60 protein-coding genes (1 of these 60 running past the window's edge) are annotated in these 56,288 nt (G+C 55.8%); 29 read left to right on the top strand and 31 right to left on the bottom strand.

What is annotated here, in order from left to right:
• On the bottom strand, positions 1-128 hold the 5' end (the start) of the coding sequence (locus QN359_RS07695) for a methyltransferase domain-containing protein (protein WP_322250524.1). It extends 781 nt beyond the left edge of the window; only the first 128 of its 909 coding nucleotides appear in the window; its start codon is at positions 126-128; the stop codon falls past the left edge of the window.
• Positions 129-205: 77 nt separating this feature from the next.
• Here QN359_RS07695 and QN359_RS07690 point away from each other — a divergent pair, with 77 nt between their 5' ends.
• Positions 206-985, top strand: a complete 780-nt coding sequence (locus tag QN359_RS07690; RefSeq protein WP_322250523.1) for a ComF family protein — start codon at positions 206-208, stop codon at positions 983-985.
• Between the two features lie 661 nt (positions 986-1,646).
• Here the strand turns inward: QN359_RS07690 and QN359_RS07685 are convergent.
• The 3 genes from QN359_RS07685 to QN359_RS07675 form a co-directional block, all read right to left on the bottom strand.
• Complete coding sequence (locus tag QN359_RS07685) at positions 1,647-1,928, bottom strand: type II toxin-antitoxin system YafQ family toxin (protein WP_322250522.1); 282 nt, start codon at positions 1,926-1,928, stop codon at positions 1,647-1,649.
• Positions 1,915-2,181: a type II toxin-antitoxin system RelB/DinJ family antitoxin gene (locus QN359_RS07680; RefSeq protein ID WP_322250521.1), complete on the bottom strand. Its 267-nt coding sequence runs from the start codon at positions 2,179-2,181 to the stop codon at positions 1,915-1,917. The genes QN359_RS07685 and QN359_RS07680 overlap by 14 nt, the downstream gene beginning before the upstream one ends.
• Positions 2,182-2,251: 70 nt before the next feature.
• Positions 2,252-2,542 (bottom strand): hypothetical protein, encoded by a 291-nt coding sequence (locus QN359_RS07675; protein WP_322250520.1) that lies wholly within the window; start codon positions 2,540-2,542, stop codon positions 2,252-2,254.
• A 266-nt stretch (positions 2,543-2,808) separates the two neighbouring features.
• Here QN359_RS07675 and trmL point away from each other — a divergent pair, with 266 nt between their 5' ends.
• Positions 2,809-3,279 carry a tRNA (uridine(34)/cytosine(34)/5-carboxymethylaminomethyluridine(34)-2'-O)-methyltransferase TrmL gene (gene trmL, locus QN359_RS07670; protein ID WP_322250519.1) on the top strand — a complete coding sequence of 157 codons (471 nt, stop codon included), beginning with the start codon at positions 2,809-2,811 and terminating at the stop codon, positions 3,277-3,279.
• Positions 3,280-3,313: 34 nt separating this feature from the next.
• On the opposite strand, the gene QN359_RS07665 is transcribed toward trmL, so the two are convergent.
• From QN359_RS07665 to QN359_RS07635, 7 genes are all read right to left on the bottom strand, one after another.
• A complete protein-coding gene (locus QN359_RS07665; protein WP_322250518.1) occupies positions 3,314-3,805 on the bottom strand; it encodes an adenylyltransferase/cytidyltransferase family protein in 492 nt (163 codons plus the stop codon).
• A gap of 58 nt (positions 3,806-3,863) precedes the next feature.
• On the bottom strand, positions 3,864-4,709 hold the full coding sequence (locus QN359_RS07660; RefSeq protein WP_322250517.1) for a ferritin-like domain-containing protein: 846 nt from the start codon (positions 4,707-4,709) through the stop codon (positions 3,864-3,866).
• 88 nt (positions 4,710-4,797) lie between these two features.
• Positions 4,798-5,733 (bottom strand): CysB family HTH-type transcriptional regulator, encoded by a 936-nt coding sequence (locus QN359_RS07655; RefSeq protein ID WP_322250516.1) that lies wholly within the window; start codon positions 5,731-5,733, stop codon positions 4,798-4,800.
• A 39-nt stretch (positions 5,734-5,772) separates the two neighbouring features.
• Positions 5,773-6,840: a sulfate ABC transporter ATP-binding protein gene (locus QN359_RS07650; RefSeq protein ID WP_322250515.1), complete on the bottom strand. Its 1,068-nt coding sequence runs from the start codon at positions 6,838-6,840 to the stop codon at positions 5,773-5,775.
• A gap of 12 nt (positions 6,841-6,852) precedes the next feature.
• Positions 6,853-7,734, bottom strand: coding sequence for a sulfate ABC transporter permease subunit CysW (cysW, locus tag QN359_RS07645; RefSeq protein ID WP_322250514.1), 882 nt, complete (start codon positions 7,732-7,734; stop codon positions 6,853-6,855).
• A complete protein-coding gene (gene cysT, locus QN359_RS07640; RefSeq protein WP_322250513.1) occupies positions 7,731-8,597 on the bottom strand; it encodes a sulfate ABC transporter permease subunit CysT in 867 nt (288 codons plus the stop codon). The genes cysW and cysT overlap by 4 nt, the downstream gene beginning before the upstream one ends.
• Before the next feature lie 84 nt (positions 8,598-8,681).
• Positions 8,682-8,924 (bottom strand): hypothetical protein, encoded by a 243-nt coding sequence (locus tag QN359_RS07635; RefSeq protein ID WP_322250512.1) that lies wholly within the window; start codon positions 8,922-8,924, stop codon positions 8,682-8,684.
• Here QN359_RS07635 and QN359_RS07630 point away from each other — a divergent pair.
• Positions 8,919-9,137, top strand: a complete 219-nt coding sequence (locus tag QN359_RS07630; RefSeq protein ID WP_322250511.1) for a hypothetical protein — start codon at positions 8,919-8,921, stop codon at positions 9,135-9,137. The two genes, QN359_RS07635 and QN359_RS07630, sit on opposite strands and share 6 nt — an antisense overlap.
• Here QN359_RS07630 and QN359_RS07625 read toward each other — a convergent pair.
• From QN359_RS07625 to QN359_RS07600, 6 genes are all read right to left on the bottom strand, one after another.
• Positions 9,128-9,961, bottom strand: a complete 834-nt coding sequence (locus QN359_RS07625) for an ATP-binding cassette domain-containing protein (RefSeq protein ID WP_416200220.1) — start codon at positions 9,959-9,961, stop codon at positions 9,128-9,130. The genes QN359_RS07630 and QN359_RS07625 overlap by 10 nt on opposite strands.
• The gene (gene ssuC, locus QN359_RS07620) at positions 9,954-10,748 is read right to left on the bottom strand and encodes an aliphatic sulfonate ABC transporter permease SsuC (protein WP_322251061.1); all 795 of its coding nucleotides are present in this window, start codon (positions 10,746-10,748) and stop codon (positions 9,954-9,956) included. Before ssuC ends, QN359_RS07625 begins: the two co-directional genes overlap by 8 nt.
• A gap of 106 nt (positions 10,749-10,854) precedes the next feature.
• Entirely contained in the window at positions 10,855-11,994 is a 1,140-nt protein-coding gene (ssuD, locus tag QN359_RS07615; RefSeq protein ID WP_322251060.1) for an FMNH2-dependent alkanesulfonate monooxygenase, read from the bottom strand.
• A gap of 31 nt (positions 11,995-12,025) precedes the next feature.
• Positions 12,026-13,009 (bottom strand): sulfonate ABC transporter substrate-binding protein, encoded by a 984-nt coding sequence (locus QN359_RS07610; RefSeq protein WP_416200219.1) that lies wholly within the window; start codon positions 13,007-13,009, stop codon positions 12,026-12,028.
• A gap of 26 nt (positions 13,010-13,035) precedes the next feature.
• Positions 13,036-13,614: an NADPH-dependent FMN reductase gene (ssuE, locus tag QN359_RS07605; protein ID WP_322250509.1), complete on the bottom strand. Its 579-nt coding sequence runs from the start codon at positions 13,612-13,614 to the stop codon at positions 13,036-13,038.
• Positions 13,615-13,644: 30 nt separating this feature from the next.
• Positions 13,645-14,649 (bottom strand): sulfate ABC transporter substrate-binding protein, encoded by a 1,005-nt coding sequence (locus QN359_RS07600; RefSeq protein WP_322250508.1) that lies wholly within the window; start codon positions 14,647-14,649, stop codon positions 13,645-13,647.
• A gap of 667 nt (positions 14,650-15,316) precedes the next feature.
• On the opposite strand from QN359_RS07600, the gene QN359_RS07595 reads away from it, so the two are divergent.
• Positions 15,317-15,874: a glutathione peroxidase gene (locus tag QN359_RS07595; protein WP_322250507.1), complete on the top strand. Its 558-nt coding sequence runs from the start codon at positions 15,317-15,319 to the stop codon at positions 15,872-15,874.
• Here the strand turns inward: QN359_RS07595 and QN359_RS07590 are convergent, their stop codons facing one another.
• Positions 15,875-16,519 (bottom strand): helix-turn-helix domain-containing protein, encoded by a 645-nt coding sequence (locus QN359_RS07590; RefSeq protein ID WP_322250506.1) that lies wholly within the window; start codon positions 16,517-16,519, stop codon positions 15,875-15,877.
• Between the two features lie 165 nt (positions 16,520-16,684).
• On the opposite strand from QN359_RS07590, the gene QN359_RS07585 reads away from it, so the two are divergent.
• From QN359_RS07585 to QN359_RS07555, 7 genes are read left to right on the top strand one after another with little or no spacing between them, the layout of a single operon-like run.
• A complete protein-coding gene (locus tag QN359_RS07585) occupies positions 16,685-17,971 on the top strand; it encodes an NAD(P)/FAD-dependent oxidoreductase (protein ID WP_322250505.1) in 1,287 nt (428 codons plus the stop codon).
• Position 17,972: 1 nt separating this feature from the next.
• Positions 17,973-18,752: a DUF1365 domain-containing protein gene (locus QN359_RS07580; protein WP_322250504.1), complete on the top strand. Its 780-nt coding sequence runs from the start codon at positions 17,973-17,975 to the stop codon at positions 18,750-18,752.
• Entirely contained in the window at positions 18,749-19,987 is a 1,239-nt protein-coding gene (locus QN359_RS07575; protein ID WP_322250503.1) for a cyclopropane-fatty-acyl-phospholipid synthase family protein, read from the top strand. Before QN359_RS07580 ends, QN359_RS07575 begins: the two co-directional genes overlap by 4 nt.
• Before the next feature lie 17 nt (positions 19,988-20,004).
• The gene (locus tag QN359_RS07570) at positions 20,005-20,577 is read left to right on the top strand and encodes a chalcone isomerase family protein (protein ID WP_322250502.1); all 573 of its coding nucleotides are present in this window, start codon (positions 20,005-20,007) and stop codon (positions 20,575-20,577) included.
• Positions 20,574-21,119: a DUF3833 domain-containing protein gene (locus QN359_RS07565; RefSeq protein ID WP_322250501.1), complete on the top strand. Its 546-nt coding sequence runs from the start codon at positions 20,574-20,576 to the stop codon at positions 21,117-21,119. Before QN359_RS07570 ends, QN359_RS07565 begins: the two co-directional genes overlap by 4 nt.
• Positions 21,116-21,883, top strand: a complete 768-nt coding sequence (locus QN359_RS07560; protein ID WP_322250500.1) for an SDR family NAD(P)-dependent oxidoreductase — start codon at positions 21,116-21,118, stop codon at positions 21,881-21,883. The genes QN359_RS07565 and QN359_RS07560 overlap by 4 nt, the downstream gene beginning before the upstream one ends.
• Positions 21,884-22,330, top strand: coding sequence for a nuclear transport factor 2 family protein (locus tag QN359_RS07555; RefSeq protein WP_322250499.1), 447 nt, complete (start codon positions 21,884-21,886; stop codon positions 22,328-22,330).
• Here QN359_RS07555 and QN359_RS07550 read toward each other — a convergent pair.
• Both QN359_RS07550 and QN359_RS07545 read right to left on the bottom strand, forming a co-directional pair.
• Positions 22,327-22,752: a nuclear transport factor 2 family protein gene (locus tag QN359_RS07550; protein WP_322250498.1), complete on the bottom strand. Its 426-nt coding sequence runs from the start codon at positions 22,750-22,752 to the stop codon at positions 22,327-22,329. The genes QN359_RS07555 and QN359_RS07550 overlap by 4 nt on opposite strands.
• A gap of 19 nt (positions 22,753-22,771) precedes the next feature.
• Complete coding sequence (locus tag QN359_RS07545) at positions 22,772-24,787, bottom strand: NADPH-dependent 2,4-dienoyl-CoA reductase (RefSeq protein ID WP_322250497.1); 2,016 nt, start codon at positions 24,785-24,787, stop codon at positions 22,772-22,774.
• 150 nt (positions 24,788-24,937) lie between these two features.
• Between QN359_RS07545 and QN359_RS07540 the strand changes: the two genes are divergently transcribed.
• A complete protein-coding gene (locus QN359_RS07540) occupies positions 24,938-25,501 on the top strand; it encodes a PadR family transcriptional regulator (protein ID WP_322250496.1) in 564 nt (187 codons plus the stop codon).
• On the opposite strand, the gene QN359_RS07535 is transcribed toward QN359_RS07540, so the two are convergent.
• The gene (locus tag QN359_RS07535) at positions 25,473-26,504 is read right to left on the bottom strand and encodes a YeiH family protein (protein ID WP_322250495.1); all 1,032 of its coding nucleotides are present in this window, start codon (positions 26,502-26,504) and stop codon (positions 25,473-25,475) included. The two genes, QN359_RS07540 and QN359_RS07535, sit on opposite strands and share 29 nt — an antisense overlap.
• Before the next feature lie 107 nt (positions 26,505-26,611).
• Between QN359_RS07535 and QN359_RS07530 the strand changes: the two genes are divergently transcribed.
• Positions 26,612-27,508, top strand: coding sequence for a LysR family transcriptional regulator (locus QN359_RS07530; RefSeq protein WP_322250494.1), 897 nt, complete (start codon positions 26,612-26,614; stop codon positions 27,506-27,508).
• Positions 27,509-27,528: 20 nt separating this feature from the next.
• On the opposite strand, the gene QN359_RS07525 is transcribed toward QN359_RS07530, so the two are convergent.
• Positions 27,529-28,284 carry a PhaM family polyhydroxyalkanoate granule multifunctional regulatory protein gene (locus QN359_RS07525; RefSeq protein WP_322250493.1) on the bottom strand — a complete coding sequence of 252 codons (756 nt, stop codon included), beginning with the start codon at positions 28,282-28,284 and terminating at the stop codon, positions 27,529-27,531.
• A 43-nt stretch (positions 28,285-28,327) separates the two neighbouring features.
• A complete protein-coding gene (locus QN359_RS07520; RefSeq protein WP_416200218.1) occupies positions 28,328-29,611 on the bottom strand; it encodes a branched-chain amino acid ABC transporter substrate-binding protein in 1,284 nt (427 codons plus the stop codon).
• On the opposite strand from QN359_RS07520, the gene QN359_RS07515 reads away from it, so the two are divergent.
• The 9 genes from QN359_RS07515 to QN359_RS07475 all read left to right on the top strand — a co-directional run bounded on the left by QN359_RS07515 (position 29,606) and on the right by QN359_RS07475 (position 39,725).
• Entirely contained in the window at positions 29,606-30,697 is a 1,092-nt protein-coding gene (locus QN359_RS07515; protein WP_322250492.1) for a DUF3108 domain-containing protein, read from the top strand. The genes QN359_RS07520 and QN359_RS07515 overlap by 6 nt on opposite strands.
• Positions 30,687-31,412, top strand: a complete 726-nt coding sequence (locus QN359_RS07510) for a DUF3108 domain-containing protein (RefSeq protein ID WP_322250491.1) — start codon at positions 30,687-30,689, stop codon at positions 31,410-31,412. The genes QN359_RS07515 and QN359_RS07510 overlap by 11 nt, the downstream gene beginning before the upstream one ends.
• 138 nt (positions 31,413-31,550) lie before the next feature.
• Positions 31,551-32,003: a holo-ACP synthase gene (gene acpS, locus QN359_RS07505; RefSeq protein WP_322250490.1), complete on the top strand. Its 453-nt coding sequence runs from the start codon at positions 31,551-31,553 to the stop codon at positions 32,001-32,003.
• 45 nt (positions 32,004-32,048) lie between these two features.
• A complete protein-coding gene (locus QN359_RS07500) occupies positions 32,049-32,288 on the top strand; it encodes an acyl carrier protein (RefSeq protein WP_416200217.1) in 240 nt (79 codons plus the stop codon).
• A gap of 1 nt (position 32,289) precedes the next feature.
• A complete protein-coding gene (locus tag QN359_RS07495; RefSeq protein ID WP_322250489.1) occupies positions 32,290-33,468 on the top strand; it encodes an acyl-CoA dehydrogenase family protein in 1,179 nt (392 codons plus the stop codon).
• Positions 33,469-33,500: 32 nt separating this feature from the next.
• Entirely contained in the window at positions 33,501-34,412 is a 912-nt protein-coding gene (locus QN359_RS07490; RefSeq protein ID WP_322250488.1) for an amino acid--[acyl-carrier-protein] ligase, read from the top strand.
• Positions 34,412-35,395, top strand: coding sequence for a DUF1839 family protein (locus tag QN359_RS07485; protein ID WP_323493229.1), 984 nt, complete (start codon positions 34,412-34,414; stop codon positions 35,393-35,395). The genes QN359_RS07490 and QN359_RS07485 overlap by 1 nt, the downstream gene beginning before the upstream one ends.
• Positions 35,389-37,905, top strand: coding sequence for a glycoside hydrolase family 2 protein (locus QN359_RS07480; protein WP_322250486.1), 2,517 nt, complete (start codon positions 35,389-35,391; stop codon positions 37,903-37,905). The genes QN359_RS07485 and QN359_RS07480 overlap by 7 nt, the downstream gene beginning before the upstream one ends.
• Complete coding sequence (locus QN359_RS07475) at positions 37,902-39,725, top strand: serine aminopeptidase domain-containing protein (RefSeq protein ID WP_322250485.1); 1,824 nt, start codon at positions 37,902-37,904, stop codon at positions 39,723-39,725. The genes QN359_RS07480 and QN359_RS07475 overlap by 4 nt, the downstream gene beginning before the upstream one ends.
• Here the strand turns inward: QN359_RS07475 and QN359_RS07470 are convergent.
• Entirely contained in the window at positions 39,694-40,974 is a 1,281-nt protein-coding gene (locus tag QN359_RS07470; RefSeq protein ID WP_322250484.1) for a hypothetical protein, read from the bottom strand. The genes QN359_RS07475 and QN359_RS07470 overlap by 32 nt on opposite strands.
• Positions 40,975-41,082: 108 nt before the next feature.
• Between QN359_RS07470 and queC the strand changes: the two genes are divergently transcribed.
• From queC to QN359_RS07455, 3 genes are read left to right on the top strand one after another with little or no spacing between them, the layout of a single operon-like run.
• A complete protein-coding gene (gene queC, locus QN359_RS07465; RefSeq protein ID WP_322250483.1) occupies positions 41,083-41,814 on the top strand; it encodes a 7-cyano-7-deazaguanine synthase QueC in 732 nt (243 codons plus the stop codon).
• A gap of 32 nt (positions 41,815-41,846) precedes the next feature.
• Entirely contained in the window at positions 41,847-42,590 is a 744-nt protein-coding gene (locus tag QN359_RS07460; protein WP_322250482.1) for a metallophosphoesterase family protein, read from the top strand.
• Position 42,591: 1 nt separating this feature from the next.
• Complete coding sequence (locus tag QN359_RS07455) at positions 42,592-44,019, top strand: bifunctional serine/threonine-protein kinase/universal stress protein (protein WP_322250481.1); 1,428 nt, start codon at positions 42,592-42,594, stop codon at positions 44,017-44,019.
• A gap of 15 nt (positions 44,020-44,034) precedes the next feature.
• Here QN359_RS07455 and QN359_RS07450 read toward each other — a convergent pair whose 3' ends face one another.
• On the bottom strand, positions 44,035-45,231 hold the full coding sequence (locus QN359_RS07450) for an ABC transporter substrate-binding protein (RefSeq protein ID WP_322250480.1): 1,197 nt from the start codon (positions 45,229-45,231) through the stop codon (positions 44,035-44,037).
• Between the two features lie 209 nt (positions 45,232-45,440).
• Positions 45,441-46,595 carry an alpha-D-ribose 1-methylphosphonate 5-triphosphate diphosphatase gene (locus QN359_RS07445; RefSeq protein ID WP_322250479.1) on the bottom strand — a complete coding sequence of 385 codons (1,155 nt, stop codon included), beginning with the start codon at positions 46,593-46,595 and terminating at the stop codon, positions 45,441-45,443.
• Between the two features lie 314 nt (positions 46,596-46,909).
• Between QN359_RS07445 and QN359_RS07440 the strand changes: the two genes are divergently transcribed.
• Together QN359_RS07440 and QN359_RS07435 are read left to right on the top strand one after the other, a co-directional pair.
• Positions 46,910-47,788, top strand: a complete 879-nt coding sequence (locus tag QN359_RS07440) for an amino acid ABC transporter substrate-binding protein (RefSeq protein WP_322250478.1) — start codon at positions 46,910-46,912, stop codon at positions 47,786-47,788.
• A gap of 29 nt (positions 47,789-47,817) precedes the next feature.
• A complete protein-coding gene (locus QN359_RS07435) occupies positions 47,818-48,504 on the top strand; it encodes a DUF1045 domain-containing protein (RefSeq protein WP_322250477.1) in 687 nt (228 codons plus the stop codon).
• A gap of 48 nt (positions 48,505-48,552) precedes the next feature.
• Here QN359_RS07435 and QN359_RS07430 read toward each other — a convergent pair whose 3' ends face one another.
• Complete coding sequence (locus QN359_RS07430) at positions 48,553-50,676, bottom strand: TonB-dependent receptor (protein WP_322250476.1); 2,124 nt, start codon at positions 50,674-50,676, stop codon at positions 48,553-48,555.
• 299 nt (positions 50,677-50,975) lie between these two features.
• Here QN359_RS07430 and QN359_RS07425 point away from each other — a divergent pair, with 299 nt between their 5' ends.
• On the top strand, positions 50,976-51,188 hold the full coding sequence (locus QN359_RS07425; RefSeq protein WP_322250475.1) for a cold-shock protein: 213 nt from the start codon (positions 50,976-50,978) through the stop codon (positions 51,186-51,188).
• A gap of 601 nt (positions 51,189-51,789) precedes the next feature.
• Here the strand turns inward: QN359_RS07425 and QN359_RS07420 are convergent.
• Positions 51,790-51,987: a DUF4124 domain-containing protein gene (locus QN359_RS07420; protein ID WP_322250474.1), complete on the bottom strand. Its 198-nt coding sequence runs from the start codon at positions 51,985-51,987 to the stop codon at positions 51,790-51,792.
• Between the two features lie 75 nt (positions 51,988-52,062).
• Entirely contained in the window at positions 52,063-53,361 is a 1,299-nt protein-coding gene (locus tag QN359_RS07415; protein ID WP_322250473.1) for an acetyl-CoA hydrolase/transferase family protein, read from the bottom strand.
• A gap of 258 nt (positions 53,362-53,619) precedes the next feature.
• On the opposite strand from QN359_RS07415, the gene QN359_RS07410 reads away from it, so the two are divergent.
• A complete protein-coding gene (locus tag QN359_RS07410; protein WP_322250472.1) occupies positions 53,620-54,231 on the top strand; it encodes a glutathione S-transferase in 612 nt (203 codons plus the stop codon).
• 46 nt (positions 54,232-54,277) lie between these two features.
• Here the strand turns inward: QN359_RS07410 and QN359_RS07405 are convergent, their stop codons facing one another.
• Positions 54,278-54,655 carry a DUF423 domain-containing protein gene (locus QN359_RS07405; protein WP_322250471.1) on the bottom strand — a complete coding sequence of 126 codons (378 nt, stop codon included), beginning with the start codon at positions 54,653-54,655 and terminating at the stop codon, positions 54,278-54,280.
• The gene (locus tag QN359_RS07400; protein ID WP_322250470.1) at positions 54,652-56,127 is read right to left on the bottom strand and encodes an oligopeptide:H+ symporter; all 1,476 of its coding nucleotides are present in this window, start codon (positions 56,125-56,127) and stop codon (positions 54,652-54,654) included. The genes QN359_RS07405 and QN359_RS07400 overlap by 4 nt, the downstream gene beginning before the upstream one ends.
• Between the last annotated feature and the right edge of the window lie 161 nt (positions 56,128-56,288).

Here is a 56,288-nt window from a genome sequence, read left to right as displayed (position 1 = left end):
TTGACGAGCTCAAGTTTTTCGCGCATGCGCAAGGCGATTTCACGGTTTAAAAAATCGCCTTCCAGCAATTTTTGCGGATCGGAAAATAGACGGCGCACCAAGGCGAGGTCGATCGGAGCACTCAACATAAAATAGAAACCGGGCAGGTATAATTGATCAAAGTAGCGCCCAGTTTACACGCTTGTGTTTCGCTTGGTATTATTTCATGCACCCACTGTTAGTCACCCTCATTGATACGGCTGTCCCACTTTTGCTGCCAACGCGCTGCAGCTTGTGTGATGCAGCTGACAGCGCACTGCTGTGCCAAGCTTGCCAGCAGCGCTATCTGCGCACGAGCACAAATCGTTGCCACCAATGTGCGCTCCCACTGCTGCCGCAAGAAACCAGCCGCCGCTGCGGTGCCTGTCTGGCCGCCCCACCGGCGTTCGACCGCAGCATCGTCGTCACCGATTACCTGGCACCGCAAGATCAATTGGTGTTGGCGCTTAAATTCGGCCAGCGCCTGGCCTTGGCACCGCTGATGGCGCGCCTGCTGCATCAAGCGATACGGCAGGCAGACCGCGAAGACGGCGCAAGTGTGCCGCTGCTGCAGCCCGCAGCGCTGCTGCCGGTGCCCTTGCACCGGCGACGCTTGTGCGAACGCGGCTACAATCAAGCACTGGAAATTGCCCGCCCGCTGGCGCGCGCGCTCGACAGCACGCTGTATATCGATGGCTTGCAGCGCTGTCGCGACACCGAGCCACAGAGTCGGCTCACGCTGAGCGAGCGCAAAAAAAATCTGCGCCACGCCTTCCTGATCACACCGGCCCTGTTGCCGCATATCGCCGGTGCCCACTTAGCCGTGGTCGATGATGTGATGACCAGCGGCGCGACCTTGCAAACCATCGCACGCTTGCTGAAACGACATGGCGCGGCCAGCGTCAGCAATTATGTGTTTGCGCGCACGCCGAAACCCGATGATCAGCAGCATGGCGTGCTGGCTTGAGCGCGAAATAAAATACCTCGTCAATTACCCCGGCCTCAAGAGGCTGTCGCAAAAGGGTTTTCAGTCGGTATCATTACTCCAACTGGCCGACATGTCATTCCCCCCATGCTCTCGCCTCGTCATTCCTGCGTAGGCAGGAATCCAGTGGCACGTTAGTGCCTTCAGGGTGGGAGGGTCGATCAAGGGCACTTTTTTCTGTTAAATCAACACGTCCTGCTGCGCCTGAGCAGCACAGAGATAAAAGGCGCGTGCGCGCCACTGGATTGCCGCCTGCGCGGCAATGACGAATTGGGCGGCTGGGTGGATGCGCAATCGACCTAACTTGTGGGTAATGATCAGCGCGCTTTTGCGCGGGAACCTGGCGGCGTTCGTGCTTAACTGAAAATACCAGAAATCATGCTGTTTTCAGTGCTAAAAACGATACTGGGTTCCAGCCAAAAGCATGCGGGACTGACGAGGTATGCGGTGTTTCAGGTGTAAACAGCGTCCGCCAGGCTGTTGCGACAGCCTCTTCGGCCGGTGAGCGACGATCCATTAAGTTGTCAGGTTTTTTTTGAGCATCTTTTCTAATCGCCGCGACACATGCGCCGGTTTTTCTCTGATGGTGGGCAGACTCATTTTTGCGCACCTTGAAGTTTCACCCCGACAAGTTGCAACAGGCTTAACCGAAAAGCTCGCTGTGAGAGCCAAGCCGTGCCAGTCGAAGCGTGTCAGCATCCGACTTTCGGTAAATCAGCAACAGGTCCGGCTTGATGTGACATTCCCGATAACCGGCCCAATCACCACTCAAATCATAATCACGGTATTTGACATCGAGCGGCTGATCAGTTGCCAGAGCCACGAGAACAGGCTTCAGATCGTTATCAAGCGTAGCCCGGTGCAATCCCTTGGCCTCACGCTTGTAGTCCCGCTTGAAGGATGAGGAACGATCAATCGTCCGCATGTAAGTCTGCCATCAAGTCATCAACGCTGCTAAACCGCTTACCCTTCCCGGCTTCCAGCTCAGCAATCGCCTTACGTGTTGTCGCGTTGGGTACTTTCACATCAAACGGCATCCGGCGCTCATCTGCAATGCGCAGCATCAGCAGGCGGATAGCGTCAGAGATGGATAGTCCCATCGCTTCCAGTGCGTCCGCAGCACGCTCCTTGGTTCTTGTATCGATGCGAGCGCGGACATAGGTATCGGCGGTGCTCATGGTGACTTCCTCTTGATGGCTTCAGAGACTCCATTGTAGTCACAATGTGACTACAACTCAAGGGATATTCTCAAGGAGCTGGAAAGAAGTCCTTCGGGTCGGTAAGCTTGGCAGCCTCACCGTTACCATTCGAAAACAGTATCTGCGCTTGTGCTGCGTACAGGAGCTGGAGTTTGACACTCTGTGTATTTCGCGTTTTATTGGAGAGCGTCCAGCGATCAAACTCGCGCCCTTTGAGGATAATGGAAGTGAAGTCCAGAAGGTAGAGCAGCGCTTTGCTTTGTTGACGCAATGGCCGTGCCACTTTTTGTATGAGCGATGTCACCGCATCGGCAAGTATCGCCGCGACGACTGTTGGCATCAGCCAGAGTGGCGCGCTGAATACGACCAGTGCCGAGACGGTAATAATGAGCGATATGACTGTTAAAGCTGGCCTCCGGAGGACGCAGGCCAGTTGTTCCGCTTAATTGAGCCTAGGGAAGCGCAGATTTAATCCAAGCGGTTTGTCCGCTGCCACTGCGATTAAATCCGCGCTTCCCAAGCTCGTTTAAGTGCCTGCTACAATGTTGGCATTGCGCGTCTCTGGCAGTCTGCCGACGCGCGCCACTTCTCTGTTAAGGAAACACCGTGTTTCATGTCGTCCTCGTCGAACCCGAAATCCCGCCCAATACCGGCAATATCATCCGTCTGTGCGCCAACAGCGGTGTGCAACTGCATTTGATCGAGCCGCTCGGCTTTCCGCTCGACGACAGCAAAATGAAGCGCGCCGGTCTCGATTACCATGATTATGCGAGCATGAAGGTGCATAAAAATTGGGCAGATTTTCTCGCCACACAACAGCCCCCACCAGACCGGATGTTTGCCTTGACCACGCACGGCTCCGGCATTTTTTCCGAAGCCCGTTTCGAAGCCGGTGATTATTTTGTGTTCGGTGCTGAAACGCGCGGCTTGGCGGTGGAAGTGCGCGAGAGTTTCGCGCCGGCGCGACGTATCCGTTTGCCGATGCGGCCAGATAATCGCAGTTTGAATTTATCTAATACCGTCGCCATCGTGGTATATGAAGCTTGGCGCCAGCATGGCTTCGCCGGCGGCGCGTAAGGCTGGCTTTAAGCGCTGGCTTTAAGCGCTGGCTTTAAGCGCTGTCGGCGCGCGGTGCGCGCAATTTACTGAGCAGGCTGGTAGTCGAACGTTGATGTTCGAAAGGAATCGCGTGTACCCGCCCGCCATAGGCCAACACCGCCTGGCCTTCGGGAATCGCGCTCATCGTGTAGTCGCCACCCTTGACGTAGATGTCCGGCCGCGCTTGCTGCACGACTTCGAGCGCAGTATCTTCATCAAACTCCACCACCAAACTGACCGCGCCGAGCGCGGCGATCACGGCGAGGCGATCGGCGCACAAATTGACCGGGCGATCGTCGCCCTTGCCCAGCCGTTTCACCGAAGCGTCGGTATTGAGTGCCACCACCAGCGAGCCGCCGAGCGCACGCGCCTGCGCCAAATACGTCACGTGACCACGGTGCAAAATATCGAACACCCCATTGGTCAACACTACCGGCTTAGGCAGGGCCGCGACACGGGCAGCGAGTTCGCTGCGGAGACAGATTTTTTGTTCGAAGTCAGACATGGGCGACGGTGCAGAGAGTTAAATAGGAAGACGGCATTGTACACCGCTGCCCACGCGCTTACAGCAACACCGGTGCCAGATTTTTATTCACTTCTTTGCGGTAGCGGTTCAAATCCTGGACCGTCTCAAAACTGCGTTCAAACAGTAAGGAGAGATTGTGCAGAATGCGGTCGATCACTTTCTTTTCCCAAATACCGTCGAATTTGATCTGCACATCGAGCCAGCGTTCCAGCCAATCAGGATCAGGCAAGCGACTCTGCACCGTATCATTGGGGAACAAAGCTTGATTGACATGCAGATTGGTCGGGTGCAGCGGCTTTTCAGTGCGTCTGGCCGAGGCCATCAACACACCGATTTTGGCGAAGGCGGAACGGGCGACATCACCGGTTTCATGCAAGGCTTTTTTCATATAGCGCAAATAGGCACCGCCATGGCGTGCTTCATCTTGGCTGATGATTTTATAGATATGCTTGATGACCGGTTCGGTATGCCATTCGGAAGCGCGACGATACCAGTGGTTGAGGCGTATTTCGCCGCAAAAATGCAGCATCAGGGTTTCCAGCTGCGGTGCCGGGTCGAATTCGAAACGTACTTTGTCGAGTTCGGCCTGAGTCGGCACTAATTCAGGGTGGAAGCGCCGCAGATACTCCATCAACACCAAGGCGTGTTTTTGCTCTTCAAAAAACCAAATCGACATGAAGGCAGAAAAATCAGCGTCATCGCGATTGTCACGCAAAAACATTTCGGTCGCCGGCAAGGCCGACCATTCTGTGATCGCATTCATCTTGATGGTCTGCGCCTGCTCTGCCGTCAGGAGGCTGGCATCGTACTGATCCCAAGGAATATCAGTCTCCATATTCCAGCGTACTTGTTCCAATGATTTGAATAATTCAGGATAGAGCATGATCGACCTCTGCGAGAAAAAAGCTATGACGAACGTGAAACGCTGCCATTCTAACAGAGAGCCGTGGGGGTCACACGAGGCCGAAAATTTACTCCGATGTGATGCCTTCTTTGAGAGCTTGATCAATTTCTTGCAGACTCAAAGCTGGGGCAAATTGGCGTATGAAGTCATAAGTGTAACTGCGCAGGTAAGCACCGCGCCGCACGGCCAAGCGCGTTACGTTCGGGGCAAACAGGTGGTCGGCCGCAATCGTGCGCAGCCCTTGCATGCGCGATGGCTCGATTGCCATTGATGCAACAATCCCCACACCAAGGCCGAGGTTGACGTATTGTTGAATCACATCCGAATCCATGGCGGTGAGGACGATGTCGGTGCGTAAGTCTTCCCGGCGGAAGGCGGCATCGATATGGCCGCGACCGGTGAAGCCGACGTCATAGGTGATGAGCGGGTAATTCGACAAATCGGCCAAGCTTAACTCGGCTTTATTGAGCAAAGGATGGCCGTCCGGCACGACGATGACATGCTGCCATTGGTAGCAAGCGAATGAGACCAATTCTTTAAACTGTGACAAACCTTCGGTGGCGATGCCGATGTCAGCCTTACCCGACATCACCCATTCGGCGATGTGATCAGGCGAACTCTGTTGTAAGGCGATGCGTACATCGGGGAAGGCTTGGCGAAACTGTTGCACTACTTTGGGCAGCACATAACGCGCCTGCGTATGGGTGGTGGCGATGGTCAGCGTACCCTTGCTTTGATCGGCATATTCATTGCCGGCTTGTTGCAGATTTTCCGCTTCCAGCAATAGTCTTTCGACGATAGGCAAGATGCCTCTTCCCGGCGCAGTCAGGCCAGTCAGGCGTTTGCCATTGCGTTCAAAAATATCGACGCCGAGCTCTTCTTCGAGTTCACGAATCTGGCGGCTCACGCCCGGTTGCGAAGTAAATAAAACATTGGCAACCTCGGTGAGGTTAAAGCCGCAGCGCGAAGCTTCGCGGATAGAACGTAATTGCTGAAAATTCATGATGCTCTTTCGGTAAGTGCATAAGTTCGCTACGCGAGATTATTCTGCGGCGTCGACAAAGACATGCAAACGCTTAGGCGTGACCAGCAAGGTTTCCCCGACCTTGAGTTGGAGCTGAGCATAGCGTTCACTCGAAATCATGGCATCGATGACATCGCCATTATCGTCGCGCACCAGTTCGAGTTGCGCCAACGGGCCGATGCTGTGCACGCGCCGTAATTGCGCCGGCATGCCACCGCCGCCCGACGTATAGCGTTCAATCTCGAATTCATGCGGACGCACATAAGCGGTACCGAAGGCATCACGGGTTTCGGCATGGGCCGGTGTGGCAAAGGCAACGCCATCGGAATCGAGTACCCCTTCATGTACGCGCCCTTTGAACAAATTCACATGACCGAGAAATTCATACACAAATGGCGTGGCCGGGTGTTGATACACGTCGGCCGGGGTACCGCACTGCTCGACTTTCCCGTGGTTCATGACAACGATGCGATCGGCGACTTCCAAGGCTTCTTCCTGATCATGGGTAACGAAGATGCTGGTGACATGTAATTCATCATGCAAACGACGCAACCAGCGGCGCAATTCTTTACGGACTTTGGCATCAAGCGCGCCGAACGGTTCATCGAGCAGCAAGACGCGCGGCTCGACCGCCAGAGCGCGCGCCAAGGCGATGCGCTGACGTTGACCACCAGATAATTGCGGCGGATAACGATCGGCTAACCAATCAAGCTGTACCAACTCCAACAATTGGCCTACTTTTTCTTTGATCTGGCTTTCGTTAGGACGCAAATGACGCGGCTTGACGCGCAAGCCAAAGGCGATGTTTTCAAAAATCGTCATGTGCTTGAACAGCGCATAATGCTGAAACACGAAGCCAACCTGACGTTCGCGCACATGCTGAGCCGAGGCATCTTGGCCATCGAGCAGTACGCGGCCGCTGTCGGCAAATTCCAATCCGGCGATGATGCGTAACAAAGTAGTCTTGCCGCAGCCGGAAGGTCCGAGCAAGGCGGTCAGCTCACCATCATTAAAGGCTAAGGAAACCTGATCAAGGGCGGTGAACTGACCGAAGCGTTTATGTAATTGTTCAACTGCGATACTCATGTCCGACTCCGGTTAATTCTTGTTCACGGCGGTATGGCTGCGCCATTCGACCAGGGTTTTCAGTGCCAGCGTCAACAGCGCCAGCAAACTCAGTAGGGAAGCGACGGCAAAGGCGGCGACAAAGTTGTATTCGTTATACAAAATTTCGACTTGCAAAGGCATGGTATTGGTTTCACCACGGATATGACCCGAGACCACCGAGACCGCACCGAATTCACCCATCGCCCGGGCATTACATAAAATCACGCCGTATAACAAGCCCCATTTGATATTTGGCAGGGTGACGCGGCGGAAGGTTTGCCAGCCGGAGGCACCGAGTACCAAGGCGGCTTCCTCTTCTTCGCTACCCTGCGATTGCATCAGCGGGATCAGTTCGCGCGCTACAAACGGGAAGGTGACGAAGATAGTGGCCAACACGATGCCAGGCACAGCGAACAGAATCTTGATGTCATGCGCACGCAACCAATCGCCGAACCAACCTTGTGCACCGAACAGCAGCACATAAATGAGTCCGGAAATCACCGGCGAGACCGAAAACGGCAAATCAATCAGGGTCAGCAAGACACTCTTGCCACGAAATTCAAATTTGGCGATGGTCCAAGCTGCGGCTACCCCAAACACCAAATTCAGTGGTACCGCGATGCCGGCGGCAATCAGGGTCAGGCGTATCGCTGACAGCGCGTCGTCTTCAACAATCGCCGCGAGATAGACTTGCCAACCTTTTTTCAAGGCTTCGGCGAACACCGCTGCCAGCGGGACCAATAAAAACAAGGTCAAGAAAGCCAAGGCGATGCTGATCAGGCAAAACCTTACCCAGGCCGGTGCCAGCGTGGCCGGGTTAGCCGCTTGGTAGCCCTGCTGAGGGGCGTTGGTCGGTATCGTTGTGGCGCTCATTCCGCTCTCCCACTGTTCTGACGACTACGCATCCAAGCTTGCAAGCCGTTGATCGACAATAGCAACGCAAACGACAGCAGCAGCATAACCACGGCAATCGCGGTAGCACCGGCGTAATCATATTGTTCGAGTTTGGTGATCATGAATAAAGGGGTAATTTCTGAAATCATCGGCATATTGCCGGCAATGAAGATGACCGATCCGTATTCGCCAGTGGCACGCGCAAAGGCCAAGGCAAAACCGGTCAGCAAGGCTGGCGCAATGGTCGGCAGAGTCACGCGCAAAAAGGTTTGCGCATGGCTGGCACCGAGGCTGAGCGCCGCTTCTTCGAGTTCCTTTTCTGCTTCTTCCAGCACCGGTTGCACGGTGCGTACCACGAAGGGTAAGCCGATGAAGATCAAGGCCACTACCACACCGAGCGGCGTGAACGCGACCTTGATCCCCAATGGCGCGAGCAACTTCCCTAACCAGCCATTGGGTGCATACAGTGTCGCCAAAGTAATGCCGGCCACCGCCGTCGGTAAAGCGAACGGTAGGTCGACTAAGGCATCGATGAAACGTTTGCCGGGGAATTCATAGCGCACCAAAACCCAAGCCACAATCCCACCGAAGATCACGTTGATGAACGCGGCCAGCAACGAAGCGCCGAAACTGAGGCGGTACGAAGCCACCACACGCTCGGAGCTGACGGTATCCCAAAAGGCTGGCCAGCTCATGGTGAAGGTTTTTAAAAATACCGCTGACAGCGGAATGAGCACGATCAGTCCGAGATAAAACAGCGTAAACCCGAGCGCCAGATGAAATCCGGGCAGCACGCGCCGGGTACTACCCGGACGATGCGAGGAAAAGAAGCTCAATGCCATGCTAGCCTTGTTGATTGGTGTAACCACAGAAGCCAGATCATGCCAGTTTTCGTATATATGAAAAACGAATTTTTAATTATGTCCTTAGATCGTATCGGCATATAGAACTGCGCTCGGCACAGCCTCTGCCAGTACCGCCGCCGGCACATCGAAGTGAAAGCCTTGTACCGCCGCCAGCAAACGGTTATGCACGCTTAAGTACAGATCATGCCCGGCGCTGCCGGCTTGGCTGTAGAAATTCACCGTGTGCAGTACCCGGCAAAGCCGATCGAGTTCTACTGATTCGGCATCGTCGGCGACATATTCGAGTAATTTCCAGACATGCAAGCCTTGGTCGCCCGGATCATAACTGCGCGCATAGGCTTGATGCGCGACGATGTCTCCGGCGGCGCTGCGTATCGCTTGAAAAGCGCTCGACAGGCTGGCATTGAAGAAGCGACCACGCGCCCGGCCTTGCTCGTCGATAGACAGGCGCGTCGGCGTCGCGGTATTTTTGCAAGCGCCGTAAATATTGGTTCAGCGTCGAATGCTCAGGCATAGCGTGCTTGTCCAGTTTGTTGCCCCGTTTGCAGCACCCGTGACAGGACCTGTTCTTCGAGTGCGCCAAAGCCGACGTCGGTGCGCCGCCGTGGGCGTGCCAGGTCGATGCGTAAATCCAGCGCGACGCGGCCATCTTCGATCAAGATGACGCGGTCGGCCAGCATGATCGCTTCCTGCACGTCATGCGTGACCAAGACCGCAGTCCATTGATGCTGTTGCCACAGTTGTTCGATCAAGCCTTGCATTTCAATGCGGGTCAAGGCATCGAGTGCACCCAGCGGCTCATCCAGCAAGAGCAGGGACGGTTGGTGCATGAGCGCGCGCGCCAGCGCCACCCGTTGCCGCTGACCACCCGAGAGCGTGGCCGGCCAATCGTTGGCATGTTCAGCCAGCCCGACGGTGGCGAGAATACTTTGGGCAGCACGATCCGGCTGCTCGGCAGCGAGGCCGAGCAAGACATTTTCTTGTACGGTTTTCCATGGCAGCAAACGCGCATCTTGAAACATCACGCGCGTGGTGGCCGCACCGCTGGCAGTCAGGCTCAACTGGCCGCTGTCGGCTTTTTCCAAACCGGCCAGCAAGCGCAGCAAGGTGCTTTTACCACAACCACTGCGACCCACCACGGCGACAAATTCGCCCGGATTGATATGCAGATCGAGGCTTTTCAAGACTTTGCGGGCGCGATAAGATTTTTGCAGCGCGCGCGTATTGATGCGCATGCCAGGTGCCGCCCTGACGCTGGCATCGGCACCCTCATCGAGTTCATCTCTGAGCGCGGCGATGCGGCGCGCTTGTGGCGACACTGCGCCAGTATAATCAGTCATGCTTGGCCTTTCTTTGGTACGCCGGATGCCAGCGCAAAAAATGCTGTTCGAGTGCGCGTGCGACAAGGTCGGCTAATTTTCCCAGCAAGGCATAGAGCAAAATGCCAACCATGACGATATCGGTTTGTAAAAACTCGCGTGCATTCATGGTCATGTAGCCGATACCGGCGCGTGCCGAAATGGTTTCGGCCACGATCAACAAGACCCACACCAAACCGAGCGCGAAGCGCACCCCGACCAAGATCGAGGGTAAAGCACCGGGCAAAATCACGCTGCGGTACAACTGCCAACCCGATAAACCGTAACTGCGCGCCATTTCGATCAAATCGCGGTCGACGGTGCGAATGCCATGAAAGGTATTGAGATAAACCGGAAAAAACAAGCCTACCGATACCAGAAACAATTTGGCACTTTCATCGATGCCGAACCATAGAATGACCAACGGCAGCAAGGCCAGCGCCGGAATATTACGCAGCATTTGCAAGCTGGTATCGAGCAGCACTTCGGCGTTGCGCCAACTGCCAGTCAACAAACCGAGCAACAAGCCGCTGCCACCGCCGACCGCCAAGCCGGCCAGCGCGCGGCCCAGGCTGGTTTTGACGTGTAAATACATTTCCCCCGATAAAAGCAGGGCCCAACATGCCTGCGCTACCGCCCATGGTTCCGGCAAGATGCGACTCGACAGCCAACCCGATTGCGCCGCTATTTGCCAACTCAGAAGCGCCAATACTGGCAATACCCAGCCGGCCGCGCGGCCACGCAGCAGCGCTGCAAAAAACTGACGCATACGCTGTAGCCACCAAGCTGGCTGTGTCAAAGGGCCCGCTCCGGTGGCGGCAAATTGCTCGGGTTCGGAAACAAAGGGAATCATGCGCTGCTCCTGGTAAAAAAACTCACACCGCGGCCGGTGCGATGCTGTTGGCGACAATTTCGCCGAACGGCCCGGTCCGGCTGCTGGTGACACGCGGCGTCGCTTTGCCGATAAGTGGAAACACCAATTCGGAAAAGCGATAGGCTTCTTCCAAATGCGGGTAACCGGAAAAAATGAAATGATCGATGCCCAGCGCAGCATATTCTTTGATACGCGCCGCCACGGTTTCCGGATCGCCGACCAAGGCCGTGCCTGCACCGCCCCGCACCAAGCCGACGCCGGCCCACAAATTCGGCGACACTTCGAGTTTGTCGCGTTTGCCACCATGCAGCGCAGTCATGCGCTGCTGGCCGACCGAATCCATTTTGGCGAAGGCTTGCTGGGCGCGCGCGATCACTTCATCATCGACAAAGCGAATCAAGTCTTCCGCCGCAGCCCAGGCTTCGGCATTGGTTTCACGTACGATCACATGTAAGCGTATGCCAAAGCGTAGCGTGCGGCCATGACGGGCTGCACGGGCACGCATATCGGCGATCTTGGCTGCGACCGCTGCCGGTGGTTCGCCCCAAGTCAGGTAGACATCGACTTGTTCGGCCGCCAATTCATGCGCCGGCTCGGAAGAGCCACCGAAATACAGCGGCGGGTAAGGTTTCTGCACGGGTGGATACAGGGTTTTGGCAGCTTTGACTTGCAAGTGCTTGCCTGCGAAATCGAACCCGGCTGCGCCGCCTTCACCGGCCAGCGAAGCGCGCCAGATGCGCAGAAATTCATCGGTGATTTCATAGCGTTCGGTATGGTCGGCATGGACCCCATCGGCTTCCAGTTCACCCTGATCACCACCGGTGACGATGTTGACTAACAAGCGCCCTTTCGAGAGGCGATCGAAGGTGGCTGCCATGCGTACCGCCAGCCCTGGGCTGGACAGTCCGGGACGGATCGCTACCAAAAATTTCAGGCGCGTGGTGGCCGACATCAAACTCGAAGCCACCACCCAAGCGTCTTCGCAGGAACGTCCGGTTGGCAGTAACACGCCATCAAATCCTTGGGTGTCGGCCGCGACGGCGATCTGACGTAAATAATCGTAGTTGATTTCGCGCGCGCCATGGCTGGTGCCGAGATAACGGCTGTCACCGTGGGTGGGGATAAACCAAAAGATATTCAGACTCATGCGAGGTGCTCCGGTAAGGCAATTCTTATTTTTGCAACAAAACGATGCTACGAATATTGATCGGCTTCGGGATCAATTTCAATTCAGCGAAGGTATCGGCGATTTTCTGCTGCTCGTTAATCACCGCTTCCGACAGTGGTGTGGCGCCGAAGGCGAAGCGGGAATTCGACAAGGCCACAATACTAGTGTCGAGACCAACTTGGCCTGCCAACAAGGTCGATACTTGCTGGGGATTTTTGATCGCCCACTGATCAATTTTGGCCAATTCTTCTTCAACGATACGCAACACATCAGGGTGTTTTTGCGCATAGCTGCGCGCGGCCAGATAAAACTGATGGTTGCTGACCACACCTTTGCCGTCGGCCAGAATGCGCGCGCCCAGTTGTTTTTCGGCGGCGGCCAAAAACGGATCCCAGATCACCCAAGCATCGACACTGCCACGCTCAAAGGCGGCGCGCGCGTCGGCCGGCGGCAGAAAGATCAGTTCGACATCGCGATATGGAATGCCAGCTTTTTCTAATAATTTCACCAACAGGTAATGGACGTTGGAGCCCTTGTTGAGGGCAATTTTTTTGCCGCGCAAATCGGCTAGCGATTTGAGCTGAGAATTTTTCGGTACGACGATCGCTTCACCACCGGGTGCGGCTGGTTCATGGCTGACATACAGTAAGTCAGCACCGGCGGCTTGGGCAAAAATTGGTGGCGCTTCACCGGTGGTGCCGAAGTCGACACTGCCGACATTGAGACCTTCGAGTAATTGTGGACCGGCTGGAAACTCGGTCCACTGCACGGTCACACCGGAGGCAGCCAGACGTTGATCGAGACTGCCGGCGGCTTTGAGTATGGTTAAAGTGCCGTATTTCTGGAAGCCGATACGCAGCACGCCCTTGTTGGCGCTGTTTTGCGCCGCCACCGGCGCACTCACGGACAGGCTCAGCAAGAGGCCGGCCAAACCAGCCGCCAAGACAGTACGACGAGCTGGTTTATTTGATGGGGCAGACATGTTCATCCTTGATAATGGTTTATTTCGAAGCATCAGGCGTAAGTGACTAAGGCCGGATAGTCACTGGCGTGGCTGTTGGTGGCGCTGGATGGCAAATTTTGCAACAACTGGACCACCCCTTTCTGCACTCGTTCGGCAATCGTCTGTGCCAATTGCAAGCCGTGCTCGTCGCTCCACACCACTTCCGCATCGGTGGCATAAATCGCCGGCAAAACTTGGCGTGCCGCGAGCGTAGCCAACACCGGTCGCAAGCCGTAATCGAGCGCCAACATATGCGACTGACTACCACCAGTAGCGATAGGCAGAATCAGCTTACCGTCCAAACCATCCTGCGGCAGCAGATCGAGAAAAGTTTTGAGCAAGCCGCTGAAGGACGCTTTATAAATATGCGTGGCGATGACGATCGCCTCAGCTTGCGCCAGCAGGCGTTGCGCCGCTAACAATTCGAGATTGCTGAAATCCGCATGCAACAAGGCTTGCGCCGGCAAGTCTCGCACTTGCAAGCTCACGCATTGCTGACCGAGTAATTGCAACTTGTCGCCGATATGCTGTAACAAGCGGTGAGAACGCGATACCGCAGCCGGACTTCCTGAGAGTAATAAGATGGACATATGCTGACTTTCTTCGTATAACCGGGTGATTTATTTCTTGGTCAAATAAATTTGATCAAAAACGCCGCCATCAGAAAAATGATCTTTCTGTGCTTTGGTCCAGCCGCCGAAGGTATCGGCAACATTAAACAATTGAATTTTCGGGAAGTTGCCGGCAAATTTTTTCGCTGCACGTTCGGTGGCAGGACGATAGAAATTTTTACCGATAATGTCTTGGGCTTCGTCGCTGTAGAGGTAGTTCAAATACGCTTCTGCGACTTTACGAGTACCATGTTTGTCGACCACTTTATCGACCACGGCCACTGGTGGTTCGGCCAATACACTGATGGAAGGCGTGACGATTTCAAATTTATCCGCACCGAATTCCTTGAGGCCGAGATGGGCTTCGTTTTCCCATGACAGCAAGACATCGCCAATACCGCGCTCAGTGAACGTCACGGTGGCACCACGGGCACCGGAATCGAGTACCGGAACGTTTTTAAACAGTTTTTGTACATAATCGCGTGCTGTAGCTGGTGTGCCGCCCGGTGCTTTCAAGGCATAGCCCCAAGCCGCCAGATAAGACCAACGTGCGCCACCCGAAGTCTTAGGGTTAGACGTGATGACAGAAACGCCGGGCTTGACCAAATCTGCCCAATCTTTGATGCCTTTCGGATTGCCTTTACGAACCAAGAACACGATGGTCGAGGTATATGGTGAAGCATTATTTGGCAAGCGCGTTTGCCATTTTTTATCGAGCAAGCCGCGTTCCGCCACGGCATCGATATCGTAAGCCAGGGCCAAGGTGACCACATCGGCATCGAGACCATCGATCACCGAGCGCGCCTGCTTACCGGAACCGCCGTGCGACTGTTTGATACTGACTTTGTCGCCGGTTTTCGCTTGCCATTGTTTGGCGAAAGCTTGATTGACGTCGAGGTAGAGTTCGCGCGTCGGATCGTAGGAAACGTTGAGCAAAGAAATATCAGCAGCCTGCGCGGTGACCGCACCGAGTAAAGTAAGGGCAGCAAGGAAGAGACGGTGTTGGGTGGTCATCGTAAGCCTGTCAATGAAGGAATCAAGGCTTACAGAGTAAATCGTGGCTTTATATTTTAAAACGAAGTTTTTCAGAGAACTTTATGCTTTTTTCATATAAAGACCCGTTTTATACACCATGACCAAGAAGTCGCACCGACTACCACAGGGCTTGTTTGCCTGTGTTTAGCGCGCATAGTTTTGCGCGTCGATCGGTGAAAAAATTCGACAATTTTAGTATTTCACAGAAAAAAAGTGCCCTTGATCGACCCTCCCAACCTGAAGGCACTAACGTGCCACTGGATTCCTGCCTACGCAGGAAAGACGAGGCGAGAGCAGGCCAAGTCGATTACGCGCCCACCCAGCCGCCCAATTCGTCATTGCCGCGCAAGCGGCAATCCAGTGGCGCGTACGCGCCTTTTATATCTGTGCTGCTCAGGCGCAGCAGGACGTGTTCATTTCACAGAAAAAAAAGTGCCCTTGATCGACCCTCCCGCCCTGAAGGCACTGACGTGCCACTCGATTCCTGCCGACGCAGGAATGACGAGGCGAGAGCACGGGGAAATGACATGTCTGTCAGATTTTTGATCAAAAAAAACTCAAAGGCAGCGCTAAGCGTTTGCCAGACGCAGCGAGCAAACTTTGGCCGACTGCGCTAACATGGCATCTCACCTGCCAGGAGCCTTTCATGTCATCTCTCTCTCGTTCGATTATTGCTTTAGCGCTATTATCCGGCGTGTCTAGTGCCGCACTGGCCGAAGCCAGTTGCCCAGCTATTTTGCAGCACACCTTCAAGCGCTTGCAAGACGATGCGCCCCAAAATTTGTGCCAGTATCAAGGCAAAGTGGCTTTAGTGGTCAATACCGCCAGTTACTGCGGTTTCACCGGCCAATATGAGGGCTTGGAAAAAATGTCGGCCAAATATGCCGCCAAAGGTTTGGTCGTGCTGGGCTTTCCCTCGAATGATTTCGGCAAACAAGAACCAGGCAGCAGCAAGGAAATCGCCGATTTCTGCTTCAATACCTATGGCGTGAAATTCCCGATGTTTGCGAAATCCTCGGTACGCGGCGATGCCGTCAACCCGCTGCATGCAGAATTGATCAAGGCAACCGGAACCACGCCGAAATGGAATTTTTACAAGTATCTGATCGACCGCAAGGGTCATGTGGTGGCGGCTTATTCCAGCGTGACGACGCCGGATGATAAGAAATTCGTGGCCGATGTCGAAAAGGCCTTGGCCGAGTAATCAAGCGGCCGACAGAATCGCCGCGTCGCTGGCGCGCGCTTCTGTTGAGAGAAAACCGCCTATGGTGGCGTGCACCATGGCTTCGACAATTTGTTCGTGGGTGTAGCGTTTGTCACGCAACAGAAATTCCATGGTCGGATCACAGGCGCGCGAGTACAGCGTGTAGACCAGCACATCGTCCGGCACCAGCGGAGTCAGCGCACCCTGCGCGCGGGCCGCTGCCACCAAGGCATAAAAACGCTTGTTCACGCGCAGCGCCACCAGAACATAGTCGAGATTGAGCATGAGGCTGCGTTGCAGTGCCAAGCTGGTCGAGGGCAAATGCGGTACCCCGCCCTGCAAACGCAAACGCAAAGACCAGGCCAGAATATGCCGGATCTGCGCGATCGCCGGCAGACTCGCCGGCAGGCTGTCGAGTTCGCTCAGCGTCGCTTTGAGCAGACGTGTCAGTGCCGCAGCGGCCAATTTTTCTTTCGAAGAAAAATGTTTGTACAAACTGCCTTTGGCGATGCCGACCGCATCGGCCACTTCATCCATGGTCATCAAATCATAGCCTTTTTCTGATAACAGTCGATTGACTGCATCAATGATGGCCTCTTCGCGCGCATCAAACTGCTGCTTTTTGAATGGTATTTTTATCTGCATGGTAATTTTTCCTGCACAAAATAGAACTTTGTAGTATATTTTGTGACTGATGAGTCATAAAATGGAATGAGTGGTCATATTTTAGCAGACCGCCACGAAATCCGTTTCCTTTATTCAGCTGAAATGATCTTGAACGACAGAGAACTCACCTTGCGAGCTCCCATAATGAAAATTGCAGTAATCGGTTCCGGTATTGCCGGCCTCTCCAGCGCTTACGAATTATCGAAAGCCGGACACCAGGTGAGCCTGTTTGAAGCCAATGACTACTTTGGCGGTCATACCCATACGGTCGAGGTAGCACTCGATGGCCAACGCCATGGTGTCGATACCGGGTTTCTGGTATTCAATCACCATACTTACCCGCATTTGGTGCGCCTGTTTGAGGAATTGCAGGTTCCCACCGCGGCAACCGAGATGTCGTTTTCAGTCAAACTACCCTATGGGAGCAGCCAGCTCGAATGGGCCGGTGCCAGCTTGGCAACGGTGTTCGCACAAAAGCGCAATCTGCTGCGGCCCGGTTTTTGGCGCATGCTGCGCGATATTTTGCGCTTCAATAAGCAAGTCAGTGCCTTGGCAGGGCGACAGCGGCAGCAAGAATTCCAAACTTCTTTGGGTGAATTTCTCGATGCCGGTGGCTACAGCGCCGAGTTCCGCAGTTGGTATCTGCTGCCGATGGCGGCGTGTATTTGGTCTTGTCCGACCGCGACCATGTTGAGTTTTCCTATCGCTTCCTTTGCCAATTTCTGTGCCAATCATGGTCTGCTGCAAATCAGCGACCGGCCACAATGGCATACCGTCGCTGGCGGGGCGAAGCAATATGTGGAAAAAATGCTGCCGCACATACAGCATACCTATCTGGAATGCCCGGTCAAAGCAGTGTATACCAACAGCCGGAAAAAAGTTGTGCTGCATTCGGCACGCGGCTTGGAAGAATTTGACCACGCCATCATGGCCAGCCACAGCGACCAAAGCCTGGCTATGTTGAGCGACGCCAGCGCCTTGGAACGCGAGATTTTGAGCGCGCTCAAGTATCAGCATAACCGCGCGGTATTGCATACCGATGCGCGCTGCCTGCCAGCCAACAAGCAGGCCTGGTCGGCGTGGAATTACCAAAGCGAAAGCGGGGCAGAAGCGCGCGTGTGTGTGCATTACCTCATCAATGCTTTGCAACCGGTACCATTTTCCACGCCGCTGATACTGAGCTTGAATCCGCTTGATGAACCGGACGCGGCGACGGTCATCAGCAGCTTCGACTACGCCCATCCGGTGTTTGATGCGGGGGCCATTACGGCACAACAAAGGCTCAAGCAAATTCAAGGGCAACGGCAAATTTGGTTTGCCGGTGCCTGGACCGGTTATGGCTTCCATGAAGATGGTTTGAAGTCGGGCTTGCGCGCGGCTGAACTGATCCTTGCCGCTGCGGCCACTGCGCACGCGCAACGGGCGGCCTGAGATGTTCACGTCGCCGCGTCCACTGCTGTGTTTGGGTGAAGTGATGCATTTTCGCTTGCGCCCGCGCGCGCATCGCTTTCGCTATCGCGTGTTTTTCATGCGCCTGCCTTTGGTGGCGCTGAGCGCAGATCAACGCAGTGGCAGTCGTTTTTTTTCCTTCAATCGCTTCAACTTACTGGCGTTTCATGAGCGCGACCATGGCGATGGCCAGCAAGCGGCGCTGCCGTGGATACGCGGCTTGTTGCAGCAACATGGCATCCACGATGTCGATGGCGAAATTTGGTTGCAATGTTTTCCGCGTGTGCTTGGCTATGTATTCAATCCGGTTGCCTTCTGGTTTTGTCAGCGTGCTGATGGCAGCTTGCGTGCCGTGGTATGCGAAGTACGCAATACCTTCGGCGAGAAGCATTTGTATTTGCTTGAGCATGGAAAAACTTTAGCCAATGGCGAAGAATTACAGGCGCAGAAAATCTTTCATGTATCACCATTTTGCGATGTCAGCGGTCATTACCGTTTCCGTTTTTTGAGCACGCCAGGCGATGGCGTTTCGCACCTCGCTCGCATCGATTACGATGATGGTGCCGGTCCGCTGTTGCTGACCGCTTTGTCGGGCAAAGAAAGCATGCTCGATGATCGTACCGTACTCAAAGTATTGTGGCGCTACCCACTGATGACCATAGGGGTAATGGTGCGCATCCATGTTCAAGCCCTGCGCCTGTGGCTCAAGCGCGTACCATTTTTTTCGAAACCTGTTCCACCTGCCAAAGACTTAAGCCGATGAACACACAAACCCTCACTCCCGCCCGCCATAGCGCCGCCGCTCTCGATACCCGGCACTTCCCGACCGAAGCACGCTTCATGCTCACGCTGCTCGCCAAGTTAAAGCATGGTGTGTTGCACGTGGTTTTTCCAGATGGCCAACGGGCCGATTTTGGCAGCAACACAGAAGGACTCGGCCACATCTCGCTGAATTTACAAAACTGGCAGTTGTGCCGCGCCACCTTGAAATCGGGCGATATTGGTTTCGCCGAAAGCTATATTGCCGGGCACTGGAGCAGCAACCATTTAGCTGGGCTGATCGAACTCGTCAGTCGCAACCGCGCTGAACTCGAAGCGCTGATTTACGGTACCTGGTGGGGTAATCTGCTGTACCGTGTAAAGCATTTCCTCAACCGCAATTCCCGCAGCGGCAGCAAGAAAAATATCCACGCCCACTACGACATCGGCAATGATTTCTATCGCCTTTGGCTCGACCCTTCGATGACGTATTCGAGTGCCTTGTTCGCCGGTGACCAAGTCGCTGATCTGCATGAAGGGCAGTTGATGAAGTACCGCCGAATTTTGCAGCAATTGGCATTACCGCCGCAAGCACAGGTACTCGAAATCGGTTGCGGCTGGGGTGGTTTCGCTGAAATGGCAGTGCGCGCCGGTGCCGCCCATGTGACCGGTCTCACGCTCTCAGAGGAACAATTACATTTCGCGCGCGCGCGCTTGGAAACGGCTGGTTTGCATGAACAAAGCGCTTTGCATATCCAGGATTATCGCGATACCCATGGCAGTTACGATGCCATCGCTTCGATAGAAATGTTTGAAGCGGTCGGCGAACAATACTGGCCTGGGTATTTCGAATGCCTGCAAAGAAATTTAAAAAGCGGCGGCCGTGCGTGCATACAAAGTATCGTGATTGCCGATGAATTATTCGAGCGCTATCGCGTCGGTACCGATTTCATACAGCAATATATTTTCCCGGGCGGGATGCTGCCATCGATAGAAAAATTTCATGCTTTAGCGGCGCAGTATGGCTTTGTGGTGCAAGATACCTTTACTTTCGGCCTCGACTACGCCCGCACGCTGGCCGAGTGGCGGCAGACTTTCATGCAGCGTGGGGTCGAGGTCCGAGCCCAAGGTTTCGATGATAATTTCGTCCGCACCTGGGAATTTTATCTGGCCTATTGTGAAGCTGGTTTCCGTACCGGCGACATCAATGTGGCGCAATTCACTTTGCAAAAAAAATGACCAGCGCGCGCGCCGGCATGCAACGGTCTCTTGTCTACGCTGGCATCGCGCTGCTGTTCTGGCTCGGTGCCGGCAGCGTCGCTGCGCAAACGCTACCGCCACACATACAGGCGGAGTTGCCGTATGCGACGCTGCGTGGCAGTGGTAGTTTTCGCTGGTTTGGCTTACTCATTTATGAGGCCACACTGTACGACAAGGCCGACAAGCGCGACACCAACGCTAGCAACGAAAATGGGCTGGCACTCGATCTCCACTATGCCCGCGCACTCGACGGAAAGAAAATCGCTGCGGCCAGCATAGAACAAATCGAACGACTCGGGCGTGGCAGTGCAACGCAACGTCAGCGCTGGCTGGAGCAAATGCGCGCCTTGTTTCCCGATGTAGAAAGCGGCACGCATTTGACCGGCATTTTCGTTCCTGGCACGGCAGCGCGTTTTTACCGCGACGGCACATGGTTGGGCGAAATCCGCGATGCGGCCTTCGCCGACGCTTTTTTTGCCATCTGGCTAGCGCCAAACACTTCCGCACCAGCCCTGCGGACGCAATTGCTCACCTCTAAACCGACTGTCACAACAAGCCAAAGGCCATGATGAAACTCTCTCTGTTGAAAAAAATTCCTGCGGCTTTAGGTCTGGCCGTATTGCTCAGTTCTTGCGCCTCCAGTTACGAGCCTGGGCGCTATGTAAAAGAAACGCCGAAGCTGACGCTAAGCACGTATTTCAACGGTCGCCTGCAAGCCTGGGGGATGTTTCAAGACCGTTCTGGCCATGTCGTCAAGCGCTTTACCGTGATCATGCAATGCGCGTGGAAAGACGGTGTGGGTACCCTGCATGAAGATTTCACCTATGCCGACGGCAGCAAACAGACACGCATCTGGACACTGAAAGAAACCGCACCCGGCCGGTATACCGGTAGCGCTGCCGATGTCATCGGCACTGCAGAAGGCATTGTTTCGGGCAACACCTTGCATTGGAATTATGTCTTGGCACTCGATGTAGACGGCACCACTTACCATGTCGATTTCGACGATATCATGGTGCTCATGGATGACAAGACCATGCTCAATCGCGCCATCATGCGTAAATACGGCGTCGAACTGGGCAGCGTGACTTTATCATTTTCCAAGCCATGAATCCGCCGATCCGCGATTGGCATGGCAAGCGTATCTGGGTGATCGGTGCATCCAGCGGCATCGGTGCGGCCACCGCGCAGCTCTTGCTTTCCAAGGGTGCCACGGTGGCACTGTCGGCCCGCAGTCAAGCCGGCTTGGAGCAGGCGGCACACGGCTATGCAGCAGCGCGCCTGGCAGCCGTGGATATGACCGACCATGTTGCGCTGCAAGCGGTTCATGCAGAATTACAAGCAGCCTGGGGCGGCATCGATCTGGTGTTGATCGTCGCCGGCTCGTATGATGAAATGCGCGCCGACCAATTCGATTTGGCCGCGGCTAACCGCTTGTTTGATATCAATGTGCGCGGCGTCTATCAATGTCTGGATGTTTTATTGCCCGATTTTCTGGCGCAAGGCTATGGCGGCATCGGCATCGTCGCCTCGATAGCCGGCTTGAGCGGTTTACCGAAAGCTTTGGCCTATGGACCGAGCAAGGCGGCCTTGATCAATTTGTGCGAGTCGCTGTATCTTGATTTGCGACCGAAAAATCATGCGGTGTATTTGATTAATCCCGGTTTTGTGCAAACTGCACTGACGGCAAAAAATGATTTCGCCATGCCGGCTTTGATGAGTTCCGATGCCGCCGCGATTGAGCTGGTGCGCGGGATCGAGCGCGGCGAATTCCATATCCATTTTCCAAAACGCTTTACCAATTGGCTGCGACTGGCGCGTTTGCTGCCGTATCGGCTTTACTTTTCTCTGGTTCACAAAATGACAGGCTTATAAATGCACAATCTGGATTTCACTCACCAGGATGATCTGGCACGTCTGATCAATTTTTTCGAAACCTTAAGCCCGGCCACTTACGTCGATCTGTCGAGCATCTATACGGCCGATGCGTATTTCAAAGACCCCTTCAATGAAGTCGTGGGTTTGGATAAAATCACACATATTTTTCAACACATGTTTGTGCAAGTGGAGAACCCGCGCTTTCTGGTAACTTCCAGTATTTTGCAAGAAGACAAGGCGTTTTTGTGTTGGGAGTTTTACTTTCACATGCCGCGCTTCGCGCGTGAACAGCAGTGCATACGCGGTGCCACGCAAGTCCGCTTTACCGCCAACGGCCGCATCTGTATGCACCGAGATTATTGGGATGCCGCCGAAGAATTGTACGAAAAGCTGCCGCTGCTCGGTAGCTTGATGCGTTTTCTGAAGCGCTTTGCCAATCGTTAACGCGCTGTATAGGCTGGCAGATAGGCGGCCAAGCGTGTACTCATTGCTTGTCCCAGCGCCTGCAGGCCACTCAGAGGGCGCACCATGACTTCAAAGTCGGTGATCTTTCCAGCTACGTCGAAACGAATCAAGTCTATACCCTTGATTTGCTTTTGACCGACTCTGGCAGAAAATTCCAAGGCGACCTGGCAGCCGTCGGGATCGATAAATTCGCGTTCGTAATGGAAGTCTTCAAACACTTGGCACACCGTGCTTAAGATCAGCACGACCGCAGCCGCGCTGGTGTAGGGCTGGTGCGCCATCGGCGAACGGAACACCGCGTCGGGGTGGACGATCTCGGCCAAGGCCGAGAGGTCGTTCTGACTGATCATGTCGTGCCAGCGTTGCAGTGACACAGAAACTTGCGGGTGGAGTGAGGACATGATCAGCTTTCTTCAGTGATCAAATTACTGCGGCCAATCGAGTACCCTGATCGATGGCGCGTTTGGCATCGAGTTCGCTGGCGACATCGGCACCACCGATCAGGTGCACGCTCTTGCCGACCGCTGCCAAGGCCGCTTGCAAATCGCGGCGCGGTTCCTGACCGGCGCACAAAATCACATGGTCGACCGGTATGGTTTTTTGCTGACCATCTATCGTCAGATGCAAACCGGCATCGTCGATTTTTTGGTAGCTGACGCCGGCCAGCATGTGCACACCGCGGTTTTTCAATCCGGTGCGGTGGATCCAGCCGGTGGTTTTACCGAGGCCGTCGCCGACTTTGGCACTCTTACGCTGCAACAGATAAATCTGCCGCGCCGGGGCTTCCACCACGGCGGCGCATATACCACCGGCATGCGCATAGTTAGTATCGACACCCCACTCGGCGAAAAATTTAGCCGGATCAAGACTAGGGCTGGTGCCGCTGTGACTCAGGTATTCGGCCACATCAAAGCCGATGCCACCGGCACCGATGATGGCGACGGTTTTTCCGACCACGGCTTTATCGCGCAAGACATCGAGATAACTGAGCACTTTCGGGTGATCGATGCCGTCGATATCAGGACGGCGCGGGGTGATGCCGGTCGCCAGCACGATTTCGTCGAAGTCTTGCAGATCCGCCGCGCTCACCATGGTATTGAGGCGCAGCGTGATGTTCGACAGACTGATTTGCTTGGCAAAGTAGCGCAGGGTTTCGTAAAACTCTTCCTTGCCGGGAATTTGTTTGGCGATGTTGAACTGACCACCGATTTCGCTGCCAGCATCAAACAAGCTCACGCTATGGCCGCGCTTGGCGGCGGTGGTGGCGAAAGCCAGGCCGGCCGGTCCGGCACCAACGACGGCAATGCGTTTGATTGAGCCCAGCGGTGCATCGATGAGTTCGGTTTCATGACAAGCGCGCGGATTGACCAGGCAAGAGGTGACTTTGCCGCCGAAAGTATGGTCCAAGCAAGCCTGATTACAGCCTATGCAGGTATTGATTTCATCGGCGCGGCCTTGTTCGGCCTTGCGCATGAACAGCGGGTCTGCCAACAGCGGCCGCGCCATCGATACCATGTCGCAGAAATTATCGGCCAACAGTTGTTCGGCGATTTCCGGGGTATTGATACGATTGGTCGCGACCAGCGGAATGCTGACATGCTGCTTGAGTTTTTGCGTAACCCAGGCGAAGGCGGCGCGCGGTACCTTGGTAGCGATGGTTGGAATGCGCGCTTCGTGCCAACCTATGCCGGTATTGATAATGGTGGCACCGGCCGCTTCGATGGCTTGTGCCAAGCTGATCACTTCGTCGAGCGTCGAGCCGCCTTCGACTAAATCGATCATCGACAGACGATAGATGATAATGAAGTTGGGGCCGACTTGGGCGCGAATGCGACGCACGATTTCGACTGGAAAGCGGATACGGTTTTGATACTCGCCACCCCATTCGTCGTCGCGTTGATTGGTGCGCTGGGCAATGAATTCATTGATCAGATAACCTTCCGAACCCATCACTTCCACGCCATCGTAACCGGCCGACTGTGCCAAACCGGCGCAGCGCACGAAATCAGCGATGGTTTCGGCGACTTCTGCGGTCGTCAAGGCATGCGGGGTGAACGGGTTGATCGGGGCCTTAAGCGCGCTCGGTGCGACTAAACTCGGTTGATATGAATAACGGCCAAAATGCAGGATTTGCATGGCGATTTTTCCACCTTCGCGGTGCACTGCTGCGGTAACGATTTTGTGGTGTTCGGCTTCGGCTGCGGTAGTCAGCATGGCACCACCCTGCATAGGTCGGGCTCTCTCGTTCGGGGCAATGCCGCCGGTAACGATCAGGGCTACGCCACCGCGCGCACGCTCGGCATAGAAGGCGGCCATGCGTTCAAAGCCGTTATCGACTTCTTCCAAACCGACGTGCATGGAGCCCATCAACAAGCGGTTCGGTAAGGTGGTGAAGCCGAGGTCGAGTGGCTTGGTCAGATGCGGATAGAAAGACATAAGGCATTCCTTAACAGGGCAATGAGGGTAACGGGGTTTATGCAACCAATTGCATAAGAGAATAACGAAATCATTTTAGTTATGCAACCACGGGTGCATATAAAATGTGGTAATTCTCCCCGAATCATTCTTCTAAATTAGTCTGCACCTATGTCTTTACCCCACGCTCTGCTCACTTCGCTGGTCGAAAAACCATGTTCTGGTTACGACTTGGCGCGCCGTTTCGATAAATCGATAGGATATTTCTGGCACGCAACACACCAGCAAATTTATCGTGAACTGGCACGCATGGAAGAACAAAACTGGGTGCAGTCGGAGGAAGTGGCAGGCGGCCGTGCTGGCAAACGGCGCTTCGAGGTGCTAGCGGCGGGCCGCGCTGAATTGCAGCGCTGGGTATTGGAAAGCAGTGCACCGATGCGGCTGCGCGATGATTTAATGGTACGACTGCGTGCCGATGCGGCGCTGGGCAGTGCGAGTTTGCTAGCAGAATTCGAACGCCGTCTGCAATTGCATGAACAGGAATTGGCCAACTACCGCCACATTGAGGCACGCGATTTCAGCGCGCCTTGTCTGTCGCGGGAAACGCGCCTGCATTACCTCATACTCAAGGCCGGCATCGCATTTGAAGAAGGTCGCATCGCTTGGACCAAGGAAGCCTTGCAGGTCTTGTGTGCGCCGCCGTCACTCATAGCAGGCGATCGACGAGCTGATTGATCAAGCCACCACCGAGCATCAGATAGGCAAACAATATAGCCGCCAACAACAAGGGTTTCAAACCGGCTTGGCGCAGCGCCGTCAGTCGCGTGGCCAAGCCGAGGGCGGCCGTGGCCATGGCTAATAAGAGATTGTCGAGCTGGAGCGCAGTGGCGCTCCAAACGGGCGGCAGTTGTGTGAGCGAGTTGAGCGTGGCCACGCCGATAAATAGCAAGGCAAACCAAGGAATCGTCATGGTCCCGGCGGTAGCTGAGGCCGTGGCTTGAATGTGCCGACGGCTGGTCCAGAGTGAGAGGATCAGCAGAAACGGTGCCAGCAGCATCACGCGCAGCATTTTGGTGATCACCGCCGCGTCAGCCGCAGCCCCATCCATCTGCAAACCAGCAGCCACCACTTGGCCGACATCATGCATGGTCGAGCCGGTAAATATACCGAAACTGTGGGCGTCGGCAAACCACAGCCAATGCTGATTGATTTCGAACAGCAGCGGGTAGAGCAGCATGGCGCAGGTGCCGAAGATGACCACGGTGGAAACTGCCACGGCGACCTTGGCAGCATCGGCCTTGAGCACAGATTCCGTGGCGAGGATGGCGGAGGAACCGCAGATCGCGCTGCCGGCACCGATCAGCATGGCAGTGTGGGCATCGAGTCGCAAGACCCGCGTGCCTAACCAGTAAGCCAACAAGAAGGTGGAACTGAGTACCAAGAGATTGATCAGCAAACCCTGCCAGCCAACTGCCGAGATTTGCTGAAATGTGATGCGCAAGCCATACAAAACTATTCCCCACTGCAACAGATTTTTTTTACTGAAACCTATGCCACCGGCCAGGCGCTCAGACCACGCCGGGGACAACAAGTTACCGGCGAGTAAGCCGAACAGCAAAGCCAGTGTCAGTGCCGATACCGGCGCGTGTCCGCCATGGCTGATCGTCATTGCCAGTGCAGCAATGAGGGCGCTGAACAGGAGGCCAGGCAGAATAGTTCGTTTATTTGAAAAAGACATATGCTTATCCGAAAAACGTGTAAGCAGCCAGTCTAGTCAGCTTGCTTTAACAGGTAAAACGGTTTATCTTCATTATCGTTATCGATTTTATCAATATAGGAATCAGCATGCGCATCAGCTTGCGCCAACTCGAAGTCTTCGTTGCCAGCGCCCGTGCCGGCAGCGGCAGTGCGGCGGCCTTGCAGTTGGCGATGTCGCAATCGGCGGCCAGCAGCGCGCTGGCCGAACTGGAAAGCCAACTTGGCGAACCCTTGTTCAACCGCGTCGGTAAGCGCCTGCAGTTGAATGAGAATGGCCGCTATCTGCTGCCGAAGGCCGAGGCTTTGTTAGATGGTGCCAGCGATATCGAGCACAGTTTTCGCACTGGCATACCGGTGCGGCTGCGGCTCGCCGCCAGCATGACCATAGGCAACGATGTGCTGCCCGGACTGGCGGCCGCTTTCTTGCGCGCCGAACCGCATAGCCGCCTGGAGATCGCCATCGCCAATTCGCACGATGCGGTGGCAGCGGTACTCGGGTTTCGCGCCGATTTCGGCCTGATCGAAGCGCCCTGCCACGACAGCCGCGTGATCGCCGAGCCGTGGTTGGCCGATCAGATGCTGGTATTTTGTCGCGCCGACCATGCGCTGGCGAATCAAGAAGCAAGGCCGGAAGACTTGCGCGCGGCCGCCTGGATCTTGCGCGAACCGGGTTCGGGTTCGCGTGAAATCACCGAAACGGCGTTGGCACCGCATCTTGGCAATCTCAACAGCGTACTCGAACTCGGCAGCGCCGAAGCCATCATCGCGGCCGTCGCCACCGGCTTGGGTATCGCCTGCCTGTCACGGCGCACCCTGAAAGAACGCTTGGCGCGCGACGAGCTGGCCGAAATTCGGCTGCCATGGGCGCAGTTGAACCGACGTTTTTACTTAATCTACCATCAAGAAAAAATTCTCTCCGGCGGATTACAGCGCTTTCTTGCGCTGTGCCGCCGACAACTGGCGGAAGAAAATGCAGTCGGCTGAGCGGCCAGCACTGCGCTTAGTTATGTGCGCTTGGCTGCGGCTTTCGGTGTGGCTTTTGGAGTCGGTTTCGCTTTCGGACTGACTTTGGCAGCGCTCTGCGGCGCTGTTTTACTGCTTGGCTTGGCGGCGCTGGCACGGCGTGGCTTGGTCTGTGGTGCCATCGGTGCCGACGGTGCGGCGGCGGCACTATCGGGCTTGCTGTGTGTGCTGGCGCTGCCGCTTGCGCTACTAGCATCAGAAACGAGCGCCTGAGTCAGGGCTTGCTTGAATTGGTCTTGCAACAAACCCCACCATGCGGTGGGCGTGGCCAGCGCCGGCGTGGTGACAGTTGGCGCGTGCGCTTCGACTGGTGCAGTTGGTGCAGCGGCCGGATAGTGTTCGGTATCGGCTTGTTCGTCGGGATGTGGCGCCGGGCTTGCTACCGGGGTCGACATGGGCCAAGCGGCCGCGGCACTTGGGCCAGGAGTACTTGAGGCTGGAGCGCTGGCCTTTTGCACATGCTGGGCGAAACTTTCACCGAGGGACTGCAGCGTCGATAGCGTGGCGCGCTGTACTTCGAGTGCTTGTATGGTGCCGCGCAACATGTTCATGTTCACGGTGAGCCAAGATTCGACAGTTTTCAAGTCTTGAATTTTTTTATCGAGCTCATCGACCGACATCGGCGGTGCCACCATGCCGGGGATGGGCATATTGCCCCAGAGTTTTTTCACAAAGCCGAGCGGATCGCTCATCGAATTCATGGCTGACGGATCGATACCGGAAAAGGGGTTGTTCATCAAACTCTCCTGTTGGTGACGCAAACTGCGAGCGTAGGCAAATTTATTTTCTGCCATCCATCTTGCATGAGCTCGGCAAGGCCGTCAATGCGGGGGCGAAGTAACGTGCGGTTTTAAATCCATAATGGCTGCCTTCATTGTCAAAACGCACGCCGGCGTCGCCTTGTCTGCCCATCACGGTAACATATAGTGCCGGCAGTAACTGATGATCGGCGGCACGCATGCTGGCCGTATAAAAGCCATTGTCAAAGCTTGCCCCGGCCAGCGCGGCGGCAACGGCAGCGGCCTCGCTGCTGCCGGCTCGCTCTATCGCTGCCGCCAACATGGCGATCATCACATGCATGCGCAGATGTAAATAATCGTCTTGGGCGGCCGGATAAGACTGCCGAAAGCTTTGGTAATAGGCATCGCTGGCACGGCCCCCTGCATTCGGATGCCATTCTGCCACCGCATACACGCGCCCTACCCCAGCGCTACCGATGGCGGCCGGGGCACCGAGTGCATTGGCGTAAAAAGTATAAAATTTGAGGTCCATGCCAGCCTCTTTGACCGCTTTGATCAGTAAGGTCAGATCATTGCCCCAATTACCGGTAATCACACTGTCAGCGCCCGAAGCTTTGATTTTTGCCGCATACGGGGCAAAATCTTTGATCTTGCCGAGCGCATGCAGCTCGTCGCCGACGATGGCGATATCGGGGCGTTTTTGCGCGAGCATGGCACGGGCCGACTGGTTGACTTGGCGTCCGAAGCTGTAATCCTGTCCGATCAAATAGACTTTTTTGGCGCGCGCATCCTCTTTAATCACTTCGGTCAGCACATGCATGCGCATATCGGCATGGGCATCGAAACGAAAATGCCAGACACTGCATTGTTCATTCGTCAGCGCCGGATCAACCGCCGCATAATTCAGAAACAACAGCCGCTGTGTCGGCATGCGCTGATTATGCTTGTTCACGGCCGATAACAAGGCCTGCGCCACGGCCGAGCTATTGCCTTGCACGATGAAGGAAAAACCCTGGTCACTCGCATGTTTGAATGCGATCAGCGATTCTTCTATGCCTTGTTTGTTATCAAACACCGTCAAGCGCAGCGCATGGCGACCGTCGGGCAGACCTACCCCACCGCGCGCATTGATCTGATCTAGCGCAAACTGCAAATTATGCTCGACGGCCAGGCCGGCGTTCGCGAAAGGCCCACTGACGCCTTCGATCATGGCGATGCGTATCGGTGCTAAGCTGCCCGTGTCGGCCAAGGCCGGCGTATTGACGAGCATGGCCATCATCAGCGATAGTGCGCACACGGTACGTAAAAAGAACAGTTCATGCATTTTTCTTCCTCCAAAACAGCATTTTACGCGCGCTTGCCGCGCCGGCCACTGCTGTTTCTCACTCTGGTGCTGTGTTTACATGGCCTGATATGGCTAGTCTTCGAACACGCCCGCTTTGTGCCGCCGCCGCTGCAACTGCCAAGCGCGCTGCAAACCGTATTTTTGCAAGCGCCAGCGCCGCCGCCGCCGGTACGGCCAACACCAGCGCAGCGCCCAGCGCCAGCAGCGCTGCCACACCAGCCGCCGCCGCTCACGCCCAGTCAGGCCGATGCCATCAGCACAAGCGATAGCGCGCCGCTGCAGACGGATGCCACGGCGGCAGCGCCCAGCCGCGTCGCCGCGCCGACGCCAACAGCACCAGCACCGCCAGCAGAGCCGCTGGTGCCTGCGCCAGCGCCGCTGCCGCTGCACTTGCCGCCCTCCGGTAGCATGCGCATGAAAGTCGTGCGGCAGACGCAGCGCAATCCGGTCTATGGCATCGCTGACTTTGTGTGGCAACGTAACGAGCACGCCTACCGTATGCAGATCGATGCCTCGCTCGATCTGCTGCTGACGAGCTTGCGCCTGTACCGCTTACAGAGCGAGGGACGCATCGATAGCCAAGGAATACAGCCGCAGACCATGCGCGAAACTCGCCGCGGCCATGACGAAACCAGTACGCGCTTCGATTATGCACAGGGGCGTATCAATTTTTCTGCTCAAGCCGCGAGCGTCGCCTTACTCAGCGGTGCGCAAGATCGCGCTTCCATCTTCATGCAACTGGCCGGTATGGCGGCGGCGGCAGAATTTCATACCGGTCAACAGATTGAAGTCCAAGTGGCCGAAGAGAGTGCGGCGCACCGCTTTCTATTCCAAGTCGGTACGCTGGAAACCATCGCAACCGGGGTCGGCAGTATTACGGCCTGGCATTTGCTGCGCCCGGCGCGCGCCGGTGCCTATAATTCCAGTTTGGAAATTTGGTTAGCACCCGATTATCACTGGTATCCTGTTCAAATACGTAATACTGAACCAGATGGTGCGGTCACCACTCAAACCATGAGCAGCATTACTTTTACCAACGATTTGGAAGCCGACCATGCGCCTTGATTTTCTTATTCCAGCCCTACTGCTGGCACTGAGCAGCACACCGACTGCCGCCGCCATCACGCCGTTTCAGTTGCCACCGGCCGGTGAACTGCTGTACACCATCAAGGCCAAGCAAAGCGGTATCGCCTTGAGTGGTACGGCCAGCGTCAAGTGGCAACTGACAGAAAAAAAATATGCCATCCTGACCGAGACCCGTGCCATGCTGTTCGGTAAAATTCTCAATGCCGACAGCGTCGGCAGCATCGATGCCCATGGCCTTGCGCCCGATAGTTTTACCGAGAAACGCTTCGGTAAAGACGCTACCGTAACCAGTTTTGAGCGTAGCAAGAAATTATTACGTTTCAGTACCTCAGCGCAGACTTACCCACTCAATGGCGGCGAACAAGACCGCACCAGCGCAGTTTGGCAGTTGGTAGCATTGGCGCGCGCGGCCGGTGCCGCGGTCAAGCCGGGCAGTGAATGGTCGATGTTTGTGGCCGGCCGCCGCGACGCCGAACCATGGACCTTCAAGGTACTGGCAGCCGAACCGCTGCACACAGCACTCGGTGAATTCACTACCCTGCATATCAGTAAAGCACCGCCGCCCGATTCGAAAGATCAAACCCTCGATATTTGGCTGGCTCCGGACTTGGAATGGTATCCGGTACGGGTGAAATTCAGCGATGCCGAAGGAGAATATGTTGATCAATTGCTAGAAAGCGTAAAAAAATTCTGATGTCGATACGATAAATTTCCAAGCGGAAATTTTTTAACAATGTTTTTATAAATACACGCAATAATCTGCATTTTCCCCTGCTGAAACAGTTGGCATTCGGCTATTCTTAAGACTTCGCACTCTTTACTGCAGACAGTCATGCATGGCCCATCCTCTTTCTCGAATTTCACTGTGCGTGCGCGCCGACCGGCGCGCAGCGCGGCCACGCGACTCGGCACCGACCTGGTTTGGATACCGGAAATCGAGCAATCGATGGCCCGCTTCGGACTCCGCTATTTGCAACGCTTGTTCACTGCACGCGAACTGCACGACTGTCTGACGGCAGACGGCAGCCATCGCAGCGCCAGTCTGGCCGCCCGCTTCGCCGCGAAAGAAGCCACCATGAAAGCGCTCGCCGTGGCGGCGAACTATGCGCTGCCGTGGCATGCGATTGCCGTACATAAGAAAAATAATGGCAGCCCTGTCCTGTGTCTGACTGGCGCGGCGCGCAGCTTGGCGCAGCAGATGCAGTTGCATGAGGCGCAAGTCAGCCTCAGCCATGAACACGAGTATGCCAGTGCCACCGTCCTGCTCCATTGCCGCCGCAGATAAGCCCTTATCTATTTTTGTGATTAATAAAAAACCGAAAGTCTTCGTATGATCAAACAACAAATTCGTCAAGTGCTCGCTGAACACGGAAAATTCGCCGTCGCCGCTGACCAGCTCGATGACGCAGCCGACTTGTATCAAGCCGGTATGACCTCGCATGCCAGCGTCAATGTCATGCTAGCCTTGGAAGATGCCTTCAATGTCGAATTCCCGGACCGTATGCTCAAGCGCAGCGTGTTCGAGAGTATCAATGCCATCGCCGCAGCGCTGCAAGAATTGACCGCCTGAGATGGCCGCCACCTCTGCCCTGTTGCTGGCCGCGCACCGCGTCGCCAAAGAAGTTGCCGCGCCAGATGCCGACGCGGTTGACCACGATGCGCGTTTTCCGTTGGCAGCCGTGATGGCCTTGAAACAGGAACAACTGCTGAGCGCCTATATACCGACCGAATACGGTGGTGCCGGTGCCAGCTTGGCGGAATTGGTAGAAATCTGCGATGCACTGGCACGCCATTGCGCCGCCACGGCGATGATTTTTGCAATGCATCAGATTCAAGTGATCACCTTGGTAGAGCACGCGCTCGATCAAGAATGGTATCGCGATTATCTGAAGCAATTGGTACGGCATCAATATCTGATCGCTTCGGTGACGTCTGAGATCGGGGTTGGCGGCGAAATGCGGCACAGTCTGTGTGCGCTGGAATCTGACGATGCGCACGAGGGTGAGTACTTTAAACTGAGCAAACACGCCAGCACGGTTTCTTACGGTGCCCAGGCCGATGCCTTGCTGGTCACGGCACGCCGCAACCCGCAAGCGGCCGGCAATGATCAGGTCCTGGTGCTGCTGCAGAAAACCGATTACACGCTCACCGCCACCGGTGTGTGGGACACCATGGGCATGCGCGGCACCTGCAGCCCGCCATTTGATTTGGCAGCCCACGGCCACGCGGCACAAATCATCGACACCGACTTCGCCAGCATGGCGGCGCAAACCGTGGTCCCGGTCTCGCATCTGTTGTGGGGCGGTTGTTGGACCGGCTGCGCCGCGGCGGCCGTCAACAAGGCGCGCGCCTTTGTACGACAGCAGGCGCGCCGGGCACCGGGTACGGTGCCGCCAACTGCGCTGCGCTTGGCCGAACTGGTCAGCATGCAGCAAAGTTTACGCAGTGCCGTGGCCGCCTGTCTGCACGAATATCAGCTCTTGAGCCAGGCCGAGCAAACGGCCGACGGGGTGCTGTCGTCGCTATCGTACTCAGTCAAAATAAATAATCTTAAAATCGCCGCCAGCGAAGCCTTGCCGCAGTTGGTCATGAAAGCGCTGCAAATTTGCGGCATCCAAGCCTACCGTAATGACCAGCCGTATTCGATGAGCCGCCATCTGCGCGACAGCTTGTCGGCGGCGCTGATGGTCGGTAACGACCGTATGCTTGCGACCAATGCCAATCTGTTGTTAGTACTTAAAGACGACTAAGTACCGCCCTCTCACTCTGGGAATATTCCGCCATGTCCATCGATTTCTCTCCTGAACTGCTGAACGACGATTTGATCCGCGCCGGTCATATCATTCCGGTCGGCGTACCCGGTATTTTCGGGCGCGGGCCGGTATTTGAACAAGTCTTGCGCGGCTTTGATGAGTTTGTTTCGCAGCGCGCGGCGGCTGATCAGGCCACCCGCTTGTCATTCCCTCCCTGCCTGGATCGTAAAGTACTCGAGCGCAGTGAATATCTCGATTCGTTTCCACAATTGGCCGGGACGATTTTCAGTTTCAGCGGCAATGCGGCACAACATCAGGAATTGATGGAAAACGTGCATGAGGGACGTCCGTGGACCCATTTGCAAACCATGACTGCGGTGTGTTTGACGCCGGCGGCCTGCTATCCGGTGTATCCTAGTTTCAGCGGCACCCTGCCGGCCGGTGGCAAGCTGGTCGATATGCAGAACTGGGTGTTTCGCAATGAACCTTCAGATGAACCGACGCGCATGCAATCGTTTCGCGTGCGTGAGTTCGTCCGCGTCGGCGCGCCTGATTTGGTACTGGCGTGGCGTGACCTGTGGTTGCAACGCGGCTTGACGATGTTGCAGGAACTCGGTTTACCAGCTCACTCGGAAGTCGCATCGGATCCGTTTTTCGGCCGTGGTGGACGCATGTTAGCGGCCAATCAGCGCGAACAAGAATTGAAATTCGAGGTGGTAGTGCCGGTCATTTCCGCCGCACGACCAACCGCGCTATGCTCGTTCAATTATCACCAAGACCATTTCGGTAAGATCTTCGACATCCACACTGACGATGGTGCCGTAGCCCATACTGCCTGCCTCGGTTTCGGCCTCGAACGCATCGTCATGGCTTTGTTCCGCACCCATGGCATGGTGCCGGCAGAGTGGCCGGCTGAGTGCCGCACGCGCTTGGGTTTATGATGAGCGCGAGCATGCCAGCCGACGCCGCTTGGGTGTCGCATGCTTTGCATGCGGCCGATGCGGTGTGGCCAGAAACGAATTGCTACATCGATGTCTGGATAGAGCTGCTGCATAGCCGCGGACTCAATCCTCTGGCCTGCCTGCCGGTGGTGTTTGCGAATGATTTCGAAGGCGATCACTGGACCTTTTTTAAACCGGCGCATGCAGACTTATTTACCCTGTACGGCGTCGATGTACAGGAACTCCATGTCTGGCGCAGTTTGCTGGAAAACGCCACACTACAACTGGCGCGTGGGCGCGTAGTCTTGTGCGAAGTCGATGCCTTTCATTTACCCGATACCAGCGGCACTGATTACCAACAAAACCATGTCAAGACCACCATCGCGATGGTGAAAATCGATGCTATAACACGGCAGCTCGGGTATTTTCACAACCGCGCTTATCATCGTTTGGCGGGGGAAGATTTCACCCGCATGTTTCGCCTCGATGTCGCCGCAGACCCAAGCTACATGCCATTCTTCGCTGAATTCGTCAAATTCGACCGACTGTTGCAGCGCGATGAAAGCAGCCTGGCCGCAGTGTCTGCGCAACTGCTGCATCAGCATGCCGCACGGCGGCCGCAGCACAACCCGATGCCGCAATTTGAAACCGCCTTGATCACGCGCTTGGAACAACTGCAGCACGAAGGTTTGGCGGCGTTTCATGCCTATGCCTTTGCGAATTTACGTCAGCTCGGTGCCGGCTATAGCCTCGGTGGGCAATATTTGGATTGGCTGCAGCGAAACGGGATCGGTGACTTCAACAACGCGGCACAGGGCTGTGCGGCGATGTCGGAAACCTGCCGCATACTGCTGATGAAAACCGCTCGCGCCGTGGTGAGCAAACGCGCGGTTGATCTGTTACCGTTGACGGCGCAATTGACCCAGCAGTGGCAGCACACCATGACGGCGCTCGAGCGCGCCTTGGCAGAGACGGCATGCTGAGCGCAGCGAACCGCCCGCCGCACTGGCTGCATACCGGCTGGCACATGAGCATGGTGGCAGCAGACTCCTTCAGCCTGCCATCGGCACTGATGGCCGCTGCCTTACCCGCGCTACCCGCAACCCTGCCGGCCACCGCCGCTTCGGTGTTGCGCGCGGCCGGCAACGAAGCACCTGATACCATCGACTTCGATGCGCTCGACATCTGGTTTCACAGCCGGCAAAGCTTACCGGCTGACGCCAGCCACCTGCTGTGCGCCGGCTTGGCTGGCGTGGCCGAAGTATTTTGGAATGATACCCTGCTGCTGCGCAGTGAAAACATGTTCATAGCGACGCGCCATGCACTGGCCGACAGCACGCTGCCCACGCAGGGCATACTGAGTCTGCGTTTCCTGGCGCTTAACACGCTGCTGGCACAACGGCGGCCGCGACCACGCTGGAAAACTCGCTTGGTCGCGCAACAACAACTGCGCTGGCTGCGCACCAGCTTACTCGGCCGCATGCCGGGCTGGTCGGCGCGTGGGGCAGCAGTCGGACCTTATCGCGGCTTGGCGTGGGAATTGGCACAACCCTACACGCTGGAAAGTCGGACGCTACACAGCCGGATCGATGGAACCAAGGTCTGTGTGCAAGCGGCAGTCAGGTTCAGCGGCACAGTAGCACCGCAACAAGTGCGGCTGCATGTCGGCACTGCCGTCAGCGAATTAAGGCTACGAAGCGACGAGCCTGGCAGCTACAGCGCCAGCGGCAGTTTGACACTGCCCGAGGTAGCACTCTGGTGGCCGCATACGCATGGCGAGGCGCCACTGTATCCGGCACGATTAGAGCTCATCGACAGCGCCGGGCAGAACCATGTGTTTGCGCTCGATGCGCTCGGTTTTCGCCAGATTGAGGTCAAACAAACTGAGGATGATTTCCATGTCCACGTCAACGGCGTAGCGGTATTTTGCCGTGGCGTGTGCTGGACCCCGGCCGACATCGTTTCGCTGCATGCCACACCGGAGCAGCAAACAAGCATGCTGCTGTTGGCGCGTCAAGCTGGCATGAATATGCTGCGCGTGGTCGGCACCATGTTGTATGAAAATCCGGCCTTCTATCGTTTGTGCGATGAACTCGGCATCTTGGTCTGGCAGGATTTTATGTTTGCCAATATGGATTACCCGGTCGCCGATGCCGATTTTGCGGCGACGGTACAGCACGAAGCGCAGCAATTTTTACAGCAAGTACAACTGCACCCTTGCATCGCTATTTTATGCGGCAACAGTGAAGTGGAACAGCAGGCCGCCATGCTCGGCATGCCGGCAGCTATCTGGCGTAACAGTTTTTTTGGCGACACTTTGCCGCAGTTATGCCAAGCACTGCGGCCCGACGTACTGTACTGGCCATCGAGCCCGTCGGGTGGCGTGCTGCCGTTCCAAATCGATGCCGGTGTCAGTCATTATTTCGGTGTCGGCGCTTATCTGCGTGGGCCCGACGATGCGCGCCGCAGTGCACCGCGCTTTACCAGCGAATGCCTGGGCTTTGCGAATATCCCCGAAACCGACCTACTGCAGCGCTATGCGCTGCAGCCCGATGCCGGTCCGGACTGGCATGCCGGGGTGCCGCGCGATCATGGCTGCGACTGGGATTTTGACGATGTGCGCGACCATTACGTGGAACAATTGTACCGCGTCGATGCGCGCGCCTTACGCGCCGCCGATACCAAGCGCTATCTGGCGCTGGGACGCAGCGCCAGCGGCAGCATGATGGCCACGACCTTGCAAGAATGGCGCCGCCACGGCTCACTCTGTCACGGTGCCTTGGTCTGGTTTTGGCGCGATCTGCGCGCCGGTGCCGGCTGGGGCGTACTCGATGTCGACGGTCATCCCAAGGCAGCGTATTATTATCTGAAACGGGCGATGGCACCACTGTGCGCATTTTTTACCGATGAAGGTTTGAATGGACTGGCCTTACATGTGGTCAATGACGGCGCCAGCGCCTTTCTGGGCTTACTGGAATTAAGCCTGTTCGGAAAGAACGCACAATGCATCACCCGCGGCAGCCGCCACATCAGCTTGGGTGCACACAGCAGTTGCCAATTCCGCGCCGACGCGTTGCTGCCGTATTTCACCGACAGCGCCTGCGCCTATCGTTTCGGCGCACCGGCTCATGAGCTCGCCTACCTGCAGTTATCCGATGCCACGCACACGCTGGTCAGCGCCTGTCATTTCCAAGCCGGACCGCTGCCGGTAGCGCTGTCGCAGACTGAACTCGGTCTGCGCGGCAGTTGGCAACGCGCCGAGGATGGCACACTGCGGGTCGATTTACGCAGTAACTTGGCGGTACGAACGCTGAGTCTGTCTACACCCGGCTACTTAGCCGATGACAATTACTTTCATCTCGCCCCGGGCCAGCACAAGACGCTGCGACTGCGCGCCGCGGCGAGACCAAGCCCGAGCGCCGGCGCTGCGCCGCAGCTCACGATCAGCGCGCTGAATCTGGACGGCAGCTTCATGCTGCCAGAAGCGCTATGAGCAGCTCAGCTAAGCGGTCGCAGCTCTATCCTAGCCAAGATCTGCTGTCGCGGGCGCAAGCCTGCTGGTTCGGCGACCCGGCGGCGGCACTATTGGCTTGGTTTCATCCGGCCCAGCGCCGCAGCGCCGGTGGCACGCGTGCCTGCGGGGTGGTGCTGTGTCCGCCGTTCGGGCATGAATACTTGGTGGCGTATCGCGCCTACAAACACTTGACCGAACAATTGGCCCAAGCCGGCTTCGATGTACTGTTCTTCGATTATCACAACAGTGGCGACTCGGCCGACCTGAGCGGCGAGCGCAGCGCGCAGTGGCAAGCAGACATAAGCAGCGCCGCACAGCACTTGCGCACCCTGGCGGGAGTGGAACAAATCGCCTTGTTCGGTCTGCGGCTAGGCGCACTGTTGGCCGCCAGCGTGGCCAGTGAAATCGGCGCAGCAGCGCTGTTACTGCAAGCGCCGGTGGTGAGCGGCCGCGCTTACTGTCGCGAGTTACAGATACTGAAATCCACCAGTAGCGCGCAGCACGACCGTGAACACGAAGCTGAAAGCACCGACGAATTCGGCGGTTATCTATTGTGCGCCGCCAGCCGCCAGCGTTTGAGCACGTACTCGCTGCTGACGATGGATGCACCAAGTATGCCGACCCTGATACTGGGACGCGACGACCTCGCCGGTAGCGAGCAGAAACTGGCACGCCATTGGCAAGAACAGGGCGTAGACCTGACGCTCGAGCAGAGTCCCGGCTATGCCGCGATGATGCCGGCCGACGCCCACGAAAGTGCTGTACCAGTTCAATTATGGCAAAACCTGCGCGACTGGTTAAGCGCCAGATTTACCCTGCAACACACGGCGGCAACGCTCCCCCATGCTTTGCGACGCAGCGCCGTCATCGATGCCAGCGGTGCCGCGGTAGGCGAAGATCTGGTTGAGTTTGCCGGTCTGGTCGGAGTGGTCTCGCGGGCTGCTGGGCACGCCAGTACTGCACTGCCAGGCACGCTTCCAGCCATCATACTGACCAATATCGGTGCCAACCACCGCGTCGGCAATCACCGCTTGTACGTGCAATTGGCGCGGCAATTAGCCGTGCGCGGCTTCATCGTATTACGCTTCGATAAGGCCGGTATCGGCTACAGTCGCGCCACCCCGGAAGGGCTGGAAAATCAAGTCTATGCCGACAGCGGCGACGAGGACATGCGCCATGCCATGGAATTCATGCGCTCGGCTTTTCGCAGTAACAGCTTCGTGTTGGGCGGCTTATGTTCCGGGGCTTATTTCGCCTGTCGTGCCGGCTTGAGCGATGAACGCGTGCGCGGATTGATACTGATGAATCAATTGGTCTACCAGCGTACGGTGGGCCGCAGCGAGCGCATCAAATCGACACATTTTTATGCCGCTGCCCTGCGCGATCCGCAAACTTGGAAGCGGCTGCTGTGCGGGCAAGTGCAATGGCGTCAGATCGTCGTCAAACTGAGCCTGCGCGTAGTGCGCCGCCTGCATACCAAAGCCCAGTTGCTGTTGACGAAGTTCCTCCACAATCCGCGTTTTCTCGGCCGGACGGCGCACCAGTTACGTGCACTCGAAGCGCGCGGTAGCATGATCTTGATGATCATGGATGCCGGCGACAGCAGCGTCGATCTGATGACGGAAAACTTCGGCCGCCATGGCAGCTTACTCGGCGACGGCGATGGCATCCATATCGAGATACTCAAGGGTGCCGATCATACCTTTACGCCGCTATGGGCACAGCGACAGGTATTGCACTTGATTTGCGATCAATTAAGCCAACGCTTTATTGCGGCAGTTGTAAACGTGGATAAATAAATTTCCATACCACCACGGTTTCAAACAATTCCACGGCGATCAAGGCAAACACCGCGCCCGCCGGTCCCCAATGTGGGATGGTGTAGGAGGTCAGCGCCACCACCAAGCCGAGCGTAATGGTACCGAGCAAAAACATGGAACGGAACGCGCCGCCACTCATGAGCCAGGAAGTGCCGATCCAGCGCACCGCATTGACGGCAAAATACGCCCCCCACAACATGATGAGCGGATCAAGGCCGCTGTATTTACTGCCGATCACATGCGCTTCCAGCCACGGCAGCGTCAACAACAATACGCCGACGTAGCTGAGCACCACAAATTCGATGCCGACCACGGAAAACAAGGTCAGCTTTTTTAAGGCACTCCAATTATGCTCGGCCATCAAGCGGCTCGCTTCCGGCCGCGCCACCCGTGACCAGGCCGCGACCGCCAAGGGAATCGGCATGAGCAAGAGACGCGAGGCATTGAGATCGGCGATCGCCGCCAAACCCAACCACGCACCCGACAAATAGACATAGCTGTAATTTGACAACCACCCGACCGTCACGCCGAGCACGGCCCAGCGGCCATGGCCGCGGATCGTACTCTGATGGCTATCGATGACTAGCAAGTCAGCGGCAGCAATATTGCTGGCATCGGCGGCCGTACGCTCCAACAGGCGCGCGCGGCCAAACCAAGCACAGAGCAAAGAGGCGCCGGCCAGCAGCAGAAACACGCTGTACAGATCGACCTGCTGACGGCTCAAGAGCACTACCCCGCCGAGGATGACTGCCGCAACATACACGCTGTCTTGGCGCAGCACGCTGTGGATATCCGACTGGATAAAGCCGACCGTGCGACCGTATTCGCGCAAGCCGTTACCGATCACATACAGAGCAAAAGCCAAGCCCAGCGACCACGCTTGCCCATGACCATGGGTAACCGGCGGCAGCAAGGCCACCACCAGCAAGGCCAGCCCTCCCATCGCCAGGGTCCAGAAAATTTGTCGGTACCAGTAACGTCGCAGCAGTACTCGCCGCGCATGCTCATGCACCGCACTGGCGACGGTGGTCAGCGGCCCGGCGATCCAGGAATCGACCAGTAAACCGGCCAGCAAGCCACCGGCGTACAATTGGCCATATAAACCATAGACGTCTTTGCTGACGAAACGGATCAGCATGGCCCCGATGGCAAAGTTGAGGGCACTTAACATGCCTTGGTCGACTACTGAGAGTATCGACGAGGAAAGAAATTTTTTAGTAAAACTCATGGGCTTGCGTTAACATTCATCTTAGACGAACCTTACCACCAACAACGGCTTGCACTGTATGCAAAGTTGCCATCTTTTACAATCAAACATCTATTTTTACATTGTGACATGAACCCTTTTTTTCCCAATGACCGCGCGCTGGTGCTGTTCAGCGGCGGCCAAGATTCCACTACCTGCTTGGCTTGGGCCTTGGCGCGCTATGCCCACGTCGAAACCCTGGGCTTCGATTACGGCCAGCGCCATGCCATAGAACTGAGCGTGCGCCCACACTTGCTGGAGCAAATGCGCGCCTTCTCGACCGACTGGGCCGAGCGCCTCGGCCCCGATCATCTGCTCGATCTGTCTTTGATCGGACAATTATCGCAAACGGCGATGACCGAAGACATTGCCATTGAAATGCAAGAAAACGGCTTACCCAACACCTTCGTACCGGGACGGAATCTGATGTTCATGACGGTAGCGGCGACCTTGGCGGTACGTCGCGGCCTCAATGTACTCGTCGGCGGCATGTGCGAAACCGATTTTTCCGGCTATCCGGACTGTCGCGATGACACCATGAAAGCCTTGCAAGTCGCGCTCAATCTGGGCATGAACACGCGGATGAAACTGGAAACCCCGTTGATGTGGATAGACAAGTCACAGACTTGGCAACTGGCCGAATCACTCGGTGGTAAAGCCTTGGTCGATCTGATCCGTACCGATACCCACACCTGCTATCTCGGTCAACGCGGTCAGTTGCATGACTGGGGCCATGGCTGCGGCACATGTCCGGCCTGTGCACTGCGCGCGCGCGGCTATCATCAGTATCAAGCTATGCCTGCCACCCGGCTGGTCCCGTAGTATTTCAGTCTCAGTTCAATAGAAATCACACCATGCTCATCGCGCTTATGACCGACCTCCATGCCAACCGAGAAGCGCTCAGTGCTTGCCTGGCCCATGCCGAGCAACAAAAAGTCACGCGTTATGCTTTTCTTGGTGATCTGGTCGGCTATGGTGCCGATCCGGCCTGGGTGCTGGACGCTGTCAGGGAACGCGTCGCCGCCGGCGGCTGGGCAGTGATGGGTAATCACGATGCCGCGGTACTGCAGGACGATCACAGTGGCATGCACCACATGGCGCGCCAAGCGGTGGAATGGACGCGCTCGCAGCTGAGCCCGGAACAACTGAGCTTTCTGCGGCAACTGCCCTACCGAGTAGAATTGCCCGATCTTTTACTGGTACATGCGAATGCCTGGGCCCCGGAAAAATGGGAGTACATCGATGGCATCATGGAAGCCATGCGCAGCATGCACGCCTGTAAGGCCCGCGTTACCTTCTGCGGTCATGTGCATCTGCCGACGCTGTATCACCTCAGCTTAACCGGCAAGACCGGCGAATTTTTACCAACTCCGGAAAACAGCATCCCACTGAGCAAACAGCGTCGTTGGCTGGTGATTCCGGGTTCGCTCGGTCAGCCGCGCGATGGCAATCCGGCCGCCTGTTATGCCAGTTTCGATACCGACAGTCTGGAACTCACTTACTACCGGGTGCCATACGACCATGATACGGCGGCGCGCAAAATCATCGCCGCCGGTTTGCCGGCCGCGCTGGCAACACGCCTCCTGACGGGGCATTGAGATGCGCCCACCACGGCTACAAGTCGGCATGGAGTTCGATGGTTATCGGCTCGAAGAGAAATTACACACCGGCGGCATGGCGGCGCTGTGGCGCGTCACTGATCTGCGCGCACGCCATCTCGGCAAACCCGGTACTGAACTGAGCGTGCCACCCTTGATCATGAAAGTGCCGCTGCTGTTCGGCCGCGAAGACCCGACTGCCATTGTCGCCTTCGAGGTCGAGCAGATGATCATGCCCAAGCTGAAAGGCAGCCATGTGCCGCGTTATTTCGGTGCCGGCGACTTCGATACCCAACCGTATATCGTGATGGAACAGATCGCCGGCGATTCACTGCGTAGCCGCTTTGATGAAGCGCCGCTGCCCTTGGCCGAAGTGGTCAATATCGGTATCAAGATCGCCAATGCCTTACAAGATCTGCACCGCCAGCATGTGATTCATCTCGATATTAAGCCCAGCAATATCATGCTGCGCGATGGCCAGGCCATACTGATCGATTACGGTTTGTCGCGCCACGATCGCCTGCCCGATTTGCTCGATGAAGAATTTCGTCTGCCGTTGGGAACCGGCCCGTATATCGCGCCCGAACAAGTGCTGGGGATACGTCATGAACCGCGCAGCGATTTGTTTTCGCTCGGCGTGTTGCTCTATCATTTAGCCACCGGCGAGCGCCCGTTCGGCCACCCGACTTCAGTGAGTGGTTTGAAAAAGCGCCTCTACCGCGATCCCATTCCACCGCGCCAGCACCGTGCCAACATCCCGGGCTGGCTGCAGGAAATTATTTTACGCTGCCTCGAAGTCGATCCGGCGCAGCGTTTCGATACGGCCGCGCAGTTGGCCCTCATGTTGCAATACCCAGATCAACTGACGCTGACAGCACGCGCCGAAAAACACCAGCAAGATGGTTTTTTGACGGTTTTCAAACGCCGCTTCCGCATCAGCGATATCCCGGCCGCTGTACCCGACAGCGTTTCGGAACAATTATCGAAAGCACCGATCATCGTCGCCGCGCTCGACTTGGCCCATGGCTCGGCGACGCTGGCGGAAAATTTACGGCAAATCGCCCGGCGCATGCTGCAAACCGAACCCGGTGCGCGCTTGGCCTGTGTGACGGTGCGGAAAACCAGTCGTTTGGGCATGGATGAAAGCCTGATACAACAAGGCGAAAACATGCATGTCAAACAATTGGTTGAACTTAAGCATTGGGCGCGCCCGCTCGATCTGATTGCCGATAAAATTACTTTCCACGTGCTCGAAGCGCCCGATCCGGCCACGGCCATCATCGAATACGCGCACAATAATGATGTCGACCACATCATCATCGGTTCGCGCGGCAATTCGGCACTACGCCGTTACCTCGGCAGTGTCTCGGCGCAGGTGGTGGCAGAAGCCGGTTGCACCGTCACGGTGGTCAGGCATACCGAGAAATGATCAAGGCCGCCGATTTCAGCGCGTACGCGAAATCAAACTGCTGCTGGCGTCTTCTTTGTAGGCATACGAGACTTTTCCATGCCGTACTTCGCCCATGAACAACATGTTCTGGGTGATGGCTTCGTGATCGCTACTGGAGAACGGCTTTTTATAGCGCGTAACAATAGTCGAAGTCGCTTCGTACTTCATGTTTTCCAAGGCGGCCTTGATCTCTGAGGGCACCGTGCTGTTGGCCTGCATGATGGCCAGACTCAAGATACGCAGGGCATCATAGGTCTGCGCCGCCGAGACTGCGGAAGGAATATGTTTGACCTTATTGATGCGTAAATAAGACAAGACAAAGCCATTGCTGCGGGTCGATTCGTTTTCGATGAAGGTAATCGGCATACGCACGCCTTCGGCATTGCCGCCGGCTTGTTCGGCAAACGTGTGTTGCGACAAGACCCAAGAACCGGCCAGCGGAATATTCAGATGCGCTCGGCTGACGCTGTTGGCGATCGCGATCGCTTCATTGGGCAGACAATATAAAATAATGATCTGTGCCCCGGCTGCCTTGGCGCTGGCGACTTGTTTTTGCATATCGGTTTCACCGATCTTGACACTTTCGACGGCGACCGGTGCCAGTTTTCGCGTTTTCATTTCCGCTAACAGACTGTCCTTACCAAACTGCCCGTAAGGGCTGTCGTCATGCAAAATAGCGATTTGCGTGAGCTTGCGTTTGTCGATCACATCACTGAGTATCGCCACCGGTTGCAGCTTATCGCTGGCGGCGAGCCGAAAAATATAACTGTCGTGGATGGCTGGCGGCATGAATTGCTCGCTCAATTTGGCACCGGTGGCGACCGTGACGATCAGCGGAATTTTTGCCTCCTGAAACACTTTAGCCGCTTGCAGAGCCACGCCGGTATTGGCAAAGCCCACCACCGCCACGACCTTATCTTCAGCAATCATTTTCTTAGCTAAGGCCACTCCGAGTTCCGGCTTGGCTTCGTCATCGCGCTCGATCAATTCGATTTTGCGCCCTAACACCCCACCCATTTGGTTCAAGTCGCTCAGAAACACGCGCGCGCCACCGCGCAGGCTCTCACCCATGTCAGACGAAGATTTGGCGCTGAATGGCCCGATCACACCTATGCGTATCGGTGGTGGTTCGGCGTAGACTGCTTGGGAAAGGGAAAAGAGGGTACTGATCAGTACCATACGATGTAGCATGCTTGTCTCCGAAAGGATGTCGGTAAAAGTACAGCCGGGTTTCCCCATGACTATTCAGCCATTTGTCTGCAGAGCAACATTAGAGACTAGCAGGAACATTGTCAACCTGAACATTGACGAGCACGTACGGCAAGGGCATAGCAAAACAAAACAGCGGCGCGAGCATGTTGTTAATTGGCACGCATGCAAAACAAATGGGACAAACGCAATTACCAGATTTGCCGGCCTTGCACCCAGCTGCCCAGTACTACCGGCACACCCTCACACACACGCACCCGTAAAAAATCAGCACGCAAGCCGGGAGCGATCTGACCACGGTCATGCAAACCGAGCAAGCGGGCCGGATTACTGCTGACCGTCGCGATCGCTTTCGGCAAGGAGTAGCCATGCTCTTGCAATAAAAAGGCCGCCTGCAATAAACTCGCCGGGACATAGTCAGAGGACAAAATATCGAGCAAATCATGGCGCGCCAATTCAGCCGCCGACACATTGCCCGAGTGGGAACCGCCACGCACACAATTCGGCGCCCCCATGACCACGGCCAAGCCATGTTCACGCGCACATTCGGCTGCGGCCAAACTGGTAGGAAACTCAGAAATGCGCACGCCGTCGCGCACCCCTTCGAGCACATGCTGGCCAGTGGTATCGTCATGCGAGGCCAATACCAAACTCGGATTTTGCGTCAGACACAGATGAACCAATTCATCGCGGTTATCGGCGACATAACGCTGTTGTCGGGCGAATAAAATCGACAGCATTTGATCGACTTTTTGCTGGCTCCAGCCGCGCTTACCGGTAACATAGGTGCGGTAGTGATCGAGATCGGTCCATTGGCGCTGACCGGGCGTATGATCCATCAGCGAGACGAGCTTGAGTTGCGGGTGGTGTAATAAGGGCTTAAATAAGGCCAATAAATCCTGTTCGGCCAATTCCATACGTAAGTGTAAGAAATGATCGACCCGCAACAAGCCGGCCGCGCGCGCTTGTTCTATGCCGGATATGCACGGTTGCAAGCTTTGACTGCGCACGCTCTCGGGGTCTAAGTCGCCGACGGCAATCGCATCGAGCACGGTGGTGATGCCGGCAGCGGCGATCTGGGCATCATGCGCGATGATGGACGGTAAGATCGGCCAATTGACCTTAGGCCGCGGCATCAAATGTTTTTCCAGATTATCGGTATGTAATTCCACCATACCCGGCAACAGATAGTCGCCCTGCCAATCATCGGCCGGCATAGTCAGGTCACCGCCACTGACTTCGCTGAAATAACCATGCTTTAAAGCTACGCTACCGCTGACAACTTGATCGATCGTGACGATGCGTGCGTTGCGTATCAGCCGCTCTGGGAACGAGTGTAAATTCATGAACAAATTACCCTATGGAAACAAGCTGCCTGACAATAGCATGCTTGCGGCTGTATTTTACGCGCACTCAGTGGCACATGGCTTATTGTTAATAAATAAAACATATTCACTTTCCTGGTGATTTGCACCACCTATCAGGGCCACAGCGGCCATACAATATGGGGGAAATATAAATAATTTCGATTCTTTGTTCCGGCACGAGGCTGGTAAATTTGAGTAGCTTGATTGTCTTTGCTGTTCGTCCCCGGTTTTTCGTCTGCTGTACGCTGCTCGGCCCACAATCAACCACTCGCTTTCTCGATAGGAAAACCACTATGCATCGTGTCATTTTGTGTCTGTTTTTCAGCCTGCTGCCACTGCTCTCTTGGTCTGCCACTGACAGTGTGGCGAAAATTCGCAAAACCCAGACCTTGATCATAGGCGTGCGAGAAAGCCCGCCCTTCTCCTTCACAGACAGCAATAAGCAAGTGGTCGGCTATTCGGTTGATTTGTGCTTGAAAATCGCCGATGCGGTAAAAAAAGAGTTGAAATTACCGAATCTGAAGCTGCAGTTTTTCCCAGTCGATTCGACCACCCGCTTCAGCGCCTTACAAGAAGACAAAATCGATCTCGAATGCGGCAGCACGACCAATAATGCCGACCGCCGCAAACGTTTCGATTTCACCATTCCACATTTCTTTTCCAGCGTACGCGCCGTGGTGCGCAGTAACAGCCAGATCAAAAACTGGAACCAATTCCGCAATCGCACCATCGTGACGACCAAGAGCACGACCACGGTCAAATTGCTCAGCGATCGCAACGACATCAATTCCCTGGGCATCAAATTAGTCGAGGGCGATACCGATCAAGAGTCATTCAAAATGATTGAAAACGGCAAAGCCGATGCCTTCCCTATGGATGATGTGCTGCTCTACAGCTTACGTGCCGATGCCAAAGACCCGAGTGCGTTTGCGATTATCGGCGAACCCTTATCGGTGGAGCCGTATTCGATCATGTTGCGTAAAGACGACACAGCATTCAAAAAAATTGTCGATACGGAAATGCTGCGCATTATTCACGACGGTGAAATCTATAAAATTTACGACCGCTGGTTCATACGCCCGATTCCGCCAAAAGGATCGAATTTGAATATGCCCATGGGCTTTTTGCTGCGCGATTCACTGCGTTTCCCGAGCGACCAGGTCGGTAACTGAGTCCGCGCGCTACCGATACTGCTCCCACCATGATGCGTTACGCCCTGTATTTCTCGCCCGATCCCGCCAGCGCTTGGTGGCAAGCCGGTTGCCACTGGCTCGGGCGCGATCCCTCAACGGCGGGCGACATGGCGCAATTGCGCATCGCCGATGTCAATCCTAAGGTGTTTCATCATCTCAGTCGCGATGCGCGTCGCTATGGTTTTCATGCGACTTTGAAAGCGCCGTTCCGACTCGCCGAAGGTTACGACTTAGCGCATCTCGACCGCAGTTTGCAAGCGTTTTGCCATCAGCAAAAAAGCATCACCGTCGCGCCACCGCAAGTTGAGTGGCTGGGGCCATTTCTGGCATTGCGCCCGAGCGCAGACGGCGGTGAATTGCATCACTTGGCGATGCAGTGCGTGCGCGATTTCGATCATCTGCGCGCGCCACTCAAGCCAGAAGAGCTGGCGCGGCGTCAGCAACAACAACTGAGTGCCCGGCAATTACGCCTGCTGCAGCACTGGGGCTATCCCTATACCGAAGAAGAATACCGCTTTCACATGACGCTCACCGATGCGCTCGACAATACCGATGCTGCAGCCGCCATCCATCAGGCAGCCGAGCAGCACTTCGCTATCGCCGAGCCGCTGCAGATCAAGGATATCGCCCTGTTTGCGGAACACCAGCCGGGTGCCGATTTTGCGCTGATACGGCGTTACCCACTGAGCGCCTGAACCCAGGGAAATGCGCCGCGCAGGGGTAGCGCCGCGCTCCAGTCACACTCACCAGGCGTAAGCCGCCTTGGCGTAGTAATAGCGACCATTGAAGCCGTAAGGCGAGAAGGTACTGTAAGCCAAGGTGCCGCCACTGTTGAGATTGCCGGCCGAAGTCACTTGATCCGGATATTGATTGGTCAAATTATCTATCCCGCCGGTCAAGGTCCAATGACCAAGCCGGTAACTGAGCGCCGCATCAAGCACCACATTGGCACCGTAGGTTTGGTCCAAGGCCGCATTATTTTGTGGCGACGCGAAACTGCCATAACGGCTGGCTTGCGCATGCGCGAGCCACTGTGCGACGCTGTAATCGGCCGCCAAGCTGAGCTTGTCTTTCGGTGCAGAAACGGTGGCCCGCAAGATGCTCTGCCGGTCGACCAGAATCAAATTGTTTTGCGTCAGCACTGCCGGATTGTCAGCCACCCGCGTTACGGCCGTATTATTGCGGTTATAGCCCAAGGTAAATGCCAATTTATCGGCACCAGACAAAGCCAAGGCCCAAGTACCGACTACATCGACACCGCGATTGCGGGTATCGAGGGCGTTGGTAAAGTAACGGGCGGCAGCAACCGGAACGCCTTGTGCCGCCAAGACACTTTGTAAATTCGTCGGTAATACCAAATTGCCAGAATACAGAATCCGGTTATCGATTTCGATTTGATACGCATCGATGCTCAAAGACACATTCTTGGCCGGCTGCCAGACCGCACCCAGACTGAGGTTACGCGATTTTTCCGCTTGCAGTGGCTTGGCACCGAGTGCCTTGGCGGCCGCCGTTGCTACCCCGAAAGTACCGGTATCGACCAATTGCGAACTGCCATTGATGGTAATGAGGTTACTGGTCGAAATCGTGTAATTCTGTTGCGCCAGCGAAGGGGCACGGAAACCGTTCGAGGCCGCGGCACGCAGCGCCAGCTCAGGGGTGAGCTCGAAACGGCCCGATACTTTAGCGGCTGCGACACTGCCGAAATCACTGAAATTCTCATGGCGCAAAGCCACCGTTGCACGCAAACGGCGAGTCAGTTCAGCCTCGACGTCGGCATAAATCGCTACGCTGTGGCGGCTGAAACTACCGGCATTCGATGACTGGAAACCAGCAAAACCTTGGGCACCGCTGCCGACATAAGAATTTTTCTCACCGGCACTGATCTGATATTGATCTTGGCGTAATTCGCCACCAAGCGCCAGCGTCAATGGCTGTTCGAGCAAAGCCACGTCGATTTCACGCGCGGCATCGAAATTTGCCAAGGTTTGGGTATTTTTCAATTTTCCGATATAAAAACTGGTCGGACTGGCAGTACCGAGACTCAGATTAGCGCTGTGGTTGACGTCGAGACTGAACTCATTGCTGCCGTAATTGAGGCTGGTATCCCAACGCCATTCGGCGGCGCGTCCTTTGATGCCAAACACGCCAGAGATATCTTTATTCGTGGCCGCTTCATTCGGTAAAAAACCCTGTGGATACAAAGGACTGCGCAAAGTCGTGCCGCTGGTGTAGGCGGTGCGCCAGGTAGCTGGTGCATCGGTATCTCGCTGACTAAGGCTGAGTAAGGCATAGAGTTCGACGTCGGCGTTGAGCGGCAGTGCCGCATTGAGTGCCAGATTACTCTGCTGCAAACGCGGGTCGCCCTGAAGTTGCGTGATTTGACCATAACGCGGCTCAAGCGGATTGCGTAAATCCGGGCCGGCACGGTTCGTGGCACCTTGGGTTTTCTGTTCGGCCGTCACACGCAAGCAGCCTTGCTCACCGAGCGGCACACCGAAGTTGGCGGACAAATTGCCGGCACTGCCATCACCACGACTGGTCTGGCCCACCCCGGCTTCGATCACGCCGCCACTGGCACCTTTTTTCAAAATGATATTGATGACGCCGGCAATCGCATCCGAACCATACTGGGCCGAAGCACCATCGCGCAGCACTTCGACGCGTTCAATCGCGGCTAAAGGAATGGTATTGAGATCGGGTGCAGACGAACCGCGCCCCACCGTACCGTTGACATTGACGACGGCCGAGCTGTGCCAGCGTTTGCCATTAACCAACACCAGCGTTTGATCCGGCGAGAGGCCGCGCAATTGTGCCGGCCGGCTGGCCGAAGTCCCGTCGGCCACGGCCGGACGCGGAAAATTCAAACAACTTAATGGATCGTCGCAAGCGACGATCCATTAAGTTGTTCGCTGTAGCAAATGAGTTTTCGCAAGAACTTTGCACACAAAATAAAAATAATACTTGGCCACGATTGACTTTTCATGTATATTGCGTTTTGTACTTGCATCAAGTCGTTATATTGTTGGTCCCAATTCCGCATGGCTGTATCCTCTGGCTGTTCTGTTTTTTCTCCTCCGGTTTCATTCCTTGGTTTCAAGTGCCCAGATCGCATGCTGAGCAATTTTGCTTATGCGATACCGCTTTTTACTTAAAGGAATTTACTATGAGCACACAAACAGGAATCGTCAAATGGTTCAACGATGCTAAAGGCTTCGGCTTTATCGCTCCAGATGCAGGTGGCGCTGACTTGTTCGCCCACTTTCAAGACATACAATCGAGCGGCTTCAAAAGCTTGAGCGAAAACCAGCGCGTTTCTTTCGAACGCACTTCTGGTCCTAAAGGCGACAAAGCTGCAAACATTCAAGTTCTGGCGTAATTGTTGATGCCAAGGCCCCAGGGCATTGGCATAGATCAACTAGCCATTGTCGCCATGATGGTTTTTGTTTGAGCAATCAAGCCTGCTTGCACTATGCAGATAGCATGGGCAACACGGTATACAAATTCCATCGGTGACGCCCCCTTCACAAGTCGGTACTACGCGCTCACGCGGCATACTGATGCACCATCGATTCTCACCGGCCGGTGACACCACGCAGATAGCATGGGAAACCGGGAAATGGCGTAGTCGATGTTTGAAGCAATTCGTGCTGCCCTTCCCCCCAGTCCGCGCCCGCCTGACGGTGCACAGACCGTAGCGGAATGGGTATTGTGAAGGTTCTCATTCGTTTTAACTCTGTCAAGCGCTTACGCTGACATTGACAGGAACAGACGACTCACCGCCAGCACCGCGCAGATAGCACGGGCCGGCACCAGTCGGCGACACCAAGCAGATAGCATGGGTTGCCCACGAGTCGACGTAATGAATGGATCGCCCACCCTATGGTGGGCTTTTTTACGTCTGTAAGAAAATATCTCCATCAGCCACGCGATACGGCATCGACCGATTGCTCACCGATGTGTATATGGCATGGCGCTGATCAGCGCGCCGGCACACTCGGCGTCGCACCCGGCTTGCGCGGCGTTGCAGGTAGATTCTTCACCTTTACCACCTTGCCATTGCCGGCGCACGGGCTGTCAGACCACACCACGCTGCCGTTAACAGTACATTTGAATACGGGTGTGTCGGCATGCGCGACGCCGGACAACAACAAGACCAGCAGGAAAAATGATTTCATCGGCTTTGGTAACGAAGTGTTGAAGTTCGATATTATTGCACGTTTTATAATTTTTCCTGTTGTTATCCTGCCGCCTCAGTCAAGCAAATGCAGCCGTTGCGCTTCGCGCCGCAATTCGGCGCGGAAGTCAGGATGGGCAATGCCGATCATTTCGGCCGCCCGCTGCTTGGCCGATTTGCCACGCAATTGCGCTACACCGAATTCGGTGACGACGTAATTGATGTCGTTTTTACCGGTCGTGACATGGGTGCCAGCCGTCAGCGTCGGCACGATGCGTGTGATGCTGTTGTCTTTGGCAGTGGCTGGCAAGACGATGAAAGCCTTACCACCACGCGAACGGTTCGCGGCGCGGACGAAATCGACCTGCCCACCGGTGCCGGAATACGGCAAATGTCCGAGACTTTCGGAACCGCATTGGCCGAGCAAATCGATCTGCAAAGTCGCATTGATACCGACCAGATTATCGTTTTTTGCCGCCAGATACGGATCATTGGTGTAATCGACCGGATGCATTTCTATTGCCGGATTACGGTGCAAAAATTGATACAGTTTTTTCGAACCGAGCGCAAACGTGGCGATCATTTTTCCCGGCAAATAATTTTTCTTCCGATTGGTGACGGCACCGCTTTCAAACAAGGTCAAAATACCGTCACCGATCATTTCGGTATGAATGCCGAGATCGTGTTTATGCACCAGCTGGGTGACGACGGCATCGGGAATACCGCCGTAACCGATTTGCAGGGTCGAGCCATCGTCTATCATATCGGCGACATATTTGCCTATCGCTTGCTGCACCGGTCCGATCTTCGGCAAACCGACTTCGGTCACGGCTTCATCATTTTCCACCAGCGCGGTGACCTGAGAAATATGTAAGTGGCAATTACCGTGCGCAAACGGCACATTCGGATTCACTTCAATCACCACCGCACGCGCCTTGGCGATCGCTGCCATGGTGTAATCGGTAGCCAGGCTGAGCGAGAAATAACCGTGTTCATCCATCGGCGAAGCCATGGTAAACACCACATCCGAACGGAACAAACCGCGCTCGAACAGCATCGGCATTTCGGAAAAATAACTGGGGGCGAAATCGATTTGGCCCGACTGCCCACCGGCGCGCGAGGCAGCCCCGAAAAAATACGACAGATGCCGCACATGCTGCGTCGTTTCCGGGTCGAAATAGCCGTATTTGCGAACTGCCAGAATCTGCGCCACCGTCACGCCATGAAAGCGCCGGCGCTGGGCCGACAAGGCATTCAACAAGCTCGGCGGCTCACCGACGCCGGTTGGCACGACGATGTAATCACCATCGCGCAGCAAATCCAAAGCCTGTTCGGCGGAAGTCAATTTTTGTCGGTATACATCCTGTACTGTCATGTCATCCACACTTTCTATTTTTTTTGTATCAGAGTCTCCATCTGCCGTGATGGTAGTACTTGGCAGCCTAAGAAACTGTCATGCCAACGACAGTCTCTCAGCATCGTGCCCAGCGCCCCCGTCTGCAGGCTTGATCATCACCGTAGGAACTTACACGAACATGACGAGGTGAGGAATCGAAGCGCTTTCGGGCGAAACAGCACGCTTGTGCGAATTTAGGCATAATGAGGCTCCAACCATCACATTCACGGGTCTGCCATGATAGAAGTCCACCACCTCAAAGAATCGCGTTCACGCCGTATCACTTGGATGTTAGAAGAATTGGGGCTCGATTACACAGTAATCAGTTATGACCGCGACCCGAGCACGCGCTTGGCACCGCCAGAACTGAAACTGATCCATCCACTCGGCAAAGCGCCGGTATTACGCGATCAAGACATGGTACTGATCGAGTCGGGTGCGATTCTCGACTACTTGATCACGCAATACGGCCAAGGGCGCTTCGTCCCCGCGGCCGGCACACCGGATTACTATCGCTATGTGCAATTCATGCACTATGCCGAAGGCTCGGCCATGCTGCCTTTATTATTGAAATTGTATGTAGGTCGTCTCGGCGCAGCCGGCGCACCGCTGCATCCGCGCATCCACAGCGAAATCGCCAATCACCTCGGTTATCTCGATGCCGAACTGAACGGGCGCGACTTCTTCGTCGGCCAAGAACTCAGCGGTGCCGACGTGCAGTTATCATTTGTGGCGCAACTCGGGGTGCGCAATGGCGGGCGCGAGGCGTTTCCTAACCTGAGCCGCTTCGTCGACATGATCGAAGCACGTCCGGCTTATCAGCGCGCCGTGGCTAAAAACGGCGAATAAAGCACTGCGTCGGGCCAGCGCATTCAAAATGCGCTGGTACCAGGTTTCAGCGCCGCTGCAGCCAAGCGGCCCAAGCCAACATGGCCCAGCCAGCCAGGAATGCCAGCCCGCCCAGCGGCGTGATGGCACCGAGCCAGCGCAAGCCAGACAGCGCCAGCAGATACAAGCTGCCGCTGAAAATCACCATACCGAGCAAGAACGCGATGGCGGCACGCGCCAGCCAGCGCGCATCGGCGTGCTGGCCCAGCATGGCGATGGCGAGCAGGCCGAGGGCATGGATCATTTGATAATGCACGGCGGTTTGCCAGATCGCCAGCATCTCCAGGCTCAATACTGTTTTCAATCCGTGCGCACCGAAAGCCCCGGCTGCCACGGCCAGGAACAGATTGATGGCCGCTGCCATGATCAGCCCTGGCGGCTTCATGCTGTGGCCTCATCGCTAGGACCACTGCTGATGAGTGTGCGTAAAAATGGAATCAAAACTACCAGCAAGAGCCCGACCCCGACACTGCCCCAGCCGAGCATGCCGAACACCTGGCTGTAAACCGGATTACTGCTGACGGCCCCGCCGGCGGCAGGATCGGGCACCATACCGGAAAAATAACTGGCCAGAATCGAGGCCTCGCCGGTGACCAACATCCACGTTCCCATCATTACTCCTTGATATTTGGTCGGTGCCAAGCGCCCTATCATGGCATAGCCGACTGGTGAAATCAGCAACTCACCAAGGCTTTGCAAGATATAACTGATGAACAGCCACTTGAATGCCACCATGCCATCGGCCGGGGCCAGCCAGATTCCCAGCGGCAGCACTAAAAAGCCGCCGCCAATGAGCAGCAGCGCCAGCGCAAATTGTAGCGGCACATCGAGCTTCCAAGCGCGTGCGCGCAGATGTTTGAACCAGATCGCCAGCAAGGGTCCGCCTATCATAATCACAAAGGCGTTGATGTTCTGTATCCATTGCGGCGCAATTTCTACGCCCCACACCAGGCGATCGACATTTTTATCGGCAAACAATTGCAAACCAGTAGGGGCCATCTGATACAAAGTCCAGAACACCAAGGAACCGAGCGTCAGCATCAGGTAGGCCGTCATATTGCGCCGTTCGCGGCGCTCGCGATGCAGCAAGGTCAAGGCCGCCAATGCCAGGCCGACTGCGCCACCGATCCAGAGGATGATTTGCTCGGTCGATTCGGCTTGATGCAGCAGGTAAAACACCACCGGCACCAAACCGATCAAGACGGCCAAACCGAGCGCCAAGTTTTTCCGAAACTGCGCCGGTTTGAGCGCGCTTAAGGGCGTGTTACGGTCAGCCAGCGTGTTCCAATTCAGTGCTGCCAACACGATGGCCACAAAATTGCCGAGCGTGGCAAAGATGAACAGGCTGGCGTAATCCTGCTCAAGCTGGTAATAGCCGGCGGCGGAAAAGCCGATGAAAAAGCCGAGATTCATGCCGGCGTAATTCCACAAAAAAGCACTCTCGCGACGCTCATCCTCAGGCGCGAAGCGTTGCGTGAGCATCATATTGATACAGGTGACGTTGAGCCCGCTGCCGGTCAAAAACAAAGCCAAACCCCAATACAACTGGGCCACGCTGCCACCGGAGATACAGGCGCAGCCCAACACTTGCAAGAGCATGCCGCCGATGAACAGATTACGGTTACTGATCAATCGCCCGCCGAGGTAACCGCCAAACAAATGCAAGCCATAATTGAAGGCACCGAACACCCCCATGATGGCCGTGGCCTCTTTGATACTGAAATGCAGTTTGCTGGTGGCATACAAGACCAAGGTCGAATACAGTACGGCAAAACCGAGCGTGGCAAAAATTTGAATGAAAAACAGTGCGGCCGAACCGCTCGGTATGGCGGCGAATTTTTGTTTGAGGGTGAACAAAGCAGGCTCCTGTGGTGTGGCTGGCATTGTAAGGCACAATGCCGTGTCAGGAGCGGGAATGCGGTGTTGCGTTGCAACCGGGGCGAACAACTTAATGGATCGTCGCAAGCGACGATGGAAAAGACTCTGGAAGGGGTTTGCATCCCCTCCCATCGCGTCGC

It is taken from the genome of Undibacterium sp. 5I2 (assembly GCF_035019605.1).
In the GTDB taxonomy this organism is placed as follows: Bacteria; Pseudomonadota; Gammaproteobacteria; order Burkholderiales; family Burkholderiaceae_D; genus Undibacterium.
This window is presented reverse-complemented; position numbering and strand designations above follow the sequence as displayed.

Coding starts and splice junctions, on each gene's coding strand:
- QN359_RS07530 (WP_322250494.1), top strand. CDS start 26,612: ATGCGCATCAGCTTGCGCCAACTCGAAGTCTTCGTTGCCAGCGCCCGT.
- QN359_RS07590 (WP_322250506.1), bottom strand. CDS start 16,519: ATGCAGATAAAAATACCATTCAAAAAGCAGCAGTTTGATGCGCGCGAA.
- ssuC (WP_322251061.1), bottom strand. CDS start 10,748: ATGCGTCAGTTTTTTGCAGCGCTGCTGCGTGGCCGCGCGGCCGGCTGG.
- QN359_RS07490 (WP_322250488.1), top strand. CDS start 33,501: ATGTCCATCGATTTCTCTCCTGAACTGCTGAACGACGATTTGATCCGC.
- QN359_RS07550 (WP_322250498.1), bottom strand. CDS start 22,752: ATGTCCTCACTCCACCCGCAAGTTTCTGTGTCACTGCAACGCTGGCAC.
- QN359_RS07575 (WP_322250503.1), top strand. CDS start 18,749: ATGAACACACAAACCCTCACTCCCGCCCGCCATAGCGCCGCCGCTCTC.
- QN359_RS07690 (WP_322250523.1), top strand. CDS start 206: ATGCACCCACTGTTAGTCACCCTCATTGATACGGCTGTCCCACTTTTG.
- QN359_RS07650 (WP_322250515.1), bottom strand. CDS start 6,840: ATGAGTATCGCAGTTGAACAATTACATAAACGCTTCGGTCAGTTCACC.
- QN359_RS07425 (WP_322250475.1), top strand. CDS start 50,976: ATGAGCACACAAACAGGAATCGTCAAATGGTTCAACGATGCTAAAGGC.
- QN359_RS07480 (WP_322250486.1), top strand. CDS start 35,389: ATGCTGAGCGCAGCGAACCGCCCGCCGCACTGGCTGCATACCGGCTGG.
- QN359_RS07685 (WP_322250522.1), bottom strand. CDS start 1,928: ATGCGGACGATTGATCGTTCCTCATCCTTCAAGCGGGACTACAAGCGT.
- QN359_RS07455 (WP_322250481.1), top strand. CDS start 42,592: ATGCGCCCACCACGGCTACAAGTCGGCATGGAGTTCGATGGTTATCGG.
- QN359_RS07515 (WP_322250492.1), top strand. CDS start 29,606: ATGCATTTTTCTTCCTCCAAAACAGCATTTTACGCGCGCTTGCCGCGC.
- QN359_RS07655 (WP_322250516.1), bottom strand. CDS start 5,733: ATGAATTTTCAGCAATTACGTTCTATCCGCGAAGCTTCGCGCTGCGGC.
- QN359_RS07460 (WP_322250482.1), top strand. CDS start 41,847: ATGCTCATCGCGCTTATGACCGACCTCCATGCCAACCGAGAAGCGCTC.
- ssuE (WP_322250509.1), bottom strand. CDS start 13,614: ATGTCCATCTTATTACTCTCAGGAAGTCCGGCTGCGGTATCGCGTTCT.
- QN359_RS07600 (WP_322250508.1), bottom strand. CDS start 14,649: ATGACCACCCAACACCGTCTCTTCCTTGCTGCCCTTACTTTACTCGGT.
- QN359_RS07540 (WP_322250496.1), top strand. CDS start 24,938: ATGTCTTTACCCCACGCTCTGCTCACTTCGCTGGTCGAAAAACCATGT.
- QN359_RS07580 (WP_322250504.1), top strand. CDS start 17,973: ATGTTCACGTCGCCGCGTCCACTGCTGTGTTTGGGTGAAGTGATGCAT.
- QN359_RS07560 (WP_322250500.1), top strand. CDS start 21,116: ATGAATCCGCCGATCCGCGATTGGCATGGCAAGCGTATCTGGGTGATC.
- QN359_RS07680 (WP_322250521.1), bottom strand. CDS start 2,181: ATGAGCACCGCCGATACCTATGTCCGCGCTCGCATCGATACAAGAACC.
- QN359_RS07415 (WP_322250473.1), bottom strand. CDS start 53,361: ATGACAGTACAGGATGTATACCGACAAAAATTGACTTCCGCCGAACAG.
- QN359_RS07585 (WP_322250505.1), top strand. CDS start 16,685: ATGAAAATTGCAGTAATCGGTTCCGGTATTGCCGGCCTCTCCAGCGCT.
- QN359_RS07610 (WP_416200219.1), bottom strand. CDS start 13,009: ATGAACATGTCTGCCCCATCAAATAAACCAGCTCGTCGTACTGTCTTG.
- QN359_RS07535 (WP_322250495.1), bottom strand. CDS start 26,504: ATGTCTTTTTCAAATAAACGAACTATTCTGCCTGGCCTCCTGTTCAGC.
- QN359_RS07435 (WP_322250477.1), top strand. CDS start 47,818: ATGATGCGTTACGCCCTGTATTTCTCGCCCGATCCCGCCAGCGCTTGG.
- QN359_RS07665 (WP_322250518.1), bottom strand. CDS start 3,805: ATGTCTGACTTCGAACAAAAAATCTGTCTCCGCAGCGAACTCGCTGCC.
- QN359_RS07485 (WP_323493229.1), top strand. CDS start 34,412: ATGAGCGCGAGCATGCCAGCCGACGCCGCTTGGGTGTCGCATGCTTTG.
- QN359_RS07630 (WP_322250511.1), top strand. CDS start 8,919: ATGCAAGCCTTGGTCGCCCGGATCATAACTGCGCGCATAGGCTTGATG.
- cysT (WP_322250513.1), bottom strand. CDS start 8,597: ATGGCATTGAGCTTCTTTTCCTCGCATCGTCCGGGTAGTACCCGGCGC.
- QN359_RS07565 (WP_322250501.1), top strand. CDS start 20,574: ATGATGAAACTCTCTCTGTTGAAAAAAATTCCTGCGGCTTTAGGTCTG.
- QN359_RS07675 (WP_322250520.1), bottom strand. CDS start 2,542: ATGCCAACAGTCGTCGCGGCGATACTTGCCGATGCGGTGACATCGCTC.
- QN359_RS07525 (WP_322250493.1), bottom strand. CDS start 28,284: ATGAACAACCCCTTTTCCGGTATCGATCCGTCAGCCATGAATTCGATG.
- QN359_RS07470 (WP_322250484.1), bottom strand. CDS start 40,974: ATGAGTTTTACTAAAAAATTTCTTTCCTCGTCGATACTCTCAGTAGTC.
- QN359_RS07660 (WP_322250517.1), bottom strand. CDS start 4,709: ATGCTCTATCCTGAATTATTCAAATCATTGGAACAAGTACGCTGGAAT.
- QN359_RS07570 (WP_322250502.1), top strand. CDS start 20,005: ATGCAACGGTCTCTTGTCTACGCTGGCATCGCGCTGCTGTTCTGGCTC.
- QN359_RS07495 (WP_322250489.1), top strand. CDS start 32,290: ATGGCCGCCACCTCTGCCCTGTTGCTGGCCGCGCACCGCGTCGCCAAA.
- QN359_RS07450 (WP_322250480.1), bottom strand. CDS start 45,231: ATGCTACATCGTATGGTACTGATCAGTACCCTCTTTTCCCTTTCCCAA.
- QN359_RS07475 (WP_322250485.1), top strand. CDS start 37,902: ATGAGCAGCTCAGCTAAGCGGTCGCAGCTCTATCCTAGCCAAGATCTG.
- QN359_RS07420 (WP_322250474.1), bottom strand. CDS start 51,987: ATGAAATCATTTTTCCTGCTGGTCTTGTTGTTGTCCGGCGTCGCGCAT.
- QN359_RS07440 (WP_322250478.1), top strand. CDS start 46,910: ATGCATCGTGTCATTTTGTGTCTGTTTTTCAGCCTGCTGCCACTGCTC.
- QN359_RS07445 (WP_322250479.1), bottom strand. CDS start 46,595: ATGAATTTACACTCGTTCCCAGAGCGGCTGATACGCAACGCACGCATC.
- acpS (WP_322250490.1), top strand. CDS start 31,551: ATGCATGGCCCATCCTCTTTCTCGAATTTCACTGTGCGTGCGCGCCGA.
- queC (WP_322250483.1), top strand. CDS start 41,083: ATGAACCCTTTTTTTCCCAATGACCGCGCGCTGGTGCTGTTCAGCGGC.
- cysW (WP_322250514.1), bottom strand. CDS start 7,734: ATGAGCGCCACAACGATACCGACCAACGCCCCTCAGCAGGGCTACCAA.
- QN359_RS07555 (WP_322250499.1), top strand. CDS start 21,884: ATGCACAATCTGGATTTCACTCACCAGGATGATCTGGCACGTCTGATC.
- QN359_RS07405 (WP_322250471.1), bottom strand. CDS start 54,655: ATGAAGCCGCCAGGGCTGATCATGGCAGCGGCCATCAATCTGTTCCTG.
- QN359_RS07625 (WP_416200220.1), bottom strand. CDS start 9,961: ATGACTGATTATACTGGCGCAGTGTCGCCACAAGCGCGCCGCATCGCC.
- QN359_RS07410 (WP_322250472.1), top strand. CDS start 53,620: ATGATAGAAGTCCACCACCTCAAAGAATCGCGTTCACGCCGTATCACT.
- QN359_RS07545 (WP_322250497.1), bottom strand. CDS start 24,787: ATGTCTTTCTATCCGCATCTGACCAAGCCACTCGACCTCGGCTTCACC.
- QN359_RS07500 (WP_416200217.1), top strand. CDS start 32,049: ATGATCAAACAACAAATTCGTCAAGTGCTCGCTGAACACGGAAAATTC.
- QN359_RS07595 (WP_322250507.1), top strand. CDS start 15,317: ATGTCATCTCTCTCTCGTTCGATTATTGCTTTAGCGCTATTATCCGGC.
- QN359_RS07520 (WP_416200218.1), bottom strand. CDS start 29,611: ATGCATGAACTGTTCTTTTTACGTACCGTGTGCGCACTATCGCTGATG.
- QN359_RS07510 (WP_322250491.1), top strand. CDS start 30,687: ATGCGCCTTGATTTTCTTATTCCAGCCCTACTGCTGGCACTGAGCAGC.